The following is a 56445-nucleotide window of genomic DNA, read 5'->3' as shown; positions in this document are numbered from 1 at the left end:
GTTTATTACCAATGTACTTGCCATAAAACCTGCTCTCTTTTCTTAAGTAAAAGATGGCCTGACCAGAATCAAGTACGCGCTCAGGTGTGGACCGCTGAAAAAAGAAAGGGCGATATTTCAGCGGGATATAAATCAACGTTGCCAGAAGCGCTGCACGATAAGGACCGTTTGTGGCGTGATTTTCGTCACAAAATTATGCAGCAACGTTTATGAGTATGCAGGAGATAGTTGATGGCGTTAATATGGACTTAGTCTGAAAAGGCAAGAATTGCCTGCGGAAATGTCGATTTAACGCATTGAATAAAAAGGATAAAATCAAAAAATTATCCAATATGCCGCTTCATTTTAAGACTGCTTTTAGGAATAACCGCCATATGAAGCGTATGGCGGTATAAATTGGCTCAGGCAGGTTTCTTTAATACCCAGCGGTCTTGCTGCTTGTCATAGTGTCCGATCTCCAAATCGACAGGGTTGCCATCAATCCACGCCGGTACACTGGTCTCATGATCCCAGCCATCGAGCTGATAACTCAGGCCGGGATTGGTCAGGCAGGGGATGCTGACGGTTTCGAGCTTTCCTGCGTTCAATTCCGCATCGATGATCTCGTAACGCCCAATCTTAACCACATGTCCCATCGTATTCTCCCGTTTGAGCAGGGTGGAATAGTGATCATAGTCGCTCTGGCAGGCTTTACGAATCGAATGCGTTCGGATTATTCCTTCTCTTCCGCCGGACGCACCCCAATTTTAAGGATGTGGTTGTCCTCTTTCTCTGCCACGGTCCAGGTAAGCTGGTTCCATTCGACCTGGTCGCCAACCACCGGCGTGCTGCCCAGCAATGACATTACTAACTGCCCCAATGACTGCTGATCGTTGGTCTCTTCATCCAAATCCAGTCCGTAGATTTGTGCCACATCGCGTAACCGGGCATCGGCATCCAGAATAAAGTCACCAAAGAAACGCTGGTCCAACGCGACAGGTGGCGACTGACTGAACATTTTACCGAGGGCAGGGAGATCGCGCTCACGACCAATCACACATAACACATCGCCTTCTTTAAGGCGCGTGCTACCGTTGGGATGCATTAAGACGTTGTCTCGAAATAACGCAGCGATGCGCGTTTCGCGCGGCATTTGCAAATCACGTAGGGCGGCACCGATACACCATTTATCGGCGCTCAGTTGATAGACGAATTGCTCCCACGGGTTCTCAGGATGAATATCCAGGCCGACCCGGCTAATCGGCGACGCGGTCGGCGGAACCACCACTTTAGCTTTACGCGCGGCAAAGCCAAGTGACGTGCCCTGCAGCATCAGGGAGACCAACACCACAAAGAAGGCGATGTTGAAGTAAAGTGATGAATTCTCCAGCCCGGCCATCATCGGGAACACCGCCAGGATGATCGGCACGGCACCGCGTAAGCCAACCCAGCTGATAAAAATGCGCTCGCGCCCGGTAAAGCCCTTAAACGGCAGCAATCCCACCAGAATGGACAAGGGGCGCGCCACCAGAATCAGCCACAGCGACAGCAACATCGCCGGAATGGCGATATGCCACAAATCGGACGGCGTCACCAACAGACCCAGCACGATAAACATGCCAATCTGACTCAGCCATGCCATGCCATCGAAGGTTTGCAGGATGCCATGACGGTTGCGAATCGGGCTGTTGCCTAACAGAAAACCGCATAAATACACGGCCAGAATGCCGCTGCCTTCCATCACGGTGGTGAGGGCAAACACAATGATACCGCCGCTCAGCGCCAGCAACGGATACAGCCCCTGCGCGAGGTTGATGCGGTTGATCAACTGCTGTAAGGCCCAGCCGCCACCCAGTCCGAGCACAATGCCCAGACCAAATTGTTGCACCAGATGCACGATAAACATCCAGCTCAGACCGGTTTGTCCCTGTTGAATCATGTCGATCAGGGTGATGGTCAGAAACACCGCCATCGGGTCATTGCTGCCGGATTCAATTTCCAGCGTGGCACTGACACGTTCGTTCAACCCTTTATCGCCGAGCAGGGAGAATACCGCTGCGGCATCGGTCGAACCGATAATGGCGCCAATCAGAAAACCCTGCATCAGGTCGAGATGGAACAGCCAGGCGGCAGCTAACCCGGTCAGACCGGCGGTGATCATCACCCCAACCGTCGCCAGCGATAATGCCGGGCCGAGCGCCACTTTGAATGAACTGGCTTTGGTACGCATGCCACCATCAAGCAGGATGATTGCCAGCGCCAGGTTGGAAACCAGGTAGGCCACCGGATAGTTATCAAACGCGATACCACCGATGCCATCGACGCCGGTCAGCATCCCCAGCGCGAGGAAGATCACCAGAATCGGTATACCCAGGCGCGATGAAAACGAGCTAAGCAGAATACTTGCTGCGACCAGCACTGAACCAATAATGAACAAACTGTAAACCATGCTGGCATTCAACGGCTTTCTCCTGCGGCGGGTGGCAATCAAGGTAACGTGCGTAGGTTTCACGCGGACAAGGACAAAAGATAATGCCTTATCAATAGCTTGTCAGCGGAAAATGACATATTTTTTAATATCGGCAGGTGTTGAGGCATCTGTAGTTAAATTTGCCAGCAAAATCTGCATGCTGCAGCGGGATTTAGTGGTGCGCAGAGAGTAAAAAGCCGGTCAGTGACCGGCTGTTGTTATCAGGATTCTGCCACTTGTTTGTGGAAAAGCTCCCTAAATACCGGGTAAATATCTTCCGGCTCGCGGATGTGCTGAATAGCGAAGTTATCAAACATCACCTGCAAATGTTCATACTCACGCCACAGGGTTTGGTGCGCACGGCGCGTTATCTCGATATAGCTGTAATAACGCACCACCGGCAAGATGTTTTTTGCCAGAATCTCATGGCATAACGGGGAGTCGTCCGCCCAGTTATCGCCATCCGATGCCTGTGCCGCATAAATGTTCCATTGTGACGGGTCATACCGTTCTTTCACCACTTCATCCATCAACTTAAGTGCGCTGGAGACGATGGTGCCACCGGTTTCCTGTGAGTAGAAGAACTCCTGTTCATCCACTTCTTTCGCCTGGGTGTGATGGCGGATATAGACCACATCGACGTTTTTGTAGGTTCGGCTCAGGAACAGGTAGAGCAGAATGTAAAAACGCTTCGCCATATCCTTGGTGGCCTGGTCCATTGACCCCGAAACATCCATCAGGCAGAACATCACCGCCTGGCTTGATGGCTCAGGACGCTTCTCAAAATTTTTGTAACGCAGGTCGAAGGTATCGATAAACGGCACCCGCTCGATGCGTGCGCGCAATTCGGCGATCTCTTTGCGCAGCCGTTCTTCTTCCAGCAACTGGGCAGGTTCGGATTTCGTCACCTCATCCAGCGTCGCTTCCAGTTCATGCAGCATGCGGCGTTTGCCCGCGGTCATGGCGGTACGACGCGCCAGCGAGTTTTGCAGTGAACGCACCACGCTGATGTTGGCGGGCACCCCGTTAGAGGTGAAGCCAGCGCGATGGGTTTTGTATTCATTCAGTTGACGATGCTGATTCTTACGCAGGTTCGGCAGCGCAAGGTCTTCAAACAGCAGATCAAGGTATTCATCTTTCGAAATCTGGAAGACGAACTCGTCCTGGCCTTCACCATCCTGACTGGCATTGCCCTGGCCGCCACCACCGCCGCCGCCACCACCTTGGGGACGTTCAACGCGGTCGTTCTGCACAAAGTGATCGTTACCGGGATGGACGCGATGACGGCTGCCGCCGCGACCCTGATGGAAAATCGGCTCGTTGATGTCTTCAATCGGAATAGAGACGGACTCGCCGCTTTCCACGTCGGTAACCGAACGCTTATTAATGGCCTCGGAGATCGACTGCTTGATTTGCGACTTGTAACGGCGCAGAAAGCGCTGCCGGTTGACCGCGCTTTTATTTTTGCCGTTCAGACGCCGATCGATGAAATAGGCCATAAAGTTCCCCCAAACTACAGTGCAAGCCAGGTCGGGCAAGCCCGACCTTCCTCTTCCGGCGTCGTAACGCCGTTTAGCTTACAAACCTAATTATGACGATTTACGCACACGGAGATACCATTCACACAGCAAACGCACCTGTTTGCGGGTGTAGCCTTTCTCCATCATGCGGTCGACAAAATCATCGTGTTTTTTCTGTTCGTCCGTTGAGGTTTTGGTATTAAACGAAATCACCGGCAGCAACTCTTCGGTGTTCGAGAACATTTTCTTCTCGATAACCGTGCGCAGTTTTTCGTAGCTGGTCCAGTTCGGATTGCGTCCACTGTTATGCGCACGGGCGCGCAGCACAAAGTTGACAATCTCGTTACGGAAATCTTTCGGGTTACTGATCCCGGCAGGTTTCTCGATTTTCTCCAGCTCGGCGTTCAGCGATTCGCGATCAAACAGCTGTCCGGTATCCGGGTCACGGTATTCCTGGTCCTGAATCCAGAAGTCGGCGTAGGTGACATAACGGTCAAAAATGTTCTGACCGTATTCGGAGTAGGACTCCAGATAGGCGGTCTGAATCTCTTTACCGATAAATTCCGCATACTTCGGAATCAGATAGCCTTTCAAATGCTCCAGATATTTCTCCGCCTGCTCCTGCGGGAACTGCTCACGTTCAATCTGCTGTTCCAGCACATAAAACAGGTGCACCGGGTTAGCGGCCACTTCAGCATGGTCGAAGTTGAACACGCGTGACAGAATTTTAAAGGCAAAGCGGGTTGAGAGACCGTTCATCCCTTCATCCACGCCAGCGTAGTCGTGATACTCCTGCCAGGATTTGGCTTTCGGATCGGTATCTTTCAACGTTTCGCCATCATAGACGCGCATTTTTGAGTAGATGCTGGAGTTTTCCGGCTCTTTCAAACGCGACAGAATGGAGAAACGGGCCAGGGTTTCGAGTGTACCTGGTGCGCATGGCGCGGTTGCCAGTTCACTGTGGTTAAGCAGTTTCTCGTAGATTTTAATCTCTTCGGAAACGCGCAGGCAGTAAGGCACTTTGACAATGTAAACACGGTCAAGGAACGCCTCGTTGTTTTTGTTGTTACGGAAGGTCACCCACTCCGATTCGTTGGAGTGCGCCAGAATGATACCGTTAAACGGCAGCGCCGAAATCCCTTCCGTACCGTTGTAGTTCCCTTCCTGCGTGGCGGTCAGCAGCGGATGCAGCACTTTAATCGGTGCTTTAAACATCTCCACGAATTCCATGATGCCCTGGTTAGCGCGGCACAAGGCCCCGGAGTAGCCATAGGCATCAGGATCGTTCTGTGCGTGGTTTTCCAGTTTGCGGATATCCACTTTACCCACCAGCGCAGAGATATCCTGGTTGTTTTCGTCACCTGGCTCAGTTTTGGCAATCGCCAACTGTTCTAGGATGGATGGCCATACTTTGACCACTTTGAAGCGGGTAATATCGCCGCCGAAATCGTGCAGGCGTTTCGCAGCCCACGGCGACATAATGGTGCCGAGGTAACGACGGGGTACGCCATACTCTTTTTCGAGAATGTTCGCATCTTCCTGCGGATTAAACAGGCACAGCGGATGGTCATTGACCGGGCTGCGCTCACCGTCAGCGCTCAGCACGTAAATCGGTACGCGCTGCATCAACGATTTGAGGCGTTCAGCCAGGGATGATTTACCGCCACCTACCGGACCCAACAGGTACAGGATCTGTTTCTTCTCCTCCAGCCCTTGCGCGGCATGTTTCAGGTAAGAGACGATTTGTTCAATCGCTTCTTCCATGCCATAGAACTCTTCAAACGCAGGGTAGCGTCCAATGACGCGATTCGAGAATATTCTGGAAAGGCGTGGCTCCTGAGCAGTATCAACCATCACCGGCTCACCAATGGCCATCAACAGTCGCTCTGCAGCGTTGGCGTATGCACTGCGATCCTGCTTACAAATTGCGAGGAATTCCTGCAGTGTGAACTCTTCGTCCTTGGCAGCTTCATAACGCTGACGATAGTGATCGAATATATTCATAGCGATGCCCGTCCTTTCGTTTTTAGCACAGGTAAAGGAGCGTAATTAAGATGCTCTTGCAGCTCCCGGAAGATATTCTCTATTGAGTACAGCAACCCTTATGCCAACCTGACGATTTTTTATCGGGATACACAATTCTTATGGTTACTCTGCTCGTACAAAAAGTCTCGTCTTACTTTTAACTGTAGAAGGCATTTAAGAAATTTCCTCCGTTTCTTCTCCTTATTTAGCGATATATCAATAACAAAGTCTCATAAGGCCCAAGGAGCTAACCTCTCAAATCGCAGCGGTCTCGATGGTTTCAGACAATTCTGCTGCGGTGAACAACAACCCTCATTAAAAGTTAAACCATGTGGAGAAATTGGTTAGACTCTGCGTGTGATTGTTATATTTATGGACTGAATAAATTGTGAACCATTTCAAACTTAAAGCGCTTGCTCTGCTCGCACCCTGCTATTTTGCGGCTTTCAGCACGTATGCCGATCCCTTATCTCTCGGGGCTTCCGTTATTTATGCCGAATCACCTTACCGCGGTGGGCAGGACCGTTATATACCGGTGCCGGTGATTAATTACGAAGGCGAAAACTTCTGGTTCCACAGCCTACAGGCGGGTTACTACCTGTGGAATGACCCGCAGGATCAGCTGTCGTTAACGGTGCTCGGTTCGCCGCAACAGTACGACCCGAAAGACAACGATCTGAGCGATATGAAGCGGCTGGATAAGCGCCGTATGACGCTGATGGCGGGTGCCAGCTATCGTCATATCTCTCAATGGGGCATCTTACGCACCGCGCTGTTGGGGGATGTTCTCAACAACAGCAACGGTTTAATGTGGGATCTGACCTGGTTATACCGTTTCGATTTTGGTGGGTTCAGCCTGACACCGGGCATCGGTGCCTTATGGAACAGCGCCAACCAAAACCGCTACTACTATGGCGTCTCATCGCAGGAAAGCGCCCGTACCGGCATTGCGCGTTATCAGCCGGATGACAGCTGGTCGCCCTACCTGGAGATGAACGCCAGCTACCAGATTAGTCAGAGCTGGAACGCCACGGTATCCGGTCGTTACACGCGATTTGGTAGTGACATCAAAGACAGTCCGATGGTTAATAAGAGCGGACAAGTGACGCTCTGGACAGGTATCAGCTACAGCTTCTGATGGCTGCAAAGGAATGCCCTGATATGGGGCATTTTTGTTACCTTGCACCAATATTGCGCACCATTTTGGTTCATTTGGAGGATCTATGACGCAGACGGTTCAGTTCAGAGGAGAATCTCCCCTGCCGGCGATTGGCCAGGGGACCTGGTACATGGGAGAAAACCCGGCGACACACAAGCAGGAGGTTGCCGCGTTGCAGGCGGGCCTCGATCTGGGGCTTAAACTGATTGATACCGCCGAAATGTATGCCGAAGGTGGTGCGGAAAGGGTGGTGGGCGAGGCGCTGAAAGGGCGACGCGACCAGGCCTGGCTGGTATCGAAGGTCTATCCGTGGAATGCAGGGGAAGTCGACGCGATTGACGCCTGCGAACGTAGCTTGCGTCGTTTACAGACTGATTATCTTGATCTTTATCTGCTGCACTGGCGTGGCAATATTCCGCTGGAGGAAACCATCCGCGCGATGGAAACATTGCAACAGCAGGGCAAGATTCGGCGTTGGGGGGTCTCTAACTTCGATACCGAAGATATGCAGGAACTGTGGGGAGAGCCGGGTGGTGAAGCCTGTCTGACCAATCAGGTGCTGTACCATCTGGCATCGCGTGGCATTGAGTATGATTTACTGCCGGAATGCCAGTTGCGTGAGGTGCCGATCATGGCTTATTGCCCGCTGGCCCAGGCGGGGCGTCTGCGTCAGGCGTTGTTCAGTGACCGGCGAGTGCTGCAAATTGCACAACAGCAGGGCATTAGCGTAGCGCAACTGCTGCTGGCGTGGGTGATCCGCAAAGAGGGGGTGATGGCTATCCCGAAAGCCAGCAGTGTGGCTCATGTGCAGGAAAATGCGGCAGCACTGAATCTCGAGTTGAGCGGTGAACAGCTGGCAATCTTAAACCAGGCTTTCCCACCACCCCAGGATAAACTGCCGCTGGATGTGGTTTAGCGGCGCAGGTGCGCCGCTTGATTAGGCTTTGCTGCGCAATCTGAAGGTGGTTGCCAGGCGGGCAGGGGATTCACCGGCGCTCACCAGCGGCTGATTAATACGGGCGGTTTCCACGCACACCATGGTTTTGTAACCGTCATTCGCCATGTCAGCCATGCTGCACGATAATTCCGGCCCGGGATTCCACGTGACAACGTCACTTTGATAGTGGTGGTAAACCTCAATCTGACGGTTGCCCGCTTTATCATGAATCACGCTGTAATCTTCCGGCGCGGTGAAGACGCGATCGATGCGACCGGGATAGGTCTGCTTACCGTTTGATTCGCCAATCGCACTGTCATTCACCTTATCGATGAAGCTGTTACCCAGGCCGCTGACTTCTGTTTGAGCAATGTCCGTTACCTGGAAATAGCTGTGCAGCGCCGCAGTAGCCTCAAAATCGCCATGCGCTTCCAGCTCAATTTCGCAATGGGCACCAATGCGGAAGCGCGCGAGCAGGGTAAAATCGTGCGGCCAGAGTTTTAAGGTTTGTGGATTACTCTCCAGCGCAAAGGTCAGAATGACGCCTTCTTCATTCTCGTCATGCGCGGATAATGTCCAGGGCTGATTACGGGCAAAACCGTGCGCGGGTTCACCGGCCGGGCCAAACCACGGCCAACAGATTGGTACACCACCACGGATGGCTTTCCCGGTGGCAAACGGCGTCTTCTCGCTGAGCCACAGAACGGGCTGTTGCCCACTGGGTTGCCAGGCGAGCAGATGTGCGCCCTGCAAGGTAATGGCGGCGCGCACGCGAGGATGGCTGACGATAATCACGGGCAGCTCACCTATCTGGCGCTGAGACAAATAAGGGGTGATCTGCTGGACTACGGGTAGCGAAAAAAGTGACTCTTGCATACAAAATCCTTCTCTTAAGCTAGCCAAATAAAAAGGGCGACCTAAGTCGCCCCTTGTCTGATCTATCTGTTGTACTGGTTATCTTACTTAGCAGAAACCAGAGCAATCAGATCGAGAACCTTGTTGGAGTAACCGGTTTCGTTATCGTACCAGGAAACCAGTTTCACAAAGTTGTCGTTCAGCGCGATACCTGCTTTAGCATCGAATACTGAAGTCAGGATTTCGCCGTTGAAATCGGTAGAAACAACGTCGTCTTCAACATAACCCAGAACGCCTTTCATTTCGCCTTCAGCAGCGGCTTTGATTGCTGCACAAATTTCTTTGTAAGAAGCCGCTTTTTCCAGACGAACGGTCAGGTCAACAACAGAGACGTTCGGGGTCGGAACACGGAACGCCATGCCGGTCAGTTTGCCGTTCAGCTCTGGCAGAACTTTACCCACAGCTTTAGCTGCACCGGTAGAAGACGGGATGATGTTCTGAGAAGCGCCACGGCCGCCGCGCCAGTCTTTGTGAGACGGGCCATCAACGGTTTTCTGGGTCGCAGTGGTCGCGTGAACAGTGGTCATCAGACCTTCAACGATACCGAACTTGTCGTTGATCACTTTTGCCAGCGGTGCCAGGCAGTTAGTGGTGCAGGAAGCGTTAGAAACGATGTCCTGGCCGGCATATTTGTCGAAGTTAGCACCACGAACGAACATCGGGGTGTCATCTTTAGACGGACCAGTCAGAACCACTTTTTTCGCGCCCGCTGCGATGTGTTTGCGTGCGGTTTCGTCGGTCAGGAAGATACCGGTTGCTTCAGCAACAACGTCAACGCCCACTTCGTCCCATTTCAGGTTAGCCGGGTCTTTCTCAGCGGTAACACGGATTTTTTTACCGTTAACAATCAGCGCGCCGTCTTTAACTTCTACGGTGCCGTCGAAACGACCATGCGTAGAGTCATACTTCAGCATGTAAGCCATGTAATCGGCGTCCAGCAGGTCGTTGATCGCGACGATTTCGATGTCAGAACGCTGCTGCGCAGCACGGAAAACGATGCGACCGATACGGCCAAAACCGTTGATACCTACTTTGATAGTCATATATTCCACCAGCTATTTGTTAGTGAATAAAAGGTTGGCTGTAAAATTACAAAAACCTTACCAGGCGTCAAGCGGAATCGTGTCAATTGTTGCGACAGGTCAATTCCACTTGCAGGAATTATTCGTTGCGCAAACGCTTGCGCAACGCGGATTATTCCAAAGCCAGATTTGCCGATCGCTGACTATAAAGGGATGCGTGTTCGAAAGGGTGATCGGCATCACAAATTCGTGCGGTCATCGACAGGAGGGATGTGTTCGCACGAAAAAAGACCCGGATGATGTTATTCATTTGTTAGAATACTAGTCGATTTTTTCAGAATGACACTCCGGAATCCCAAAATGGCTAAAGACACCGCATCCGCGGAAAAAATCGCGCAGCTGTCGGAAATGCAGCGCTATGTAACCCAGCATCGCGGAACCGAACCCCCTTTTACTGGAGCCCTGCTGCATAACAAGCAGGAGGGCATCTATCACTGCCTGGTTTGTAACGCGCCGCTGTTCCTCTCTGAAAGCAAGTATGACTCTGGCTGCGGCTGGCCGAGCTTCTATCAGCCGGTTAACGATGACGCTATCCGTTACCTGGAAGATGATTCTCACGGTATGCACCGCGTTGAAATCCGCTGTGGCAACTGTGATGCGCATCTTGGACATGTGTTCCCGGACGGACCGCAGCCCACGGGTGAGCGCTACTGTGTGAACTCGGCTTCGCTCAACTTTACCGACGAGCAGGGCAATCAACAACAGGGGTAAGCATGAAACAGGAACTGGAAGCGATGTTGGCGGCGATGACGCCAGAAGTTTACCAGCGTCTTGCCACCGCGGTGGAAACCGGCAAGTGGCCAGATGGTGTGGCGCTGACGCCCGAACAGCGTGAAAACTGCCTGCAACTGGTGATGCTGTGGCAGGCGCGTCACAACGATGCGCCGCAACACATGACCATCGGGAAAGGGGGTGAGATGGTGATGAAGTCGAAAAAGGAACTGAAAGAAGAGTTCGGTATTGAGACGGATGTGACCCGCATTAACCTGCACTGATGAAAACAGCAGGGCTGGCGTAACCAGCCCTGATTTTTCAGATAATGACCGCACCCTGGTTACGCATTTGCTCAATGGCAATGTCGCTATCTTCAGGGTTGAGATTGACCCCACGGCAGCCTTCTTCCACTACCTCAACCTGGTAGCCCAGTTCCAGCGCATCCAGCACGCTATATTTGACGCAGTAGTCAGTCGCCAGGCCCAGCACCACCAGATGGCTGATATCACGCTCACGCAACCAGCTATCCAGCTCCGTTTTGCGGCGGTGGCCGTTATCGAAAAAGGCGCTGTAGCTGTCAACGTCAACATCTTCGCCTTTATGGAACACGGCATCGATCAGCGAGCGATCCAGGTCAGGGTGAAAATCAGCACCAGCCGATCCCTGAATGCCGTGATCCGGCCACCAAATCTGTGCCAGGCCGTTCAGCTCGCCAAGGGTATAGACGGGTTCGCCTGATACCGAGGCAAAGCTGCCATGATTATTCGGATGCCAGTCCTGTAATGCCACCACACACTCGCCCCGGGCACGAAACTCACGTGCGTAGCGATTCGCAACGGCAACGGTTAGGTCACCTTCACGCACGGCCATGGGGCCGCCGGGGCAAAAATCGTTCTGTATATCGATGATTATCAATGCCCGCTTCATCACATCTCGCTCCGTATCAGTCTTCTGTCAGTTCGCCACGTAAATTCTGTTGCATTCTGGCACGAATTTCCGCGCTGGTGAGGTTTTGACTCAGTAAAAAGTGAAGTTTTGTTAATGTTGCCTCCACCGTGAGATCAAAACCACTGATCACCCCGGCGTGCTCAAGCGCGTTCCCTGTGGCATAACCGCCCATGTTCACCTTACCGGACATGCATTGCGTCAGGTTCACCACCACAATGCCGCGATCGCTGGCCTGTTGCAGCTCAGCCAGGAACTCCGCGTTTTGCGGGGCATTGCCGACGCCATAAGAGCGCAGGATCAGGGCTTTAACCGGCTGACGCAGGAAGTTACGCACCACCTCGGCAGAAATCCCCGGATAAATCGTTACCACGCCAATCGGTTGCGGGGTGATCGGATGAACAATCAGCTCACCTGAACCTTGAGGTGCGGGTGGCGTATTCAGGCGGCGAATATGGATACCCGCTTCCAGCAGCGGCGACAAGTTAGGCGAGGCGAACGCATTGAAGCCATCGGCATGGGCTTTGGTGGTGCGGTTGCCACGGAACAGGGTGTTATTAAAGAATAGCGCGACTTCATTAATCGGATAATTGGCCGCCACATACAATGAGTTAAGCAGGTTTTGCTGACCGTCTGAGCGCAATTCTGCCAGCGGAATCTGCGAACCGGTCACAATCACCGGCTTGGCGAGGTTCTCCAGCATAAAGGAGAGGGCAGATGCCGTGAATGCCATGGTGTCGGTGCCATGCAGAATGACAAAGCCATCGTATTGATCGTAATTCTGCTTGATGTCATTGGCGATGGACTGCCAGTCTTCCGGCGTCATGTCGGAAGAATCCATCAACGGCTGGTATTCGTGGATGGTGAAATCGGGCATTTCCGGACGATGGAACTCGGGCATATTCGCCAACTGTTGCTGCAAATGGCCAGAAACCGGTATATAGCCGTGTGCCGAACGCTGCATACCAATGGTTCCGCCCGTGTAGGCGACGTAGATATTTTTCTTTTGCATGAATGAACTCAGACTTGCCGTAAAACGCGCAGTATAAGGGGATTACCGGGGAAAAGCAGCCCGACCAGCGGCCGGGCTGTAAAGATTATTTTACCTGGCCGCAGTTCAGGCAGAACGCGTAACGATTTTGTGGATCGTTAAGATTATCAAACAGACCGGGCTGTTTTTTCATCGCGCTCATGACATCCAGCATCGGTGCCGGCAGCCACACTTTCAACGCTTCCGGCATGATGGCGCTGGCGGATGCGCTCATCTGATTCAATAGCAGATCCAGCATCCCCGGATCATCCTGATACCAGCTCAATTGTGGTGTGGTAATTTTTGCCAGTTCAGCGGCTTTGCTGACGGCGTCATCAAAGTCACCTAACGCATCCACCAGACCGTTGGCTTTGGCATCGCTGCCGGTCCAGACATGGCCCTGGGCAATCTCATTGATCTGCTCTGGCGTTTTATGCCGTGAGGCCGCCACTAAGCCAACGAAGTTGCGATAGCCGTTCTCGATGGTCAATTGCATCAGTTGCTGCACTTCTGTCGGTAACGCTTTGGTGGTGGCAACATCAGCCAGCGGTGAGGTAGCAACGCCATCGGTATGTACACCAATGGTACTCAGGCTGTTCTCAACGGTATTGATCACGCCAAAGATGCCGATCGAGCCGGTCAGGGTGCTGGGGTTCGCCACAATGTAATCCGCCGGGGTGGAGATCCAGTAGCCGCCAGAGGCTGCCATACCGCCCATCGACACCACGACCGGTTTGCCTGCCGCATGGGCAGCCGCCAGTTCTTCGCGGATCGCTTCTGACGCGGTCACGCTGCCACCCGGGCTATTAACTCGCAGAATGATCGCTTTAATTTTCGGGTCCAGACGTGCATCACGGATTTGCGCGGCAGTGGTGTCGCCACCGACGTTTCCGGCGGTCTCTTCACCGTCCATGATCGCGCCACTCGCCATTACCACGGCAATATTGCCATCCTGTTGGGTGGGTTGCTTAACGGTATAATCGTAAATGCTGACGTTACGATAATCGTTGTTCTGTTTATCCCAACCGAAGGTTTTGATCAGCTCCTGATCCGCCGTGGCACGGCTCTCCAGCGCATCCACCAGTTTGCTGTTCAGCGCATATTTCGCCGTATCACCTTGTACCGCCTGCAAACCGCTGATGATGCCAGCGGCACCCGGGAACAATTGTTGCGGGGTAATCTGACGGTTAGCGGAGACGGTGTTCAGGTAGTTTTGCCACAGCTGACCGATCCAGCGGCTATCGGCATCGCGTGCCTCCGGTGACATATCATCACGCAGGAACGGTTCTACCGCCGATTTATAGGTGCCGACGCGGAAAACATGTGAGTTAACCTTCAACTTGTCGAGCAAGGTTTTGTAGTACAGGCCGTTAGTGGCGAAACCGTGCAGATCCACGGTGCCCTGCGGCGAGAGATACACTTTGTTGGCATAACTCGCCAGATAATATTGTGCCTGGCTGTAGCTATCGCCTATCGCGTAGACCGGTTTGCCGCTGTCACGGAATTCGCGCAGTGCTTTACCCACGTATTGCAGTGACGGCTGATCGCCACCGGCAAAATCACGCAGATCCAGCACAATGCCGGTGATGTTCTTATCGCCCTTCGCCTGACGAATCGCATCAACCACATCAAACAGCGAGTTTTCCTGGAGACGATCACTGCTGGTGCCCAACAGTTGACGGCCAATGCGGCTCAGGCGGTTGCTGACGGACGGTTTGTCCACCAGTACCCCGGTCAGATCGACTTTCAGCGCACCCTGCTGAACAGGTTCGGTGCTGCCGGAGCCACTCACCTGTAACCAGATCCCCACGCCCGCGAGGATCAACACAATCAGAAATAAATTAAGGATAAATTCCCGGATAAAATTCAGCACCCGCCAGCCCCAGCGGAACAGGCCAGCAATAATTCGCCACAATGTGCGCATAGACTCTCCATATTCACGTAGCCGAAGACAGCCAGCACGCCAGCCGCCCCGATATCGACCACATCCTAAAGAGCAGCGTGTTAAATGTCAGCAGGAAATCGCGCCAGACTGTTACAAAAGATCGTGGTATGCCAGGATTAGACAACGTTTTATTTCAAGGGAGAAGATAATGGATGCACTTGATTTGTTAGTTAATCGCCGTTCGGCGTCACGTTTGGCAGAACCCGCCCCGGCGGGTGAAGTACTGGAAAACATCCTGCGCGCCGGGATGCGTGCGCCGGATCACGGTACGCTGCAACCCTGGCGCTTCATCATCGTAGAGAACGAAGGGCGTGAGCGGATGAGTAAGCTGCTGGAGCAGGCTGCCCGTGCCAGCGCGATGGATGACAAAGCCATTGAGAAGGCCAGCTCGTCGCCGTTTCGTGCGCCGATGATCATCACCGTGGTGGCGCATTGTGAAGCACACCCGAAAGTGCCTCGTTGGGAACAGTTGATTTCAGCCGGTTGCGCCGTCATGGCGATGCAAATGGCCGCCGCCGCGCAGGGCTTTAATGGTATCTGGCGTAGCGGACCCTGGACCGATCACCCGCAGGTGCGTGAAGCCTTTGGTTGCCGGGAACAGGATGCCATTGTCGGTTTCCTCTATCTCGGTACGCCGCAGTTAAAATCCAGCACCACGGTTCTGCCCCCTGACACGGCGGAATTTGTCAGTTATTTCTGACAGACACTGACGGGTTTCTACGGCAGGCTGAGCGGCGTTGCAAAAATTGCACATCGCGTGTGCGATTGATCGAGCTGTGACCGCGCACCCCTTACCACCGGCTGGCAGCCAGGCTAACATAGCGCTATCTGCCAGTGCATAAGGAACCCGCCATGAGTGAATCTGTTCGCCTGACCCAATACAGCCACGGCGCGGGCTGTGGCTGCAAAATTTCGCCCCAGGTGCTGGAAACCATCCTGCGCAGTGAGCTGGGCGCCTTCCATGATCCCCACCTGCTGGTAGGGAACGAAACCCGCGATGATGCCGCCGTTTATGATTTGGGTAACGGTCGCGCCGTCGTCAGCACCACCGACTTTTTTATGCCGATCGTGGACGATCCCCACACCTTTGGCCGCATTGCTGCGACCAATGCCATCAGCGATATCTATGCCATGGGCGGCAAGCCGATCATGGCGATCGCCATTCTTGGCTGGCCGGTGAATGTGCTCAGCCCTGAGGTGGCGCAGCAAGTGGTCGAAGGGGGACGGGCGGCGTGCCAGGCGGCGGGTATCGCGCTGGCGGGTGGCCATTCAATTGACTCCCCCGAACCCATCTTTGGTCTTGCTGTGACGGGCATCGTCGATGTCGCGCGCGTGAAGAAGAATAGTGCCGCGCAGGCCGGTTGCCAGTTATTCCTCACCAAACCGCTCGGCATTGGTATCTTGACCACGGCGGAGAAAAAAGGCGTATTGCGCCCGGAACATCACTCGCTGGCAGCGGAGGTGATGTGTCAGCTTAATAAAGCGGGGGCAGAGTTTGCCCATCTCGCCGGTGTGACCGCCATGACCGATGTCACCGGTTTTGGTCTGCTGGGGCATTTAAGCGAAATCTGCCAGGGTTCAGGTCTGCGTGCTGAGGTGATCGCCGCACAGGTGCCGCGCCTGCCGGGTGTCGATGGCTATATCGCCGCCGGTGCGGTTCCCGGTGGCACCAGCCGCAACTTCGCCAGTTATGGTCAGCATATTTCGCCGATGGATGATGCGACGCGCGCATTACTGTGTGATCCGCAAACCTCGGGCGGTTTGCTGGTGGCGGTACAGCCTTCTGAGATCGAAGCCTTCCAGCGTTGCGCCACGCTGGCCGGGGTGATCCCCACCGCCATTGGGGCGCTGTATGACGCCGAACCCGATTATTCCCTGATTACCGTAGTTAACTGACGTTTAAGGATCGACGCCATTCATGCGTTTGTTTATTGCAGAAAAACCGAGCCTCGGACGTGCCATCGCCGACGTGTTGCCTAAACCGCATCGACGTGGCGAGGGTTATATCGCGTGCGGCAATGACCAGGTCGTCACCTGGTGTGTCGGGCATTTGCTGGAGCAGGCGCAACCCGACAGTTACGACAGCCGTTATGCACGCTGGAATCTCGCCGACTTACCGATCATCCCTGAGAAGTGGCAGCTCCAGCCGCGTCCTTCGGTGGCAAAACAACTCAAAGTCATTGAAGGTTTGTTGGCCCAGGCCACCGAAGTGGTGCACGCCGGAGACCCGGATCGCGAAGGTCAATTGCTGGTGGATGAGGTGATTGATTACCTGCAATTGCCTGCGGAAAAGCGTCAGAAGGTACAACGCTGCCTGATTAACGACCTCAACCCACAGGCGGTGGAACGCGCTGTCAGCCGCCTGCGCGAAAATCGTGAGTTTATTCCGCTGTGTGTTTCGGCGCTGGCGCGCGCCCGTGCCGACTGGTTGTATGGCATCAATATGACCCGTGCCTGGACCCTGTTGGGGCGTAACGCGGGCTATGACGGTGTGTTGTCGGTAGGACGGGTGCAGACGCCCGTGCTGGGGCTGGTGGTCCGGCGCGATGAAGAGATCGAGAACTTTATCCCCAAGGACTATTTCGAAGTCAAAGCGCATATTGTCACGCCCAAAGATGAACGCTTTGTCGCCAGTTGGGTGCCCAGTGATGCCTGTGAGCCCTGGCAGGATGAAGAGGGGCGCTTGCTGCATCGCCCGCTGGCGGATCATGTGTTAGAACGCATCAACGGCCAACCGGCACGGGTCACGGCCTATAACGATAAACGGGAATCCGAAATCGCGCCGTTGCCGTTTTCGCTATCCAGCTTGCAGATTGAGGCGGCGAAACGCTTTGGCCTCAGTGCGCAAAACGTACTGGATTGCTGCCAGCGGCTGTATGAAACCCACAAGCTGATCACCTATCCACGTTCGGACAGCCGCTACCTGCCAGAAGAACATTTTGCCGGACGTCATGCGGTGCTGAACGCGATTCAGGCCCATCAGCCGGATATGACGCCACCCGCGGATTTTAACCCGGAACAACGCAACCGGTGCTGGGACGATAAAAAAGTGGATGCCCACCATGCCATCATCCCGACAGCGCGTGCCAGCAAGGTGAATCTGAGTGAAAACGAAGCCAATATTTATGGCCTGATTGCCCGCCAGTATCTGATGCAGTTCTGTCCTGATGCGGTGTTTCGTAAGTGCGTTATCGATCTCGACATTGCCGGTGGCAAATTCGTCGCCAAGGCACGTTTTCTGGCCGAAGCGGGCTGGCGAGCGCTGCTTGGCAGCAAGGAACGCGATGAAGAGAACGACGGCACCCCCTTGCCAGTGGTAAGTAAAGGTGACGAATTGCTGTGTGAGCGCGGTGAAGTGCTGGCTAAGCAGACCCAGCCCCCCCGGCCATTTACGGACGCCACCTTGCTTTCGGCCATGACCGGCATTGCCCGCTTTGTGCAGGATAAAGATCTAAAGAAAGTGCTGCGTGCGACCGATGGTTTAGGTACGGAAGCGACGCGCGCCGGCATTATCGAATTGCTGTTCCGGCGCACCTTTCTGGTGAAACAGGGCCGTTATATTCATTCGACACAGGCGGGCAGGGCATTGATTCACGCGCTGCCAGAAATGGCGGCACGGCCTGATATGACCGCTCACTGGGAATCGACGTTGACCCGTATTAGTGAAAAAGCCTGTCGCTACGATGAGTTTATGCAGCCGCTGGTGAGCACCTTAATTGGCCTGATTGGTCAGGCGCGCCAGCAGCCCTCGCTACAGGCATTTCGAGGCATTGCCGCGAGCGGAAGCGCGAGTGAGAAAAAACGGACCCGCAAACCCGCCCGGCGCAAAATGAAGGAGACCGAGTGATGCGTTATCTGATGGTATTGCTGAGTGGTGTACTGCTGTTGAGCAGCGCGGCACAAGCAAATCGCACCCCTGATACCGGACGCAGTGGTGGTAATACTGACGTGGTCGTGGATATGCCGCCAGAAGTCTGGACGCAGGGACAGAATAATCAGCAGAGCAACTGTTTACAGTGCTGTACCTATGAAAATCGCAGCTATTCAGAAGGCGCGGTGGTCAAGGCAGAGGGCGTGCTCCTGCAATGCTCACGTGATGAGAAAGTGATGGGCACCAATCCATTAATCTGGAAGATCATCAAATAAATGGCGTGGCCTGAACACCGGCCACGCCATCCCATCACAATTTAAACGTTGACCATACCGGCGCGTGATCGGACGGTTTTTCCATACTGCGGATATCATAGTCAATACCGCTGGCGATGCAGCGCGACGCCAGCGGCTGGCTGGCAAGCAGCAGATCGATACGCAGACCACGGTTATCATCAAAGCCTTTGGAGCGGTAATCAAACCAGGAGAAGCGATCGGCCGTTTCCGGGTATTGAGCACGCCAGGTATCCACCAGACCCCAATTCAGCAGTCGGTCCATCCACTCACGTTCTTCCGGCAGGAACGAGCACTTACCGGTGCGCAGCCAACGTTTACGGTTCTCTTCACCGATACCGATGTCGAGATCGGTGCTGCTGATGTTCATATCGCCCATAATCAGCACCGGCTTATCGACGGCCAGTTGGGTTTGCAGATAGCTTTGCAAATCCTGGTAAAATTTCTCTTTGGCCGGAAACTTGATCGGATGGTCACGGCTTTCACCTTGTGGGAAGTAACCGTTGATCACCGTGATATCGCCAATCGGGCTGGGGATTTCAGCCATAATCAGACGGCGCTGCGCGTCTTCGCCATCACTCGGGAAACCACGGTGCACCGCGACCGGCTCAGCTTTGGTCAGAAGTGCGACGCCGTAGTGGCCTTTTTGTCCGTGATAAAACACGTGGTAACCGAGTTTGCTAACCTCTTCGAGCGGGAACATGTCGTCATGAACCTTGGTTTCCTGCAGGCCGATAACGTCCGGCTGATGCTGTTCCACCAGCGCCTCAAGTTGATGAGGGCGAGCACGCAAGCCATTGATGTTAAATGAGACAAATTTCATTTCGCTGCCATTTTTATCCGCTAAAGTATGGCGGGATGGTAGCGAGTTTTGCGCGAAATGTCATGGTCAGAATCACCATGGCGTAACGGCGCGGTAAATCGTGCCGCTGTGCGTCAAATTCTCGATGCCTGCGCCAGCGCGGCATGCAGTTCTTGCTGGTTCATACGCACGCAGTAAGACGGCATGCCACGCTCAAAACGCCATCCCTCTGCCAACGATCCGGCATCTACCGCATCAAAGCCAAATGCGTGATACAGTGCCACGGCCAGTGCTTTACCCTCTTCATCGTCACCGGCCACGGGCAGGGCACGACGACCGGGCGTGGCAGCCGGCAGGCCATCGCTTTCCAGTTGGGTCATCGGTATGGCGTTAAATTCCTATCTTCATTTCTCACTCCATCGGGTTTGCTGTTGTGAGTTGTACTATGATTCCCTCCCATAAGAAGATAAATCGTATTAATGTTGTTTTAAAAACAACTGAAGAAAGGGAATGATGGACAAGTTGGCCGGGATGAAGGTGTTCGTCAAAGCCGCAGAACTCGGGTCATTTGCCGCTGTCGCTGACATGCTGGAGATGTCACCGCAGATGGTAGCCAAACATATTGCTGCGCTTGAAACCCGGCTGGGAGCCGCGCTCATCAATCGCACGACACGACGCCTGCATCTCACCGATATCGGACGTCGTTACTATGAACGTTGCCGCGTGGTGCTGGCTGAAGTGGAGGAGGCTGACGCGGTGGTATTGAATATGCAGGCCACGCCTGCCGGTATCATCCGGGTGAATGCGCCGGTGACTTTTGGTTCATACACCCTTGCGCCCTTTATCACCCGCTATCTCGCCGCCTGGCCGCAAGTGCAGGTCGAACTGACGTTGAGTGACAGAATCATTAATGCCGCAGAGGAAGAGGCGGAGGTTTTGATCCGCATTGGGGAGCTGGCCGACAGCGCGATGGTGGCCTGGCCGCTGGCACGCTATCGTTTGATTGCCTGTGCGGCCCCGTCTTACATTGCGCTGCATGGTATGCCGCGCACCCCGGCAGAATTGCAACATCACGCCTGCCTGGTCTATGGCTACTGGTCCTCCGCCATGCCCTGTCGCTGGATTTTTCATAAAGCGGGTAAGATTGAGGAAGTCAGGCCGGAAGGGCGGTTACGCTCCAACGACTGGAAAGCCCTGATGCATGCGGCACTTGAAGGTTATGGTGTGACTCTGGGGCCGGAAGATGTACTGAAAGAGGAAATTAATAAAGGGCGGCTGGTGCGGGTACTACCGGATTACAGCGGTCCGTCACGCCCGATGCATGTACTGGTGCCATCGGCGCGCAAACAAACGACGAAGATACGTTGTTTTGTTGATGCAGTGAGAACGGAGTTTGCGAATCAATAAGGAAAGAGACTTGATGGTGGTGGGAGAAGGATTCGAACCTTCGAAGTCTGTGACGGCAGATTTACAGTCTGCTCCCTTTGGCCGCTCGGGAATCCCACCAGGGATAAAGCATATTGTGGCAACAGGTCGCGGCGATTCAGATGGTGGTGGGAGAAGGATTCGAACCTTCGAAGTCTGTGACGGCAGATTTACAGTCTGCTCCCTTTGGCCGCTCGGGAATCCCACCACTGGCCTGAATCATTACGCCTGAAAGCGGGGCGCATAATACCAAATGCGCTCAGTCTGTAAAGCGCCCACGCTAAATTTATGAATCGATTGCCCACTTTTTGCCCGTGACGCTGAAGCCTTGTTCAGTTCAGCGTCCGAATGGTCAAAGAATGATCGTGCGGTTGCCGTAAACAAATACGCGTTGGCCCAGCACTTTATACAAGGCACGGCTCAACACATTTTTCTCAACGTCGCGACCGGCGCGCATCATCTCTTCAGCGGTGTAGCTGTGATCGACGTTGATCACATCCTGCATAATGATCGGGCCTTCATCGAGATTGTCATTCACATAATGCGCCGTCGCACCGATGATCTTCACACCACGCTCATAGGCCTGATGGTAGGGACGTGCACCGATAAACGCGGGCAGGAACGAGTGGTGAATGTTGATGATCTGGTTCGGATAACGCTGTACGAACGCGGGGGTCAAGACACGCATATATTTCGCCAGCACCACATAATCGGGCTGATAACGGTCAATCTCATCCGCCATGCGGTTGTCGTGCTCTTCACGCGTCAGACCTTCATGGCTAACCAGCACAAACGGAATATCAAAGCGTTCAACCAAAGAACGCAGCGTTTCATGGTTACCAATGACCGCAGCGATCTCCATATCGAGGCCACCGAAGGCACTTTTCATCAGCAGGTCGCCAAGGCAGTGCGCCTCTTTGGTCACCAGAATGACTACACGGCGGCGACCGGCGCTATTCAGTTCACGAACTGAACCCACCGGTAAGGCGCTGTCGAGATCGGCAAGCAGGGTGTTGTCGTTGAAAATCCCTTCAAGCTCTGTGCGCATAAAAAAGCGCCCGGTACGGTGATCGACAAACTCGTTGTTCTGCACAATGTTAAGTTCGTGCTTGTAACAAATGTTAGTGATTTTGGCGATCAGACCTTTCGCATCGGGGCAAATGGTACGTAAAACTTTTCGTTGCATGGTTTGCGCTTGCATCTCGATCAGAGTCCTGTCAAAGCGATGAATGGTAATGCTGTTGGGCCGAAATCCACATCAGCCACAACATTTTTTGTATTTTTTATCGGAGCCACAAGGACAGCGATCATTTCGCCCCAATGGAGGGGTTGTTCCGTCTACATAGTACCAGCGTTGATCCTCACGAAGAAAGCGTGAACATTCATAGATGGCCGATGCGCGTCCTTTTTCGAGGTATCGCGCAAAAAACGTCACGAACGCTTCATTCTGATGGCTTCCCTGATTACAACGGGTTACATTCAGGCCCAGCCATTCAGTGCTGGAAAAACTTTCAGATAATAACGTCTCAAGTTCGGCCACTCGTTGGCTGGGGTGCCAGGTTGCGACCAGCCATGCCGCGTTTTTCTCTACGTATGCCGTGTAGCGTGAGCGCATCAACTGTTCGGCGCTTGCGGGGTTGGCCTGCCCGGTCAGAAAGGGTTGGCAACATAGGCTATACTGCTTTCCGCTACAGCAGGGGCACGTTTCGGACACGTCATCTCCACAGAATGATGAATATTATGATTGCGCGCTATGGTAGCTGACTGTCCGGCGCGATGCTACGTACCAGGTAAATCCCGAGGTGAGATGAGAAAGGTGAGGATCGGGTTGGCCCTGGGTTCAGGTGCCGCCAAAGGCTGGTCGCATATCGGTGTCATCAACGCGTTAGAACGCGCCGGGGTCGAGATTGATGTGGTCGCAGGCTGTTCAGTGGGGGCACTGGTGGGGTCGGCGTATGTCAATGGCCGTCTCGGTATGATGGAACGCTGGGTCAGCGCATTTCGCTACTGGGACGTTATTCGCCTGATGGATCTCTCCTGGCAACGCGGTGGGCTGCTCCGTGGCGACCGGGTATTCAGCCATGTGCGGCAGCTGATACCCAATGAGTTAATTGAGCAATGCGATAAACCTTTTGGCGTGGTAGCAACCAATCTTAGTACCGGTCGTGAGTTGTGGTTAACCGAAGGTGACCTGCATCAGGCGGTACGTGCATCGTGCAGTATGCCAGGCTTATTACCACCCGTTGGCTACAATGGGTACTGGCTGGTTGATGGCGCGGTGGTCAATCCGGTGCCGATTTCGCTTACGCGTGCGCTGGGGGCTGACATCGTGATCGCGGTCGATCTCCAGCATGATGCGCATCTGATGCAGCAGGATTTACTGTCAGTGACGCCGCAAAGCGGGGAAGAGCAGGCAGCGGCTGAAGCATTGAGCTGGGGCAAAAAACTACGCCAGCGACTTCTGGGTTTAGCCCAGCGTCGTGCAAATCAAACGCCTGGTGCAATGGAGATTATGTCGACCTCCATCCAGGTACTGGAAAATCGCCTGAAGCGTAATCGTATGGCAGGCGATCCGCCGGATGTACTGATTCAACCCTTCTGTCCGCAAATCTCCACGCTGGACTTTCACCGGGCTGAAGAGGCCATCGCGGCAGGCAAGGCCGCCGTCGAGAAAAAAATGGATGAACTATTACCGCTGGTTCGTAGCAGATAGTCAGGTTGTTCATTCACAGGTGTTGTGACTTCGGTTAATTCTGAAAGGCACAACTGCGTTTTATGAACCACTATTGAAATGTCTGGTACGCAGGGGGAGAGAATGGAAAAACCGCTAATCGGCAAAAAGATACTCATTGTCGAAGATGAGGTCGTTTTCCGTTCGTTGCTTGATAACTTCTTAATCAGTCTTGGCGCGCAAACGATGCAGGCCGGAGACGGTCTGGATGGGCTGACGCTGCTCACCGCCCAGGCGGTTGATCTGGTCATTTGTGATCTGGAAATGCCGCGCATGGGAGGGATTCAGTTCGTTGAACGTATTCGTAGCCGTGGCAACAGTGTGCCGATCCTGATCATCTCTGCCACGCAGAATATGGCGGATATTGCCCATGTCTTGCGTCTTGGCGTCCAGGATGTGCTGCTTAAGCCACTGCGTAATCTCGAACGTTTTCGCGAGGCCGTGTATGAATGCCTCTACCCCTCGATGTTTACCTCTAAGGTGGAAGAAGACGAGCAGCTTTTCCAGGACTGGGATGCGCTGGTCAGCGATCCGCTGGCCGCCGCGAAATTACTGAAACAATTACAACCGCCGGTGCAGCAGACCATTGCCAATTGCCGTATCAATTATCGGCAGTTAACCATGGCGGAGCAGCCGGGGCTGGTGCTGGATATTGCCGCCTTGTCTGACAAAGACCTGGCGTTTTATTGCCTGGACGTTACTCGTGCCGGTGATAATGGCGTGCTGGCAGCCTTATTGCTGCGCGCTTTGTTTAATGGCCTGTTGCAGGAACAACTTTCCGGTCAGAAACAGCGCTTGCCGGAGTTAAACGGTTTGTTGCGTAAGGTAAATATGTTGTTGCGCCAGGCTAATCTGAATGGTCAATTCCCGTTGTTGGTGGGTTATTACCACCGGCAATTGAAAAATCTTATTCTGGTGTCCGCCGGGCTGAATGCCACGCTGCACATTAACACTCATCAAATTCAACTCAGTAATGGTGTTCCCCTTGGCACTATGGGGAGTACACATCTTAATCAAATAAGCCAACGCGCTGAGTCCTGGCAATGCCATGTATGGGGCGCGGGTGGCCGACTCCGGCTGATGTTATCGGCTGAAGAATAAGCGATTACATTTATATTTTTCGCGGGCTGAAGACAGGACCAGGGCTTAGCTTTACACTTGGGTAATAGTCTTAAATTCCGCGGATTAACTTCATCCAGGATAAATCCGTCAAAGAGTAACTGATATACTCAATTTCGATTTTTAAACCGACATATCAAGTATTAACTTGAGCGGCCTATAAGAGAGGTATCTTGATGTCTGCCTTTAAGTCAAAAGTAAAAAAAGCGGTAATCCCTGTAGCTGGCCTCGGTACGCGTATGCTGCCTGCCACCAAAGCTATCCCGAAAGAAATGTTGCCGCTGGTTGATAAGCCGTTGATCCAGTATGTCGTGAACGAGTGTATCGCTGCTGGCATCAATGAAATCGTGCTGGTCACCCATTCCTCTAAAAACGCCATCGAGAACCACTTTGATACCAGTTTTGAGCTGGAGTCGATGCTGGAAAAACGTGTTAAGCGTCAGCTGCTGGATGAAATCCAGTCTATTTGCCCGCCGCATGTGACCATCATGCAGGTTCGTCAGGGTATCGCCAAAGGTCTGGGTCACGCGGTGATGTGTGCACACCCGCTGGTGGGTGATGAGCCGGTTGCGGTTATTCTGCCGGACGTGATCATCGACGAGTACGAATCTGATCCGACGAAAGACAACCTGGCTGAAATGCTGGCACGTTACGAAGAAAGTGGCCGCAGCCAGATTATGGTGGAGCCGGTTGCTGACGTTACTGCTTACGGTGTGGTTGACTGTAAAGGTGCCGATCTGGCGCCGGGCGAAAGTGCACCGATGGTTGGCGTGGTTGAAAAACCGAAAGCCGCTGAAGCGCCGTCAAACCTGGCAGTCGTGGGTCGTTATGTGTTGTCTGCTGACATTTGGCCACTGCTGGCTAAAACCCCTCCGGGTGCGGGTGGTGAAGTTCAGCTGACTGACTCCATCGCCATGCTGATGGAAAAAGAGACCGTTGAAGCTTATCACCTGAAAGGTGTGAGCCATGATTGCGGTAACAAGCTGGGTTATATGCAGGCTTTTGTTGAGTACGGTGTTCGCCATCCGGTTCTGGGTAAAGATTTCACCCAATGGCTTGAAGGCGCTGTAGGAAACAAAAAGTAATCCATTAAAAACAGGATAATTCAATGAAAGTCACTGTATTTGGTATCGGCTATGTCGGTCTGGTTCAGGCTGCGGTGTTGGCCGAAGTCGGACATGACGTTCTCTGTATTGATGTCGACGCGAAAAAAGTCGAAAACCTGAAAAAAGGCGTCATCCCGATTTATGAACCCGGTTTGACTCCGCTGGTGATGTCGAACTACGAGGCGGGCCGCCTGAAGTTCAGCACCAATGCGGAAGAGGGTGTTAACCACGGTGTGATGCAGTTTATCGCGGTGGGAACGCCACCAGATGAAGATGGTTCAGCCGACCTGAAATATGTGACTGCGGTTGCGCGTACCATTGCGCAGCATATGAATGGCCACAAAGTGGTTATCGATAAGTCGACAGTACCGGTAGGCACTGCCGATAAAGTACGCTCGGTGATGACGGAAACCCTGAAAAATCGTGATGCAAACATCGCGTTTGACGTGGTTTCAAACCCGGAATTCCTCAAGGAAGGTGCAGCGGTTAATGACTGCATGCGTCCTGAGCGTATCGTCATTGGTACCGATAATGACGACGTGGTTGAACTGTTACGCGAGCTGTATGAGCCGTTTAACCGCAATCATGATCGTATGATTTTGATGGATATCCGCAGTGCGGAGCTGACCAAGTATGCAGCAAACTGCATGCTGGCCACCAAAATCAGCTTTATGAACGAGATGTCCAATCTGGCAGAACGTCTGGGTGCGGATATTGAGAAGGTACGTCAGGGTATCGGTTCCGATTCCCGTATTGGCTACCACTTCATTTATCCGGGCTGTGGCTACGGTGGTTCGTGTTTCCCGAAAGATGTGCAGGCGCTGATTCGTACTGCGGAATCTATCGGGTATAAACCCCGTCTGTTGCAGGCGGTTGAAGATGTGAATGACTCACAGAAAACCAAGTTGCCCACCTTTATCAAACGTCACTTCGGCGAAGATCTGCGTGGAAAAACCTTTGCTCTGTGGGGCCTGGCATTCAAACCGAACACCGATGATATGCGTGAAGCTTCCAGCCGCGTGCTGATTGAAACGCTGTGGGAAGCAGGTGCAACGGTGCAGGCATTCGATCCGGAAGCGATGGATGAAGCTCAGCGCATCTATGGTCATCGTGACGATCTGAAGCTCATGGGCACCAAAGAGGCTGCATTGCAGGGGGCTGATGGCCTGGTCATCTGCACCGAATGGCAGAATTTCCGTGCGCCTGATTTTGATGTCATTAAAACGGCATTAAAACAACCCGTGATTTTTGATGGTCGTAACCTGTATGATCCGGAGCGTATCAGCAAACGCGGTTTCGTTTATTATGCAATCGGCCGCGGGGCTTCAATTCAAAGTGCGTAATAAATGAGGGATGTATGAAGTTTCTGGTTACCGGTGCGGCAGGTTTTATTGGGTTTCATGTGAGTCAACGCCTGTTGGCTGCCGGTCACCAGGTTGTCGGTATCGACAATCTGAATGATTATTATGATGTCAGCCTGAAACAGGCTCGCCTTGACCAGATCGCTCAACATCCTGCGTTTAGCTTTAGCAAAATGGACCTGGCTGATCGCCAGGCCATTTCTTCCTTATTTGAACAGCATGGCTTCGATCGTGTCATTCATTTAGGGGCACAAGCCGGGGTGCGCTATTCCATTGAAAATCCGCATGCCTACGCCGATGCAAATTTGATCGGACACCTGAATATTCTTGAAGGTTGTCGACACCATAAAATTGGACACTTGCTCTACGCCTCTTCGAGTTCAGTTTATGGCCTTAACCGCAAAATGCCTTTTTCAACTGATGATTCAGTTGACCATCCTGTTTCACTCTATGCGGCAACCAAAAAAGCCAATGAGCTGATGTCGCACACCTATTCGCATCTCTATCAATTGCCCACAACCGGTTTGCGCTTTTTTACAGTGTATGGTCCGTGGGGACGTCCGGATATGGCGTTGTTTAAATTCACCCGTGCCATGCTGGCGGGAGAGCGCATTGATGTTTATAACAATGGGCAGATGAAGCGTGACTTCACCTACATTGATGATATTGCCGAAGCTATTGTGCGTTTGCAGGATGTGATTCCGCAACCCGATGAACACTGGACCGTGGAAACCGGAACACCAGCAACCAGTTCGGCACCGTATCGCGTATATAACATCGGTAATAGTCAGCCAGTGAGTCTGATGGACTATATCAAGGCGCTGGAGAATGCGCTGGGCATTGAAGCCAATAAAAACCTGATGCCGATGCAACCGGGGGATGTGCTGGAGACCAGTGCAGATACCCAGCCATTATATGATGCGATCAATTTCCGCCCGCAAACCAGCGTAGCTGATGGCGTGCAAGAATTCGTTAACTGGTACCGCGAGTTTTATCCGCAGTAATCATGCATGAAAAAAGGAAGCCACGGGCTTCCTTTTCTTTACCTGGTGAATTCACCAAATTGGTGTGTAATCACAAACGTAGCAAAGCACGGTGGGGGATTACAGCAGGAAGTCGTCCAGCTGTTTGCCTTGTTCTTCAATAGCTTTTTTAATCACGGCAGGTGTACGACCCTGACCAGTCCAGGTACGGGTTTCACCATTTTCGTCAACGTACTGATATTTTGCCGGGCGGGCAGCACGCTTAGTTTTACCTGCGGTTTTCGTTTCTGATAAAGCCTGCAGTAACTCATTGGGATCGATACCGTCAGCAATCAGCATCTCACGATATTGTTCGAGTTTACGTGTGCGTTCGGCATTTTCCGCCTGCGCATGGGACTCTTCTTCACGACGTTCATTCACCACAACCTCGAGTTTTTCCAGCATCTCTTCAAGAGTTTCCAGAGTGCATTCCCGAGCCTGCGCGCGCAATGTACGGATATTATTAAGAATTTTAAGTGCTTCGCTCATTGTCCTAATCTCAAAATATATTTAATGGGAGTTGTTCTGCCCGCTCATAATAGTGGTGGAAAAAAATAACTGCAATAGCCTGATTAAAAAGTAAAACGTAAATTAAAAGCCAGCAAACATTTTTACCGCTAGATGTCGTCTATTTAACGTGTTCCAACGCATTCTTTTACCCTTAAATTTTGTGAACCCTGGGTAACACCAGGTCGTGCGTTTGAACCTTTGCAGGAATAAAAATGAATAAAAAGTCGGCATCGTCAGTCTTTTATCATTGAGTGCTATTTACCTATCCAGGTGGCATTTTGTTAACTGAACTTATGCTGGTAATTTGAGCAAATGATAAAAATAATCCTTCGCTACAGGCATGTCCCTTTATGATAGACTTGCGCGCATCTGATTTTAGCCCTGACGAGATTTACCAATGGCTCAACTCTATTTTTATTACTCAGCGATGAATGCGGGCAAATCAACGGCATTGTTGCAGTCATCCTATAATTATCAGGAACGTGGGATGCGTACCCTGGTGTATACCGCGGAAATTGACGACCGTTTCGGTGCTGGCAAGGTCAGTTCGCGTATCGGCCTCTCATCGCCCGCATCGTTATATAATGCGCAAACTCAACTGGATGTGGAAATAGCCGCAGAACATGCCCGTCAACCACTGCATTGTGTATTGGTCGACGAAAGCCAGTTTTTGACGCGCGAGCAGGTCAAGGCATTGTCCGACGTGGTCGACAATATGGATATTCCGGTGCTGTGTTATGGATTACGCACCGATTTTCGCGGTGAGTTATTTGTCGGCAGCCAATACCTGCTGGCATGGGCTGATAAGTTGGTGGAGTTGAAAACCATCTGCCATTGCGGACGTAAAGCCAGCATGGTGTTACGCCTTGATGCTAACGGGAAGCCTTTTAGTGAAGGGGAACAAGTGGTGATTGGCGGAAATGAAAGATATATTTCAGTCTGTCGGAAACATTATAAGCAGGCGATTGATGAAGGATCATTAAAAGCCATTTATGGTTCCCATCCGCCCGAATTCTAAATTTACGCAGATAAAAAAACCCGCCGCAGCGGGTTTTTTTTAGGGTTTACACTCAGGCTTTTTTCGTCTTTTTCTCGACTTTGACGACTTTCACCGGTTGCAGGTCAACCGCATCTGCCACTTCGTCTGTTGCTTCGACAAATTCACGACCGTAGAAGGTATCCAGCATGATTTGTTTCAGTTCAGCAATCAGCGGATAACGTGGGTTAGCACCGGTACACTGGTCATCGAAGGCATCGTCAGCCAGTTTATCCACTTTCGCGAGGAAATCGGCTTCCTGCACCCCGGCTTCACGAATGGAGGTCGGAATACCCAGCTGAGTTTTCATCTCTTCCAGCCACGCCAGCAGTTTTTCAATTTTCTGCGCGGTACGGTCGCCTTCAGCGCTCAGACCAAGGTGGTCAGCCACTTCGGCGTAACGACGACGTGCCTGCGGGCGGTCATACTGGCTAAAAGCAGTCTGCTTGGTTGGGTTGTCATTGGCGTTGTAGCGAATGACGTTACAAATCAGCAGGGCGTTCGCCAGACCATGTGGGATATGGAACTCAGAACCCAGTTTGTGCGCCATGGAGTGACATACACCAAGGAAGGCGTTAGCAAAGGCGATACCCGCAATGGTTGCCGCATTATGCACACGTTCACGGGCTACCGGGTTTTTCGCACCTTCTTTATAACTGGCTGGCAGGTTTTCTTTCAGCAATTTCAGTGCCTGGAGTGCCTGACCGTCGGAGTATTCATTGGCAAGAACGGAAACGTAAGCTTCCAGCGAGTGGGTTACCGCATCCAGACCTCCGAAGGCGCAGAGTGAACGTGGCATATCCATCACCAGGTTAGCATCGACAATCGCCATATCCGGGGTCAGTGCATAGTCAGCCAGCGGGTATTTCTGACCGGTAGCGTCATCGGTGACCACCGCGAACGGTGTAACTTCAGAGCCGGTACCGGAAGTGGTGGTGATGGCGATCATGCGTGCTTTGACACCCATTTTCGGGAACTTGTAGATACGTTTACGGATATCCATAAAGCGCAGCGCCAGTTCTTCGAAATGGGTTTCCGGATGTTCGTACATCACCCACATGATTTTTGCCGCATCCATCGGTGAACCACCGCCGAGGGCGATAATCACGTCAGGTTTGAAGCTGTTCATCTGCTCTGCGCCTTTACGCACGATACTCAGCGTCGGGTCAGCTTCAACTTCGAAGAACACTTCAGTCTCGATACCGTGTGATTTCAGTACGCGAGTGACCTGGTCAGCATAACCGTTATTGAACAGGAAGCGGTCAGTCACGATGAAGGCACGTTTGGCACCATCCGTTGCCACTTCTTCGAGTGCAATTGGCAGAGAACCGCGACGGAAGTAGATGGACTTCGGAAGTTTATGCCACAACATATTTTCAGCTCGCTTGGCCACGGTTTTCTTGTTGATGAGATGTTTAGGTCCCACGTTTTCAGAAATGGAGTTGCCGCCCCATGAACCACAACCGAGTGTCAGTGACGGAGCCAGTTTGAAGTTATACAGGTCGCCGATACCCCCCTGTGAGGCCGGGGTGTTGATCAGAATACGCGCTGTTTTCATCTTGTCGCCAAAGAAGTGCACGCGTTCACGCTGGTTATCCTGGTCGGTGTACAGGCAAGAGGTGTGGCCGATACCGCCCATGGCGACCAGTTTTTCTGCTTTACTCACGGCATCTTCGAAATCTTTGGCGCGATACATTGCCAGTGTCGGCGACAATTTTTCATGGGCAAACGGTTCTGACTCATCAACCAGTTTGACTTCGCCAATCAGGATCTTGGTGTTAGATGGGACGGTGATACCGGCCATTTCTGCAATTTTAGGTGCAGGCTGGCCAACAATGGCAGCATTCAGCGCACCATTTTTCAGGATGATATCCTGCACGGCTTTCAGCTCTTTACCCTGCAACAGATAACCACCGTGGCTGGCGAAACGTTCGCGAACGGCGTCATAGACGGAATCAACCACAATCACTGACTGCTCAGAAGCACAGATCACGCCATTATCGAAGGTTTTGGACATCAGGATAGACGCGACGGCACGTTTGATATCGGCTGTTTCATCCACCACCACCGGGGTATTACCGGCACCAACACCAATCGCAGGTTTACCGGAGCTGTACGCCGCTTTCACCATGCCCGGACCACCGGTTGCCAGAATCAGGTTAATATCCGGGTGATGCATCAGTTGATTCGACAGTTCCACCGACGGGGTATCAATCCAGCCGATGATGTCTTTCGGTGCGCCAGCGGCGATTGCTGCCTGCAACACGATATCTGCGGCTTTGTTGGTCGCATCTTTCGCACGTGGATGCGGTGAAAAGATAATACCGTTACGTGTTTTCAGGCTAATTAATGCTTTGAAGATGGCGGTAGAAGTCGGGTTAGTGGTTGGAACGATACCGCAAATCAGGCCGATAGGTTCTGCGATAGTGATGGTCCCGAAGGTGTCGTCAGTGTCGAGCACGCCGCAGGTTTTTTCATCTTTATATGCGTTGTAGATATATTCTGAAGCAAAATGGTTTTTGATGACTTTATCTTCGACGATGCCCATGCCTGATTCGGCAACAGCCATCTTAGCCAGAGGAATTCGCGCATCTGCTGCGGCGAGGGCGGCAGCACGGAAGATAGCATCAACTTGTTCCTGACTAAAGTTGGCGTATTCACGCTGTGCCTTTTTAACACGTTCTACCAGTGCATTAAGTTCGGCGACATTAGTTACGGCCATGGTGTTCTCCTGAAGGAAGTTAAACTTTTTTAGTAAACAAGCCTGGATCCAGAAGTATAGTCGCGCGCTGGTCAGGGGAAGCGAGTGAACTCGCAGTTGCTTACTAAAAAGGTTTTCCGGTCTGGATACTGAAGCCTCAGGATTCTGTTTCGTTGGGTTAAGATTACCCTCGATGGGGTAGGCGAATTATGACGCAGATCAATTTTGTCCCAAGCTGACACCTTTCAGCACCCACTTTCGCAAGTAAAGTAAGCGCGAGTGCCACAAAACGACGACCGTGCAGTAGCAAAACGATAACCGGGAATTAACGCCAGTCAGATACACTGGCTGAAAGGCAAAAATGCAGCATAGTTTTCTGCTTAAACCACTGGTTTTTCTCCAGGGTTTTGCACTACATTATGCGCGATTTTCACTGTGACCATTTCTGGAGCTGACTGTGACCCCCGTGCTACTTGATCTATCCGGCTATATTAAGTTTTTTGTCGGTTTGTTCGCCCTGGTGAACCCGGTGGGCATCATTCCGGTGTTTATCAGTATGACCAGCTACCAGGGGGCAGTGGAACGTAATAAAACTAACCTGACGGCCAACCTTGCCGTGGCGATCATTCTGTGGACATCGCTGTTTCTCGGCGATGCGATTTTGCACCTGTTTGGTATCTCAATTGATTCATTCCGCATTGCGGGCGGCATCCTGGTGGTGACCATCGCCATGTCGATGATCAGCGGAAAGTTGGGTGAGGATAAGCAAAACAAACAGGAAAAATCAGAAACCGCGATTCGTGAAAGCATTGGTGTCGTACCGCTGGCGTTACCACTCATGGCGGGGCCGGGTGCTATCAGTTCCACTATTGTCTGGAGCACGCGCTATCATAACTGGCAAAATCTGCTGGGATTCACCGTTGCCATTGCGATCTTCGCCTTCTGCTGTTGGTTGCTGTTCCGCGCTGCGCCTTTGATGGTGCGTGTGCTTGGTCAGACGGGTATTAACGTCATTACGCGTATTATGGGGCTGCTACTGATGGCGTTAGGCATCGAATTTGTTGTCACCGGACTTAAAGCCATTTTCCCGGGTTTATTAAGTTAAAAATTGGCTTAATTTTCCTCACGTCTGCCAGCGGCGATCTGTAGTGGTGCAATTAACGGAAATATTGCACCATTTAAGTGCTTTCATTCATCGTGCTTAACATCGCCGTTCAGATATCAATTTTGCTACTGTCGTCTCCTTTCACCAAGCCATATGCGCTTTTTATTGTGATAATTATCACAGCATCATATTCTGCATAGTTGGGTTTTAAATAAAGTAAGCCACTTATCTTTTATTGGATAGCGAAGGTATATTCCAGAGTTATGCTAAGTAATGACATAAAACGCATTTAAGATCTAAGTCGTGTTGTCATGCACAGAATGTCAGCAAATATCGATAAAAAATGATTGTTATCAATGTGATAAGTGATAATTCTGGTTAAGAATTAACACTTTTCCTTCTCTCCCGGACGTGATAAAAGAGAAATAGCTAACATTTTTGTGGTTTAGCTTTGGCGTGCGGGTATTTGTTCTGATAATTTCCGGACCATCACAATTTTTTTTATCTGATAGTCAAAAATGTGTACGGTTCTTGCTTACTCGCTATCAGGTTTATGTTTAGGGTTGATTTCTGTTGATGAAATGGAAGGTAGCGAAGGCCACGGCGTTTTCACCTCTCGCCTTTTGCCTGTGGAGTGTATTAAGCCAAAGTCAGGCGGCTGATATCCCCGCAGGAACACAATTATCCGATACCCAGCGCATTGTGATTAATAATGGCAGCGAAGTGGCGTCCCTCGATCCGCAAAAAATCGAAGGGGTGCCGGAATCCAATGTGATCCAAAGCCTGCTTGATGGTCTGGTCAATACTGATAATAACGGCAAGATCGTGCCCGGTGTGGCGGAAAAGTGGCAGAGCGATCAGGGTCGCATCTGGACCTTTACCCTGCGCGATAACGCGCGCTGGAGCAATGGTGAGCCGGTCACCGCCGCTGATTTTGTCTACAGCTGGCAACGCCTGGCCGATCCGCAAACGGCATCGCCTTACGCCAGTTATTTGCAGGCAGCGCATGTCGCTCAGGTTGACGCGGTGCTGTCGGGCAAAGCCAAACCGAGCGAACTGGGCGTTAAGGCGCTGGATGCCCGCCATTTTCAGGTGACGCTCTCCGAGCCGGTTCCCTATTTTCTCTCAATGGTGGCGAACACCGCGCTGAAGCCGGTCTATCGTCCGGCGGTGGAGCAGTGGGGCGAACAATGGACCCAGCCAGAGCACTACATCAGCAATGGTCCCTATACGCTGAGCCAGTGGGTGGTGAATGAAAAAATCGTGGTAAAGCGCAATCCGCTTTACTGGGATAATGCCCACACGGTGATTGAAGAGGGCGTCTATCTACCGTTATCGTCAGAAAACAGCGACGTTAACCGCTATCGCAGCGGTGGGACGGACATGACCAACAGCGTTGTGCCACCCGATATGTTCCATAAATTGCAGCAGGACCTGGGTGATCAGGTCAAAGTCAGCCCGCTGTTATGCACCTTCTATTATGAAATCAATAACAAGAAAGCGCCTTTTACCGATGCCCGGGTTCGTACCGCGCTGAAGTTGACACTGGATCGCGACATCATCGCGCAGAAAGTGATGGGACAGGGGCAGATTCCCGCGTATAGCCTGACGCCGCCGTTTACCGATGGCATCAAACTTTCCCCACCGAGCTGGTTTACCCTGACGCAGGCGGAGCGTAACACGCAGGCCAAAAAACTGTTGGCGGAAGCCGGTTTTAACGATCAGCATCCGCTGCGCTTCACGCTGTTGTACAACACCTCCGAGCAAAATAAAAAGCAGGCAATTGCAGCGGCCTCGATGTGGCAGAAAAACCTCGGCGCGGTGGTGACCTTGCAGAACCAGGAGTGGAAAACGCTGCTCGAGACACGCCATCAGGCGCAGTACGATGTGGTACGCGCGACCTGGTGCGCCGACTATAACGAACCCTCCACCTTTCTTAATATTTTGCTGAGTGGTGCCTCAATTAATACCGCCTTCTACAACAGCCCGGTTTTTGATCAGCTGATGACGAAAACGTTGACGCTGCCGGATGCGGCAGCCCGCGCGGCACTTTATCAACAGGCGGAAACTCAACAGGATAACGACTCAGCGATTATACCCGTCTACTACCGGGTCAGCGTGCGCCTGGTGAAACCTTGGGTGGGGGGCTTTACCGGCCAGGACCCGCAGGACCTGATCAATCTGAAGTACTATTACATAAAGAAACATTGAGTAATGGGCTGATCCGGCGCTACAGTCGGACGGCACGTTACCGTGGCAACACCTGAAAAAAGGTGATTGCGATCTCTGACCAGACAGGGCGGAGATCTCCCGGATACGGGGTACGCCGGGCGGCGTTAACTGCCTGGTGACGATAATAAAACTGGAGCGTAATAATGAACAACATCACGAAAAAAAGCCTGATCGCCTTGGGTGTGGTTACGGCGATTGGCGCGCTGGCAGGGAATGCCGCGCTGGCAGCAAATGTGCCAGCAGGCGTTGAATTGGCAGCAAAGCAGGAGCTGGTACGCGGTAACGGCGACGAAGTCCAGTCTCTGGACCCGCATAAAATTGAAGGTGTGCCGGAAGATAACGTAGCACGTGACCTGTATGAAGGTCTGCTGGTGAGCGACAGCGACGGCAAACCGGTTCCGGGCGTGGCGGAAAGCTGGGAAAACAAAGACTTTAAAGTCTGGACTTTCCATCTGCGTAAAAATGCCAAATGGTCAAACGGTGAACCGGTTACCGCGCAGGACTTCGTGTACAGCTGGGAGCGCCTGGTTGATCCGAAAACCGCATCACCTTATGCCAGCTACCCACAGTATGGCCACATCGCTAACGTTGATGACATCATCGCCGGGAAAAAACCGATTACTGACCTGGGCGTTAAAGCCATTGACGATCACACGCTGGAAGTGACCCTCAGCGAGCCAGTGCCTTATTTCGACAAACTGCTGATCAACTCCGTGATGTCTCCGGTCTACAAACCTGCCATTGAGAAGTTTGGCGATCAGTGGACCCAACCGCAAAACTGGGTGGGTAACGGTGCCTTTAAGTTGCAGGATCACGTGATCAACGAACGTATTACGCTGGTGCGTAACCCGGAATATTGGGACAACGCGCATACCGTACTGAACAAAGTCACCTTCCTGCCGATCAACTCCGAAGTCAGTGACGTCAACCGTTTCTTCTCTGAAAACGGTAGCGACATGACTTACAACAACATGCCGATCGAGCTGTTCAAGAAGCTGCAACGTGACAACCCGAAAGAGCTGCACGTAGACCCGTATCTGTGTACTTACTACTACGAAATCAACAACCAGAAAGCACCGTTCACTGACCCGCGCGTGCGTGCAGCACTGAAACTCGGTCTGGATCGTGACATCATGGTGAACAAGGTTCTGGCTCAGGGCCAGCAACCGGCCTACAGCTTCACCCCGCCGGCGACCGATGGTATGGAAATTCTGCCGCCAGACTGGTTCAAGTGGTCACAGGACAAACGTAACGCTGAAGCGAAGAAACTGCTGGCCGAAGCCGGTTATACCGCAGACAAACCGTTGACCTTCAACCTGCTGTATAACACCTCTGACCTGCATAAGAAGCTGGCGATCGCCGCAGCCTCTATCTGGAAGAAAAATATTGGCGTGAACATCAAGCTGGAAAACCAGGAGTGGAAAACCTTCCTCGATACCCGTCATCAGGGCAACTTTGATGTTTCCCGTGCAGCCTGGTGTGCTGACTACAACGAACCGACGTCGTTCCTGAACATCATGGTATCTGACAGCAGCAGTAACACCTCGCATTATAAGAGCGCAGAATTTGACAAGGTGATCAAAGACGCAATCAAAGCGCCTGACGCCAAAGGTCGTGCTGCCGATTATCAGAAAGCTGAGCAGATCCTGGATAAAGACAGCACCATCGTGCCGGTTTACTACTACGTGAACGCGCGTCTGGTGAAAACCTATGTTGGCGGTTACACCGGCAAAGATCCGCTGGATAAAACCCTCGATAAGAACTTTTATATAATTAAACACTAATAGCACACAGGCTATCAGACAGTGGCGGTGCTGCGGCACCGCCCATTACTTTGTGAAGCAACAGCCTGGTAGGTACGGCAATGTTAAAATTCATCCTGCGCCGGATTCTTGAAGCGATTCCGACGCTCTTCGTTTTGATCACCATCTCCTTTTTTATGATGCGACTGGCCCCCGGCAGCCCGTTTACCGGCGAGCGCACTTTGGCACCGGAAGTGATGGCGAATATCGAAGCCAAATATCATCTCAACGATCCCATCGGTAAGCAGTACGTTGATTATCTGATCCAGCTGGCGCACGGCGACTTTGGTCCCTCCTTTAAGTACAAGGACTACAGCGTCAACTATCTGGTGGGACATGCCTTCCCGGTATCGGCCAAACTTGGTCTCGCGGCGTTTGTGCTGGCGATGGTGCTGGGGATTGCGGCGGGCGTGATCGCTGCGTTGAAGCAGAACAGTTTATGGGATTATGCGGTGATGGGGGTCGCCATGACTGGCGTGGTGATACCCAGTTTTGTGGTGGCACCGTTGCTGGTGCTGATCTTCGCCATCACCCTGCGCTGGCTGCCTGGCGGTGGCTGGAATGGTGGGCAACTGCAATACATGTTGCTGCCGATGGTGGCGCTGTCGTTAGCTTATATCGCCAGCATCGCGCGTATTACGCGTGGCTCGATGATTGAAGTGATGCACTCCAACTTTATCCGCACCGCGCGGGCCAAAGGCTTGCCGCTGCGCCGTATCGTGTTGCGTCACGCGCTGAAACCGGCACTGCTGCCGGTCATCTCCTATATGGGACCGGCATTCGTCGGCATCATCACGGGTTCCATGGTGATTGAGTCAATTTACGGTCTGCCAGGCATTGGCCAGCTGTTCGTTAATGGTGCGCTGAACCGTGACTATTCGCTGGTGATGAGCCTGACCATCCTGGTTGGGGTGCTGACCATTGTGTTTAACGCGGTTGTTGACGTGTTGTATGCCGTCATCGATCCGAAGATTCGTTACTGATACCGGAGTTCGCCATGATGTTAAGTAAGAAAAACAGCGAAGCTCTGGATGCCTTCAGTGAAAAGCTGGAAGTGGAAGGGCGCAGCCTGTGGCAGGATGCGCGCCGTCGCTTTATTCATAACCGTGCTGCGTTGTTCAGCCTGCTGGTATTGGTCCTGATCGCGTTGTTTGTCATTTTCGCGCCGATGCTGTCGCAATTCCGCTACGACGATACCGATTGGGGCATGATGTCGGCCCCGCCTGATACCTCGTCAGGCCACTGGTTTGGCACTGACTCTTCCGGGCGCGATTTGCTGGTGCGTGTGGCGATTGGTGGCCGTATCTCGCTGATGGTGGGCATTGCATCTGCACTGATTGCGGTGCTGGTCGGCACCTTATACGGTTCGGCTGCTGGCTATCTGGGGGGGAAAACCGACTCGGTGATGATGCGTATTCTGGAGATTCTCAACTCCTTCCCGTTTATGTTCTTCGTCATTCTGCTGGTGACCTTCTTTGGCCGTAACATCCTGTTGATTTTCGTCGCCATCGGTATGGTGTCCTGGCTGGACATGGCACGTATCGTGCGTGGGCAAACGCTGGGGCTGAAACGCAAAGAGTTTATTGAGGCGGCGCAGGTTGGCGGCGTATCGACCATGAATATCGTGCTGCGCCATATCGTGCCCAACGTTCTGGGTGTGGTGGTGGTGTATGCCTCATTGCTGGTGCCGAGCATGATCCTGTTCGAATCCTTTCTGAGCTTCCTGGGTCTGGGTACCCAGGAGCCGCTGAGCAGTTGGGGCGCATTATTAAGCGACGGGGCTAACTCAATGGAGGTCTCCCCGTGGTTGCTGATGTTCCCGGCGGGTTTCCTCGTGGTCACGTTGTTCTGTTTTAACTTTATCGGCGATGGCCTGCGTGATGCCCTCGACCCGAAAGATCGTTAAGGAGTTTCCCGATGACCATTCATGAATTTCAGCCAGCAATGGCGGCCCGTGCGGGAAGCAACCTGTTGTTAGATGTGAAAGACCTGCGCGTCACCTTTGGCACGCACGATGGTGATGTCACCGCCGTCAACGACCTCAATTTTTCGCTGCGTGCCGGTGAAACCTTGGGCATCGTGGGCGAGTCCGGCTCCGGTAAATCGCAGACCGCGTTTGCGCTGATGGGCTTGTTGGCGAAAAACGGTCGCATTGGTGGCTCGGCGAAATTTAACGGTCAGGAGATTCTCAACCTGCCGGAAAATACGTTGAACAAACTGCGTGCCGAGCAGATCGCGATGATTTTCCAGGATCCGATGACCTCGCTAAACCCGTATATGCGCGTCGGTGAGCAGCTGATGGAAGTGCTCAAGCTGCACAAAGGGATGAGCAACGCCCAGGCATTTGAAGAATCTGTGCGTATGCTGGATGCAGTGAAAATGCCGGAAGCGCGGAAGCGCATGAAAATGTATCCCCATGAATTCTCCGGTGGGATGCGCCAGCGCGTGATGATTGCGATGGCACTGCTGTGTCGCCCGAAATTATTGATTGCCGATGAACCCACCACGGCATTGGATGTGACGGTACAGGCACAAATCATGACGCTGCTGAACGAACTGAAGCGTGAGTTCAATACAGCGATCATCATGATTACGCACGATCTGGGCGTGGTCGCCGGGATCTGCGACAAGGTGCTGGTGATGTATGCCGGACGTACCATGGAGTATGGCCGGGCGCGTGATGTGTTCTATCAACCGGCGCATCCTTACTCCATCGGGCTGCTGAGCGCGGTACCGCGTCTCGATGCCGAAGGGGAGTCGCTGACGACGATTCCGGGTAATCCGCCCAACCTGCTGCGCCTGCCGCAGGGGTGTCCATTCCAGCCACGCTGTCCACATGCGATGGATGTCTGTGCCACAGCACCGGCATTGGAGCCTTTTGGTGAAGGTCGCTTGCGCGCCTGTTTCAAGCCGGTGGAGGAGTTAGTATGAACGCCGTAGCTGACAAGAAAGTGTTGCTCGAAATCGCCGATCTGAAAGTGCATTTCGATATCAAAGATGGCAAACAGTGGTTTTGGCAACCCGCCAAGACGCTGAAAGCGGTGGATGGTGTGAGCCTGCGCCTGTACGAGGGGGAAACCCTCGGCGTGGTGGGTGAATCGGGTTGCGGTAAATCAACGCTGGCCCGCGCGATTATCGGGCTGGTGAAAGCCACAGATGGTCGCGTGGCTTGGCTGGGGCGTGATTTACTCGGTCAGAGCCAGGAAGAGTGGCGCAAAGCGCGCAGTGATATCCAGATGATCTTCCAGGATCCGCTGGCGTCGCTCAACCCCCGTATGACCATCGGCGATATCATTGCCGAACCGCTACGTACCTATCATCCGAAGATGCCGCGTCAGGAAGTGAAGGATAAGGTTAAAAACATGATGATGAAGGTTGGGCTGTTGCCAAACCTCATCAACCGTTATCCGCATGAGTTTTCTGGCGGTCAGTGTCAGCGTATCGGCATTGCGCGCGCGTTGATCCTTGAGCCAAAACTGATCATCTGTGATGAGCCGGTTTCCGCGCTTGATGTGTCGATTCAGGCGCAGGTGGTGAACCTGTTGCAGCAGCTACAACGTGAGATGGGGCTGTCGCTGATTTTCATCGCGCACGACCTGGCGGTGGTCAAACACATCTCCGACCGCGTGCTGGTGATGTATCTCGGTCATGCGGTGGAGTTAGGGACGTATGATGCGGTGTACAACAATCCGCAGCATCCCTATACGCGTGCGCTGATGTCCGCGGTGCCCATTCCTGACCCGGATCTGGAGAAAAACAAACAGATTCAGTTGCTGGAAGGGGAATTGCCATCGCCGATCAATCCGCCATCAGGTTGCGTATTCCGCACCCGTTGCCCGATTGCCGGGCCGGAGTGTGCGAAAACGCGTCCCCTGCTGGAGGGCAGCTTCCGCCATGCGGTGTCCTGTCTGAAGGTCGACCCGCTGTAAAACAAAACGCCGGGCAAGTGCCCGGCGTTTATTGTAGCGCTACGATCATTCGCGCCAGAGAATATGACACAGCTTATGGTCTTTCTCACGGCACAGCAGAATACGCGCGAATACATCGGTAATCGGCTCACCATCGGCTTCACCGAGGCCAATCACCACCTCAGAGAAAAAGTCAGGGTTCAGGTCGAAATCGACATGCTCCTGCCAGTCTTCTGACGGATCGAACAGCTCTGCGCCACCGCGTTCCTCAAATTGCAGGTTGAACAAAATGATGTCTGCGGGATCGAGATTATCGCCTGCCAGCTCAAGAAAAATATCGTAAGCCTGTTCCAGCGTTTCATCTTCGGTAAGGCGATTATTTAAATCCATAGTCATTGGCGTGCCCTGCGGCGGTAAATATTTCCGCTCGTTTTACAGTAAAGGACTGAAGAAGTAAAACAGTCGTTCGACGATGCGTTGCCACCAGGCACGTTTTGCCCAGCGAGCGCCGTCCAGCAGGCGTGAACGCGCGATGTAATCATCCTGCACGCAGGCGAGATCGCTGCCAAATCCGGCGTCATCCACCACCAGGGTTATCTCAAAATTGAGCCACAAACTGCGCATATCCAGATTCACCGTGCCCACCAGACTGAGCTGACCATCAACCAGCACGCTTTTGGTATGCAGCAGACCATCTTCGAACTGATAAATCTTCACACCGGCTTCCAGTAGCTCGGTGAAGAAGGCGCGGCTGGCCCAGCCCACCAGCAACGAATCGTTATGGCGTGGCACCACAATGCTAACCTCAACACCGCGCAGAGCGGCGGTGCAGATGGCATGCAGCAGATCATCGCTGGGCACGAAGTACGGGGTGGTCATGATCAACTGATGGCGCGCCGAATAGACAGCGGTTAGCAACGCCTGATGAATCATATCCTCCGGGAAGCCAGGCCCCGAGGCGATCACCTGAATGGTATGGCCGCTCTCTTTCTCAAACGGCATGATATTGGTATCCGGCGCGGGTGGCAGGATGCGTTTGCCGGTTTCGATCTCCCAGTCACAGGAATAGACAATCCCCATGGTGGTCGCTACCGGGCCTTCCATACGCGCCATCACGTCAACCCATTGCCCGACGCCAGCGTCCTGTTTAAAGAAGCGTGGATCAACCAGGTTCATGCTGCCGGTGTAAGCAATGTAGTTATCGATCAACACCACTTTGCGATGCTGACGCAAATCCATGCGGCGCAGGAAGACACGCAACAGGCTGACCTGTAGCGCTTCCACCACGTCGATACCTGCATTGCGCATCATACCGACCCATGGGCTGCGGAAGAAGGCGACGCTGCCAGCGGAGTCGAGCATCAGGCGACAATGCACGCCACGGCGTGATGCGGCCATCAGCGACTCGGCCACCTCATCAGCCAGGCCTCCTGGCTGCCAGATATAAAACACCATCTCGATGTTATGCCGAGCCAACTGGATATCGCGGATCAGTGCATGCATCACATCGTCAGAGTTGGTTAGCAACTGGAGCTGGTTGCCTTTAACCCCGGCGATTCCCTGACGATGTTGGCAAAGCTGGAACAGCGATAGCGCCACGTCGCTATGTTCGGTGGCGAAGATATGGCGACACTGTTTCAGGTCGTTCAGCCATTTGGCGGTGGAGGGCCACATGGTACGGGCGCGTTCGGCGCGACGTTTGCCGAGATGCAGTTCACCAAATGACAAATACGCAATGATACCCACCAGCGGCAGAATGTAGATAATCAGCAACCAGGCCATCGCTGACGTGACAGCACGGCGCTTCATCAGAATACGCAGTGTCACCCCGGCAATAAGCAACCAGTAGCCAAACAGCAGCAACCAACTGATAAGGGTATAAAATGTGGTCATTAAGTGGACATCCCGTTCGCGCTTTGATGAGCAAAGTTTACGTGTTGCTGAACGGTAGCGAAACCTTTAATCATAACGGGGTAACGATAAGCGATTCGAATTGGCATTTTATAGCAGATCACTATAATGCGTGCCGGTGATTAGCCTGTCAGAGAGGATGTGATGAGACGAAGCAGAAATGAAGTGGCTCGCTGGAGAATGTTACGTCAGGTACAGCGTCGCCGTGCGCGCTGGCTGGAAGGGCAGTCACGACGTTACAAACGTATTCATGCTATTCGTCATCAGGTGGCACAGCAGCATCGCCGCTCCATCCTGTTTATCACCCAGAATACCTGAGATAAAAACGCGGCGTTTATGCGCCGCGCAGAACGAAGGTCAGGTTAACCATCTGGAGCGCTGCCGCCAGCACAATAAACATCACAATTTGCTGCCGTGCGCGACGCCAGCCCTGCTGACGCCATATCCAGAGTGCTCTGCCGAGCAGAAGGAAAACCACGACCAGCAGAGCCAGAGAACGCCACATATCAGAAAACGCGTTTGAAGAGTTCAACAAGGCGTAGCGTTAAATTACGCTTCGATTCGGTCTGTAACTTTTTATCCATTCTGATTCATGCCCTTGCTGATTTACGTGCCTCGAATTGATCCCTATTGTTACCTTTTGGGTATCTTTGTCCAACGCTTTTTGTGTACTCTTTTGTGCCCCAACCCCTAAAAAGTGTACCTGGAATGCTCACGGATACGAAACTCAGGAAGGCTCTCGGGCGTCCGATAGACGCGGAAGAAATTATATCTGATTCCCACGGACTGAATGCAAAAATCAGTAAGACGGGGAAAATCTCTTTCATCTACCGCTACCGCTGGCGTGACAAACCGGTAAAGCTGACCATCGGCAACTACCCGGCGATGTCGATCGCCCAGGCCAGGGAAAAACGGCAGACGCTTCGAAACTGGTTGGAAAACGGATTTGATCCGCGTGAAAAGCTCAAGTTGCAGTTGCTCGAGCGCACAGAGGCACTATCTGTCCGGGAAGCGTTTGAATATTGGACTGAACGTTACTGCATCCCCGCCGGAATGGTGAAAGTCGATTACAACTGGGGCATTTTCAACAAGCATATTGCTCCGGTGCTGGGTGACGTGAAGGTCGATAACACCAGCCGCGAAAACTGGGTGAACCTGTTCGACAGAATGGAAAGCCGTGTTATGGCACACCATATGTTCTCTCTGTGTAAACGCGCGTTCCGGTTCTGTCTCAACCGTGATGTCATCAAGGTTAACCCGCTGGAAAATCTTGTGCCCAGCGACGTCGGGCAGAAACCAAAAATTAAAGACAGGAAACTGAGCGCCGACGAACTGAGGACGGTCTATGACTGGTTGCGATTCCGGCAGGGGGCTGAGGCAAAATTTCTTGTTCGATTTATCATGCTGACTGGTTGCCGCACATCTGAAATCCGCCAGGCAACATGGGACTGGTTCGATCTGGAAAATCAGATCTGGACGATTCCGGCAACGCATTACAAAACACGAATGACCATCCGGCGAGCGTTAAGCCCGGCGGCAGTAAGGATGCTACAGGAAAGAAAGGATTCAGTGGATACCCGTCACGTTGTCACTTCTGCACGATCATTTCCAGACCGAGAGAAGGACCGGCCGTTAAACGGCCAGGTCGCGGCGAATTTTGCGAAAAGTATCAGGCAAGGGGCAAAAATGGAGGAATGGTCGCTCCACGACCTAAGGCGAACCTTTGCAACGATGATGTCGGAGCTGGGTTGCCCGCCTTATGTCGTAGAGAAGTTGCTCGGGCACCAGATGATCGGCGTAATGGCGCATTACAACCTGCACGATTACATGGATGACCAGAGACGCTGGGTGAAGGTATGGGAGGATAAACTGAGTGAGATTATGGGGGAGCAGTTCGGTTAATGCTTCTGGGATGTTTTGTCCTCCCACGCTTCAATGGTTGATGTGCGCCAGCGGTTAGGGTTACCCGGCAGGTCTGGCGCTGGAAAAGGGCATGCAAAGCCTTTCGGCATCTTTTCGCTATTGCGCCAGTGAAAGAGCGTTTTCCGCGATATTTTGAAGCGGTTAAGCACATCATTGGTCAGCATGTAGTGATCTTCCATAATTTCTCCTCAGGCAGCGGTAGTATTGCGGGTACACATTTCAGGCAGGTTGGCGCGAACCAGCGCCTCGGCAAACGGTGGCGGCACGGCGTTGCCACAGCGGGCAACCTGTTTGTCTTTGGCGTATTTCACGCCGCGATAATCGCAGTCGATGACATACCAGGATGGGAAGCCCTGGGCGGCGTAGAGTTCATGCGGTTGAAGCATCCGCATGCCGATATCGATGATCTGGTAATCGATACCTTCTACAGTCACCAGGCCGAAGCGGTCGTTGGTGGTGACTGTTCCCAACGGGTCGTTCAGGTCAACACCGCCTTTCTCATTGCCGTAATACTTCATCAGGAAGGCACGGACCTCGCCGAAATGATTGCCACCGGCGGTGACCGTTTGCAGCGGATCATCGGTTTTCTGACCAGTGTTGGTGCCGCGCATCTTTACCAGGTTGGAAGTGACCAGGGCATGGTGATCGGTGGTGGTTACGGTGTGTGCTGGCGCATCCACCGCCGCGCCGGGGCCGGTGTAATTACCGCCGAAGTGCTTCGCCAGAAAGGTGGTGACCAGCGCGCTTTTACCGCCGCCGCCAGCTGTAACTGTTCCCGCTGGTTCATCCATTACGTGGCCGATGCTGCTGCCGAACTGCCGGGAAACAAACGGTGATAGCTGTGCCTCAACAATTCCCAGTGCATGACCATTTCCGCCCGGGCGCTGTGATGCCCCAGCCGTGACGGTGGGCGCAGGCTCGGTAAGCTCCTGCCCTGTTGCGCCGGTCCGGAATTTAGTCAGATGTGGCGTGACAACTGCATAGCCGTGGGTTTGCGTGATGGTTTTCAGCGGTTCTTCCAGCGACTGCCCCCAGAAACAGTCATACTTCGTTCGGTTGCTGGTGTGGTTGCACTTCACGATGAACGGCGTCGGATTGTCTAACACAAAGCGCTGGATGCCGCGCGCGATGCGCTTCATCGTATTTTCTGCCAGCGGCTTGCTGCGCCCGAAAATACTGGGGCAGGGGATCGACCAGTCAATACACTCTGCTGCTGTGCGCCACGGCTTCAGATGTCCGGACTGAACCGGCAGACTTTTTGGATCTCCGTGCGTTGGCTGCGGCCACATTACCGGCTTCCCGTCGCAGCGCATTACCATGAAGAAGCGTTTGCGGATTGTCGGCGCGCCATAGTCGCAGGCGCGCAGCTCACGATGCTCGACGGCATAACCCAGCCCGGCCACCAGGCGGCGCGAGTCAGCACTGTGACGGTCAATATTCAGGAACTCGCACACTTCATCCAGTGCCGGATGATCAGCGGCAACGCCGGAGCTGAGCATGCCCACGAATGCGGCGAATGTTTCCCCCGCGCGCGCCAGGTCTGGCCGGTCCTCATCGGCAAGCAGCGGCCCCCAGGTTTTGAACTCTTCCACGTTTTCCAGCATCACAACGCGTGGCCGCTTCGCCAGCACCCAGCGGATCACAATCCACGCCAGCCCGCGAATCTCCTTTTTAACCGGCTTACTGCCTTTGGCTTTGCTGAAGTGGCGGCAGTCCGGCGAGAACCAGGCGAGACCGACCGGCGCGCCAGCGGTGGCTGCCAGCGGGTCGATATCGAACACCGATTCGCAGTAATGCAGGGTGTCGGGATGGTTGGTGGTGTGCATGGCGATTGCGTTGGGGTCGTGGTTAATAGCGATATCCACGCTGCGACCGGTAGCCATTTCAATTCCGGTGCTGGCTCCGCCGCCACCGGCAAAATTATCGACGATGATTTCCCTCATTGGGCGTGATCTCCGAATGTGGCTGTAAGTGATTGTGCTGCGGCAATGATTTCGGCTGATGGCTGGCGTTCCAGCAGCATGCGATTGATGTGGTGCTTCACCTTCCGCTGGTGGTCAGTGTCCAGGCTGGCGAGTTGAGGTAACTGCCCGGCCAGCAACTGAACTTCAGCAGGCCAGACGTTGTTATCTGTTTCCGGCACCACTGGTATTGATTGTGCTGCTGGAATCATCCGGGCTGCCGCCCGCTCGATGTGCGCTATCAACAATGATCCGCGTCTTTCCAGCTCGTAACGGCTGACATAATCGAACTTTGGACCGCGCCACGTCTTATCGAATACCGCGACGGCCGCGCCGAACCCGGCGGATGATTCTTCCGGCTGGCCCGGTTCTGGCCGATACCAGGTGGGCAGATCAAAACCTATTCGCCCGCGGATGAAGGCGATATGATCGGCATCTTCCGGCCACCATACCTCGCCGGTTGCTGCTTTGATGAGAAATACATAGCGACCGCCAGCCTCGCGCATCGCCAGTGTGTGGGCGATGATGTGGCGCATGCCGGTGATGTAATGCCCCTCATACTGGCTGGCGCGGCTGTAGGGTGGGTTGGCGTATGCCGCACCGTTCAATTCCGCCAAGCGCTGTGACCAGTCCTGCACCAGCGCGTTATCCTCGGCGGTGTAAAACGCATCGCATTTGGCATTGCTGGCGTCGGCAAACAAATCCAGCACGAACGGCCCGAACATTGAGTTGATACCCCACCAGAGCGGATCCGGCGTTCGCCACTGATCGCCTACCTGCTTGAGTTTGTGGGTAGACTTAGCGCGTAGCGCTTCCAGTGCAGTACTATACGGGTTTAGAATAGAATCTTTCATTTCTGATGCTCTCATACGTGAGTATTGAAAATAAAAGTTGATAGGAAAAATATGCACGAACAAACTTTCAATTTTCAGCCAGTAGTAACACTTTTAGCTGCATTTCTAGGGGCGTGGTTAGCAAATCGAAATTTCAATAAACAAAGGATGAGGGAAATAGAAAATTTAAAAGAAAATTTATTCGAAGAATTCAGAGACATTAGCTATGAACTAGGTCGGTCAATTGCGATCATGGTTGATACGTATGATGTTTTTAATTCAGGCATAGTCAATGATCCGTCGTTAGTTCGGTTGGCAAAGAATTTTGATCTATTCATAACAGATAAGGTTTTCGAAAAGGTTTATTCTGAATTGAATAGAAACCAGAGGCTTGATATTAAAACCCTGTTAGCAATGCAGGCTTTTCAAAATGAAAGATATTCTTTTTTGCTAGACCAAATAACAAATAAAGAGAAGCCGCTCACAACATGGAGAAGAAATGAGCTGATAGAGTTTTCAGGAGCAATCCTCGCTTATATAGCCACTTTCACTATAGCATATTACTATTGTAATGCTTTGAGCGAAAATCGATTAAATTACCAACAAACATCTGAAAAGGATGGGGCAGTTTTCAATAAGGTCATGGCTTCTCTAAAATTGGGTTTGAGAGTTCAAGAATAGTGTTTCATTTCGGTTTTAATCTTTATTATTTTTTGATGTTTTTCGTGGCAAAGTTAACCAGAATAAAACAAAAAACCTCACTAATAAATAAGATGCTGCACCTGAGATGCAGTGTCTTATTTTATTTTTTCAAGGTTTGTTTTTATCGTAATGAAGCGCTAAAGTTAATTGTGCAACTTCATCTTTAGTTGAGCTTCTAAAAGCCATTATTCCATGTAACATCTGCCCTGAAGCTACAACCTTTAGAAGTATCGAACCATATGAATTAAAACCTCGTTTTTTGGACTTACAGAGTAGTTGAAGATATCCATCTGAATACTCTCCTGTTACTTCATAAATTACCAATTCCTTGTTGGGGGTGTTTATGTGCAAAAATCCTTTAACCGAATGCGCACTCTGATTAATTGAAAGTACTGCAGGTTTTTCAATAATTATTTCAGAGGTGCCATCTGTAGCTTTTGCTTGTTCAGATATCCAACTCCCCGTTAAATCTGCGCCTCGATATACTACTCTTTGAAATTCAGGTTTGAAATGTTTGTCCCATAATACCTTTAAGAGAAATAGAATGGCGGTTGTCAATATGCCTGTAACTATACCAGTAACTATTTCGCTCACTATTTTTCTCCTCTGCTAATTGATGTATAAGAGCGGGTGGAATGATTTTTTTGATGAGCTACTTTAGCTTGACCTTAACAGAGAGGAAAGCAATAGGTAACATTTTTTTATTAATTCATTTTGGGTTTCCGGTTCATTGTTCATAGCTTCATACTTGTTTGCGTGAAATATGTTGTGTCTTACTCTAATGCAAATCATTAAGCATGTGGTCAATTTATCCTCTATGCTTTCCGATTGCGTTAAATATCTTGATAGTGTTCTAAAAGGGGAGTTTTCTTTATCTTGGCTCATCGTTAATGCATACAGTCTATGGTTTGCATCGTCAGGTTGTAAATATCTATTTTTGAAGTAAAGGAAAGTGTTTTCGATGAGTTCATCGCAATCGCTCTTTAATGAATGTAATATGTCGGAAGAGTAGTTTTCCGACTGTCTAAATTGTACATTACGGTTGAAAAATCTATCTTCCGAGTAGTAGAAAGCCATCACATATTTCATTGATGACTCTACAAGATCGTGAGGGAGATTTTGCTCAACACCTAATTCTTCCTGAATGAAATTGAAGTTCATTGCTATTAATCCTCTCGATAAAACTTATGCTTTCCCATCTTAAGCCAACCTAGTCTGAGCCTTCGTTTCTAAAATCTGACCATTCAGACCAGCAATTATCTGGACTAATGTCACGATAGCCACGACTCTCAGCCATCGCGAGGGCAATGTCGCTATCAACGTTGATAGCCGTAGCGTTATCTCTAATACTATTTACCTCATCCTCGGTCAACGGGCTTCCTTTCTCAGTCTCTTTACTTAGAAGCAATGCGATTAGGGGCGGTACAAAAACTATGCTCATTTGTCAGCGTCCTTCTGATAAACGGGGTCAGTACTGCGTGGGAGCTGCAACGCTACATTCCTGTAGTGCTGCAACCGCTCCTTAAAATACTCGTAAAGTTCTGCTGGCTGCTGCATCTCCACTTCCATCGGGATGACCGGCTGGTTAAGCCGCTCTTTGAAAGCGACGGCAGATGCGGCCAAATCGACGTTTATCTTATCGCGTTCTTCTCTGCTGCGTGCTGCTAAGTTGTGTGACATAGCGATATCTCCTTTGGGGAGTATATCGCAAACCAGTCTGTGGTGTGTAACCTAAACAGCTCCGCGAGCGGCTATAGACAAGCCGGGATGTAGTTATAGTTTGCTAATTACTCGGCGTTGGAAGATGAATGCAATGTCATTTTCTGCAATTAAAATAAATTCCTCATAAGGATTGTCAGCCAGAGATAGGTTTACTTTATCGCCGCTTTCAACTTCATTAAACAAGACTATTAATCCTGGTGAAGTAGGGATAGTTATTTCAAACAAAGAAATTAACATGGTAACATTATCATTAACAACAGAAGTGATATTTAGCTTTCCTGCAAAGGAGATCTCCCTTTCTTTATCGTAGCTAACAATTACGTCCATCTCTAACCTCGTTTTAAATAGAAAGTTCAATAGTTATTGAACTACTTTTTAGTTACGTAATTCACAGAATTTTGTCCTAAATAGCTTTGAGTTTTTTTGATGGTTTAGTGTTTACCATTCACATTGTCCCTTCTGGATAAACCCGATGGTGGACATATTGAACTTGGCAGCATACTTTTCGATCGTGCTGATGTAGGTGTGTTTGCTGTTCATCAACTGGCGTAGGGTGCTGGTCGAGACACCGCAGAACCAGGCGGTTTTCTTGATGGTCCATTTCCGCTCGCGCGCGATTTTGCGCACTGCCAGATTGAAGGAAAATTTGTCAGGCATAATCGCCACCTTTCAAATCATTGAAGCGCTGTAGAAACAGTACACGCGCCTGGCGGGGATTGAGCGGGGAGAGCAGAAAAGGTGCCGGTTCGATACCCTCCAGAATCGGCCACGCCGTACCGTCATCCAGATATAGATCACGGCGCTCGGTCGCCAGCATCACCAGATCAGCATGCTTAACCGCGGCGCTCATTTCCGCCGGAAACCCGAACTTACCGGCGATCACCTCTTCAACCGACTGGATAACGCGGCGGTAATCCGGCAACAGCTGTTTCAACGGTGCCGAGATGTCGTTGCAATAAGCCTCCGCCGCGTCGTGCAGCAGCGCCTCCAGCGCAAACTCGGTCGGTACCAGATAGCTGACGTGTACTGAGTGCTGCGCCACGCTGTAGAAGTCCTGAACGTGGCCGGTGAAACGGCAGAGGTTCGACAGCGCGCAGGCGATGTCATCGATGTTGATGGCATCTGGCGACAGGTTGAGGAAATCGAAGTGTTTGCCAGACTGCGTGATGATCCAGGTGTCACGACTCATTGTTAATCCTTAGAAAAGAAAACCGCCTCAGGCGAGGCGGTTATGATGACCGGTTGACAAAATCCATACCTCAGAATGGGATGTCGTCGTCCCAGTCCTGTTGCTGAGTTTGAGTCTGCTGGTTGTTGCGTCCACCTGAGTTCTGAGCCAGTCGGGACTGCGTCTGTTGCTGGCTGCCCAGCATGGAACGTTGCTGATTACCGCCGATGCCACTCATGGTGCCCTGAGGCTGCTGCTGGCGTTCATCGCGGTCAGTGAGGGATGCAACCAACTTTTCAACCGCTTCGGCAGGCAGATTCTCGGCTGCCTCTTTGAATGTCTTACGGGTGTTAGCGCCGAATGCCTGGCGGATTTCAAACCGATAACCGTCCTGGCCGTTGTTTTTGGTGTAAAGCACTTTCTGAAGAACAAACCCAACCGGCTTACCTTCAAGTTCACGGCAATGAAGCTCTGTTTCGTTCTGATCATTGACGACTTCAGTTGCGTGTAGCGCTTTTACTTTCGTAAGGCCCATGATGGCGTTAATCATCGCGGTGCCGCCTTTAAGCGCCGAACCATCCCGCCCGATGTATGACACGCGAAGATAGTTGACCAGGCCTGCATCAGAATCGAGTGCAAACTCCATCGACTCAGATTGAGAATTTGGGTCCTGCGATTTGGAGAAAAGAGCAGTTTTAATTATGCCAGCGTAAGCGCCGCCTTCTGATATACCGCCTGAGCCGGATGCTTTTGCTGCCTCAGAATCGAAAGTAAAAATTGGTTGTTGCATTATGCGGTTACTCCGTCATTAAGTTCGTAATAATCCCGGATCGCCGCATCGACGGCGTTCAGGTCGTTGTCGATCTGGAACTGTTCAAAGAGGCCAATCGGCGACTTCACCGGGTCGGTGCCGTCGGATTGTGTAGTGAAGTAGTAGCGGCCATCCGTCACACCGGTGCGCAGCGCGATACTGAACATGCCTTCAACGGTGATTTTCTCGTCCAACATCTTGCCGATGGTCTTCATCTTGATTCGGCCGGCGGGTGTCTCTTCGGTATGCGCGAGGAAGTAAACAATCAGGTCATCTTCCGCTGCTTGGGCTGCGCGGATCACGTCCCAGGCACCGCCGCCGATCTCGGTAAACTTCTCGAACGACTTTTCACTGCGGCGTCGCATGAACTGGTTGCCCATCACATACTGAAAATCGTCTACCACCACGAACCGCTTACCGGCCCGCCGGGCGAAGTTGATGATCGTGACGATGTCGTTCGGCACATCGGTAAAGAAGACGTTGCCGGTTTTGGCTGTGAAGTCACGAGGCTTCCAACCACTGGATTTGAAGGGAAGTCGCTTGTTTTCAGGGTTAACAAGAAAACCGTGATCCGGGTTCAGGTGCATTAAACTGGCTGACTTGCCAGAACCTGAGTCACCCAGAATAAGGACCGGAATGCCCATATCAGCCCTCCAGGTAATGTTGCATGGTGAATTTCTGATCCTCATCGAGGTCCATATTTCCCAGCGCCCAGCGCAAATAACCCTGATCTCTGGCAGCAATCTCTTCGAAGGTTTTGCCCTTGTGCTTGCCAAAACGCATGGTGTGCAGCAGGGAAGGGCGTGAGGAAATATCGCGCATCTGAGCAATTGTCAGCTGCACATCCCGGTTCAGGCGAATCAGGAGCGCCGCCGTCACGTAGCAGTCGTACAATGCGCGGTGGGCGTGCAATCCTTCCGGCACATCAACATCAAGCATGAAGTGATAGCGCAGGTACTGGTTTGTATGGCTTTCCAGCTCCGGGTACAGCTTGCGTGCCAATTTCAGCGTGCAGATCCACGGTGCCGTGATTTGTGGCAGCTTGGGGCGGTCAAAAGCGGCGTTGTGCGCCACATAAACATCAGCGCCCAGGTAACGGTCAATCACATCGCCAATCGGCGGGGCGTCGGTGACCATGTCGTTGGTAATGTGATGAATCGCCATGGCACCAACGGTGATTGGCTCTGGCGGTTTAACAAAGTCGCTCATCGGGTTACAGATTTTACCTTCGACGATGTCGACGCTTGCCAGCTCACAGATACCACCCTCAAAGCTGGTGGTTTCAGTGTCGATCACGCGAATGATTGTGGACATAAAACTCTCCTGTGAATGCGTCGGCGTTCGCTTCGCGCTGCGCCAGTCGGTGAGCTAGCGTCACCAGTTCCGCCGGGGTAATCTGGTTCTGCTCGCAGATGGCTAAAATCGTGTCGAGCGTCAGGTTATGCATCGCCTCTTTCAGGGCGAATTCGGTGGGAATAATGGTCACATCCATCCGGCACACATCCCCGCCACGACAAGCGCGGCTAGTGCTAGAGGAATCAGCCAAGTGCGGCGGCGGGGGTGAAAGTCAGCGCCGGTAAGCCGGTGCTTAAATTGCTGTCGATAAAGAGGGTTCATGATGCACGTCTCCGGGGTTTTCCCGGGCGCGCTGCCGGGACACTGATTGTTTGCTGATAAAGCCGGGCGCACTCCCTGTCTGTACAGAAGGTTCGCTGCTCGGTGCGGTTCCAGAAACGGATAACAGCCAGCTTTGTATCGCCCTGGTGGCGGAAGCGGCCACAGTAATCACACCGTTCTGAATCGGTGAATTCGGTACCGGACTCAAGGACGGTAAATTCCAGATGTCTGCGCCGCTGGCCGGTGCCGTCGATGTAGTGAACAAAGGTCTCATGGTGCCCTTTGTAGTCCTGCTCAACCGCGCAGTGGTCAAAAATGACCGTCTGATTGCCGATTCGGATCGGCGTGCCGGACGGCAGCTCAGCGAGGCGCTGGCTCGTCAGCTTGGGAATAATTTGCATGGGTGGTCCCTCGCAAAATGAATGAATGCGGTCAGATAAATGGAAGGATGATGACTGCCAGCACCAGCGAGAGTGCGGCGAGGACAGCCAGTGCAAGGCAAATTTCCATGACGTACTCCTGCGACAGGCAAAAAAATGCCCCCGAGGCGGGGGCTAACAACTACACACAGCATTTATGGGATTGTGGCGCCAGGCGCTGGTCTTCTGGTTGGCTCGATGGACTGCAATTCACCACAACGGGGAGAGCACTGCATTTGACCACCTTGCGCCGCGTTGCCCGTAACGTCGTCTTTGCGACCTCACTACCTCGCCGCCAGGGGGAGTTACACAGGTGCTGGCCACATATCCGGCGCAGTGCCCTCACCGTTGTGTGCCGCGATGATGCCCGGCTTATCCACCGCCTTTACTTTTAAGCCCAACATGTTGCTGCGGTACTCCGGGCTGTCATTCGTCGTTAAAGCTACTTACGCGTTAACCGGGCGCTAACCGGTTACTCAGTGATGCCTGCGCCTCCTCTCCCTCACTACGTCGCCGTGGGAGCCAGACCGTATACGCCGTCTTCACGATGCGTCACCCGCCAGGGTGGGCATAAGCGGTCTATCCGTTTAGCTGTTACATGATTTATCTCCTTTTGTGTTGAAAAGCGCTTGTGTATCAGTTGTACCCTCCGCTTTGCTCACTGTGCTGGCGTATGTCTTGCCTCGCCTGTAGCACCATCCATGATGTCGCAGGGAGTGAGCGCGCTGCGTACTGTCTGCCTTGATACAGAAGCGCTTGCCGAATTGTTAAAGAGCGGACAGCTTTCTGCGGTGGGCTGCGTCGGGCTGTGGCATTAATAATAGGAGCACTAATATTAATTATCAATAGTGCTTCTAATAATCATTCCTATGAGTAGCACTTATTACTGATAAGTAAGGGATTTTATTTTTTTGATTCCCATCAATTAGCGGCTAATGCACTGTGATAAGGTGAATTGGGCAAAAATTGTGCGAGGTTTAGGCATGGAAATGGACGAAGAAAGGGCGGTAATGATCGCCAATGCTATTGGCAGCGCAGTGTTAGAGTTGAAATTCAGCGGTGAACGCATAGCGGAATATACATTATCTGAGAAGCTGGAAGAGATGAGGCGTAACGAGACCAATGTAATTGGTAAAGGAATTTACAGGGATGCGGCTGAACTGGTCAGGACGGGTCGGTTGCCCGTGGCATAAAAAACCCGGCGCGGTGGCCGGGCTATGCTACTATCGCTTCAGGTAGGTCATCAATTCAGATATTGATCGCTTAACTGATGATGATTCGTGCATTTGATAATCACCATACTCGGTAAAGCTACCTGAGTTCTTAAGCGAAGCCTTGTAACCGTTCCACGCTACAGTAATCCTATTTGCCAAGCGAATTTTACTGACATCAATTAGGGATTCTATTTCAGCTTCAGTTATCTCTAATTTTCCGCCTGCTGGATAGAGATTTTCATCCAGAAGGCGCAATTGCTCTCTAAGTTTGAATCGCAAATTGTCGTTACTGCATTGAATTCTTTTCTTTTCTCGCCTTTTATAGCGTATCTATAGCTCAAGTAACCACTTGCAGGCACTGCAACAACTGATACTATTGTTGCAAATATTGAAAGCATCCTGTCTAACGTCATGAGGTG

General features: G+C 52.2%; 58 protein-coding genes, 2 tRNA genes and 1 pseudogene (1 of these 61 only partly in view). 26 read left to right on the top strand and 35 right to left on the bottom strand.

Translation table 11 applies throughout. From position 1 onward, the window contains the following. The 5 genes from wbaP to yeaG form a co-directional block, all read right to left on the bottom strand. Positions 1 to 24 carry the 5' portion of an undecaprenyl-phosphate galactose phosphotransferase WbaP gene (gene wbaP / locus PAT9B_RS11170; RefSeq protein ID WP_013509375.1) on the bottom strand. It extends 1443 nt beyond the left edge of the window, so the window shows 24 of its 1467 coding nt (coding positions 1–24); its start codon is at positions 22 to 24; its stop codon lies beyond the left edge, outside the window. Between the two features lie 377 nt (positions 25 to 401). After that, positions 402 to 635, bottom strand: coding sequence for a DUF1480 family protein (locus tag PAT9B_RS11165; RefSeq protein ID WP_013509374.1), 234 nt, complete (start codon positions 633 to 635; stop codon positions 402 to 404). 77 nt (positions 636 to 712) lie between these two features. Then, entirely contained in the window at positions 713 to 2440 is a 1728-nt protein-coding gene (locus tag PAT9B_RS11160) for a potassium/proton antiporter (protein ID WP_013509373.1), read from the bottom strand. Positions 2441 to 2670: 230 nt separating this feature from the next. Further along, the gene (locus PAT9B_RS11155) at positions 2671 to 3948 is read right to left on the bottom strand and encodes a YeaH/YhbH family protein (protein ID WP_013509372.1); all 1278 of its coding nucleotides are present in this window, start codon (positions 3946 to 3948) and stop codon (positions 2671 to 2673) included. Positions 3949 to 4038: 90 nt separating this feature from the next. Then, a complete protein-coding gene (yeaG, locus tag PAT9B_RS11150; protein ID WP_013509371.1) occupies positions 4039 to 5973 on the bottom strand; it encodes a protein kinase YeaG in 1935 nt (644 codons plus the stop codon). Positions 5974 to 6382: 409 nt separating this feature from the next. Here yeaG and PAT9B_RS11145 point away from each other — a divergent pair, with 409 nt between their 5' ends. Together PAT9B_RS11145 and PAT9B_RS11140 are read left to right on the top strand one after the other, a co-directional pair. Continuing rightward, positions 6383 to 7132: a MipA/OmpV family protein gene (locus PAT9B_RS11145; RefSeq protein ID WP_013509370.1), complete on the top strand. Its 750-nt coding sequence runs from the start codon at positions 6383 to 6385 to the stop codon at positions 7130 to 7132. Between the two features lie 85 nt (positions 7133 to 7217). After that, positions 7218 to 8069 (top strand): aldo/keto reductase, encoded by an 852-nt coding sequence (locus PAT9B_RS11140; RefSeq protein ID WP_013509369.1) that lies wholly within the window; start codon positions 7218 to 7220, stop codon positions 8067 to 8069. A gap of 21 nt (positions 8070 to 8090) precedes the next feature. Here PAT9B_RS11140 and PAT9B_RS11135 read toward each other — a convergent pair whose 3' ends face one another. Beyond that, positions 8091 to 8966: a D-hexose-6-phosphate mutarotase gene (locus PAT9B_RS11135; RefSeq protein ID WP_013509368.1), complete on the bottom strand. Its 876-nt coding sequence runs from the start codon at positions 8964 to 8966 to the stop codon at positions 8091 to 8093. Positions 8967 to 9049: 83 nt separating this feature from the next. After that, on the bottom strand, positions 9050 to 10048 hold the full coding sequence (gene gapA / locus PAT9B_RS11130; RefSeq protein WP_013509367.1) for a glyceraldehyde-3-phosphate dehydrogenase: 999 nt from the start codon (positions 10046 to 10048) through the stop codon (positions 9050 to 9052). A 339-nt stretch (positions 10049 to 10387) separates the two neighbouring features. Between gapA and msrB the strand changes: the two genes are divergently transcribed. Then, positions 10388 to 10798 carry a peptide-methionine (R)-S-oxide reductase MsrB gene (gene msrB, locus PAT9B_RS11125; protein ID WP_013509366.1) on the top strand — a complete coding sequence of 137 codons (411 nt, stop codon included), beginning with the start codon at positions 10388 to 10390 and terminating at the stop codon, positions 10796 to 10798. A gap of 2 nt (positions 10799 to 10800) precedes the next feature. After that, a complete protein-coding gene (locus PAT9B_RS11120) occupies positions 10801 to 11082 on the top strand; it encodes a YeaC family protein (RefSeq protein ID WP_013509365.1) in 282 nt (93 codons plus the stop codon). Positions 11083 to 11119: 37 nt separating this feature from the next. Here the strand turns inward: PAT9B_RS11120 and pncA are convergent, their stop codons facing one another. From pncA to sppA, 3 genes are all read right to left on the bottom strand, one after another. Then, positions 11120 to 11728, bottom strand: a complete 609-nt coding sequence (gene pncA, locus PAT9B_RS11115) for a bifunctional nicotinamidase/pyrazinamidase (RefSeq protein ID WP_013509364.1) — start codon at positions 11726 to 11728, stop codon at positions 11120 to 11122. A 16-nt stretch (positions 11729 to 11744) separates the two neighbouring features. Further along, positions 11745 to 12758 carry an asparaginase gene (gene ansA, locus PAT9B_RS11110; RefSeq protein ID WP_013509363.1) on the bottom strand — a complete coding sequence of 338 codons (1014 nt, stop codon included), beginning with the start codon at positions 12756 to 12758 and terminating at the stop codon, positions 11745 to 11747. A gap of 85 nt (positions 12759 to 12843) precedes the next feature. Continuing rightward, positions 12844 to 14700, bottom strand: coding sequence for a signal peptide peptidase SppA (gene sppA / locus PAT9B_RS11105; protein WP_013509362.1), 1857 nt, complete (start codon positions 14698 to 14700; stop codon positions 12844 to 12846). A 169-nt stretch (positions 14701 to 14869) separates the two neighbouring features. Here sppA and PAT9B_RS11100 point away from each other — a divergent pair, with 169 nt between their 5' ends. From PAT9B_RS11100 to PAT9B_RS11085, 4 genes are all read left to right on the top strand, one after another. Further along, complete coding sequence (locus PAT9B_RS11100) at positions 14870 to 15421, top strand: NAD(P)H nitroreductase (protein WP_013509361.1); 552 nt, start codon at positions 14870 to 14872, stop codon at positions 15419 to 15421. Positions 15422 to 15573: 152 nt separating this feature from the next. After that, positions 15574 to 16617 carry a selenide, water dikinase SelD gene (gene selD, locus PAT9B_RS11095; protein WP_013509360.1) on the top strand — a complete coding sequence of 348 codons (1044 nt, stop codon included), beginning with the start codon at positions 15574 to 15576 and terminating at the stop codon, positions 16615 to 16617. A gap of 22 nt (positions 16618 to 16639) precedes the next feature. Continuing rightward, positions 16640 to 18568 carry a DNA topoisomerase III gene (locus PAT9B_RS11090; RefSeq protein WP_013509359.1) on the top strand — a complete coding sequence of 643 codons (1929 nt, stop codon included), beginning with the start codon at positions 16640 to 16642 and terminating at the stop codon, positions 18566 to 18568. Next, on the top strand, positions 18568 to 18867 hold the full coding sequence (locus tag PAT9B_RS11085) for a YnjH family protein (RefSeq protein ID WP_013509358.1): 300 nt from the start codon (positions 18568 to 18570) through the stop codon (positions 18865 to 18867). The genes PAT9B_RS11090 and PAT9B_RS11085 overlap by 1 nt, the downstream gene beginning before the upstream one ends. Positions 18868 to 18901: 34 nt before the next feature. Here the strand turns inward: PAT9B_RS11085 and xthA are convergent, their stop codons facing one another. Both xthA and PAT9B_RS11075 read right to left on the bottom strand, forming a co-directional pair. Continuing rightward, a complete protein-coding gene (gene xthA / locus PAT9B_RS11080; protein ID WP_013509357.1) occupies positions 18902 to 19708 on the bottom strand; it encodes an exodeoxyribonuclease III in 807 nt (268 codons plus the stop codon). Positions 19709 to 19821: 113 nt separating this feature from the next. Next, positions 19822 to 20082, bottom strand: a pseudogene (locus PAT9B_RS11075) (NADP oxidoreductase); the annotation flags it as partial. Positions 20083 to 20200: 118 nt separating this feature from the next. On the opposite strand from PAT9B_RS11075, the gene PAT9B_RS11070 reads away from it, so the two are divergent. Next, positions 20201 to 21094, top strand: a complete 894-nt coding sequence (locus PAT9B_RS11070; protein ID WP_013509356.1) for a LysR family transcriptional regulator — start codon at positions 20201 to 20203, stop codon at positions 21092 to 21094. Positions 21095 to 21108: 14 nt separating this feature from the next. Here the strand turns inward: PAT9B_RS11070 and PAT9B_RS11065 are convergent. The 4 genes from PAT9B_RS11065 to PAT9B_RS29680 all read right to left on the bottom strand — a co-directional run bounded on the left by PAT9B_RS11065 (position 21109) and on the right by PAT9B_RS29680 (position 22826). Beyond that, positions 21109 to 21193 (bottom strand) — tRNA-Tyr (locus PAT9B_RS11065). A 42-nt stretch (positions 21194 to 21235) separates the two neighbouring features. After that, positions 21236 to 21320, bottom strand: a tRNA-Tyr gene (locus PAT9B_RS11060). Between the two features lie 144 nt (positions 21321 to 21464). Further along, positions 21465 to 22313 (bottom strand): formyltetrahydrofolate deformylase, encoded by an 849-nt coding sequence (purU, locus tag PAT9B_RS11055; protein WP_013509355.1) that lies wholly within the window; start codon positions 22311 to 22313, stop codon positions 21465 to 21467. 57 nt (positions 22314 to 22370) lie between these two features. Then, positions 22371 to 22826, bottom strand: a complete 456-nt coding sequence (locus PAT9B_RS29680) for a YchJ family protein (protein ID WP_013509354.1) — start codon at positions 22824 to 22826, stop codon at positions 22371 to 22373. A 93-nt stretch (positions 22827 to 22919) separates the two neighbouring features. Between PAT9B_RS29680 and rssA the strand changes: the two genes are divergently transcribed. The 5 genes from rssA (at position 22920) to PAT9B_RS11030 (ending at position 28433) form a co-directional block, all read left to right on the top strand. After that, a complete protein-coding gene (gene rssA / locus PAT9B_RS11050; RefSeq protein ID WP_013509353.1) occupies positions 22920 to 23825 on the top strand; it encodes a patatin-like phospholipase RssA in 906 nt (301 codons plus the stop codon). Positions 23826 to 23927: 102 nt separating this feature from the next. Beyond that, positions 23928 to 24944: a two-component system response regulator RssB gene (gene rssB, locus PAT9B_RS11045; protein WP_013509352.1), complete on the top strand. Its 1017-nt coding sequence runs from the start codon at positions 23928 to 23930 to the stop codon at positions 24942 to 24944. A gap of 194 nt (positions 24945 to 25138) precedes the next feature. Continuing rightward, complete coding sequence (gene galU / locus PAT9B_RS11040; protein WP_013509351.1) at positions 25139 to 26047, top strand: UTP--glucose-1-phosphate uridylyltransferase GalU; 909 nt, start codon at positions 25139 to 25141, stop codon at positions 26045 to 26047. A 23-nt stretch (positions 26048 to 26070) separates the two neighbouring features. Then, the gene (locus tag PAT9B_RS11035; protein ID WP_013509350.1) at positions 26071 to 27411 is read left to right on the top strand and encodes a UDP-glucose/GDP-mannose dehydrogenase family protein; all 1341 of its coding nucleotides are present in this window, start codon (positions 26071 to 26073) and stop codon (positions 27409 to 27411) included. Between the two features lie 14 nt (positions 27412 to 27425). Next, complete coding sequence (locus PAT9B_RS11030; RefSeq protein ID WP_013509349.1) at positions 27426 to 28433, top strand: NAD-dependent epimerase; 1008 nt, start codon at positions 27426 to 27428, stop codon at positions 28431 to 28433. A 99-nt stretch (positions 28434 to 28532) separates the two neighbouring features. On the opposite strand, the gene hns is transcribed toward PAT9B_RS11030, so the two are convergent. Beyond that, the gene (hns, locus tag PAT9B_RS11025) at positions 28533 to 28940 is read right to left on the bottom strand and encodes a histone-like nucleoid-structuring protein H-NS (protein ID WP_013509348.1); all 408 of its coding nucleotides are present in this window, start codon (positions 28938 to 28940) and stop codon (positions 28533 to 28535) included. Positions 28941 to 29358: 418 nt separating this feature from the next. Here hns and tdk point away from each other — a divergent pair, with 418 nt between their 5' ends. Next, positions 29359 to 29979 (top strand): thymidine kinase, encoded by a 621-nt coding sequence (gene tdk / locus PAT9B_RS11020; RefSeq protein WP_013509347.1) that lies wholly within the window; start codon positions 29359 to 29361, stop codon positions 29977 to 29979. A gap of 52 nt (positions 29980 to 30031) precedes the next feature. On the opposite strand, the gene adhE is transcribed toward tdk, so the two are convergent. Further along, positions 30032 to 32719, bottom strand: coding sequence for a bifunctional acetaldehyde-CoA/alcohol dehydrogenase (adhE, locus tag PAT9B_RS11015; protein ID WP_013509346.1), 2688 nt, complete (start codon positions 32717 to 32719; stop codon positions 30032 to 30034). A 436-nt stretch (positions 32720 to 33155) separates the two neighbouring features. Here adhE and PAT9B_RS11010 point away from each other — a divergent pair, with 436 nt between their 5' ends. The 7 genes from PAT9B_RS11010 (at position 33156) to oppF (ending at position 41766) form a co-directional block, all read left to right on the top strand. Further along, positions 33156 to 33803: a YchE family NAAT transporter gene (locus PAT9B_RS11010; RefSeq protein ID WP_013509345.1), complete on the top strand. Its 648-nt coding sequence runs from the start codon at positions 33156 to 33158 to the stop codon at positions 33801 to 33803. Positions 33804 to 34379: 576 nt separating this feature from the next. After that, entirely contained in the window at positions 34380 to 36014 is a 1635-nt protein-coding gene (locus PAT9B_RS11005; protein WP_013509344.1) for an ABC transporter substrate-binding protein, read from the top strand. 164 nt (positions 36015 to 36178) lie between these two features. After that, a complete protein-coding gene (gene oppA / locus PAT9B_RS11000) occupies positions 36179 to 37819 on the top strand; it encodes an oligopeptide ABC transporter substrate-binding protein OppA (protein ID WP_013509343.1) in 1641 nt (546 codons plus the stop codon). Between the two features lie 80 nt (positions 37820 to 37899). Beyond that, the gene (gene oppB / locus PAT9B_RS10995) at positions 37900 to 38820 is read left to right on the top strand and encodes an oligopeptide ABC transporter permease OppB (protein WP_013509342.1); all 921 of its coding nucleotides are present in this window, start codon (positions 37900 to 37902) and stop codon (positions 38818 to 38820) included. A gap of 14 nt (positions 38821 to 38834) precedes the next feature. Further along, positions 38835 to 39743, top strand: coding sequence for an oligopeptide ABC transporter permease OppC (gene oppC, locus PAT9B_RS10990; RefSeq protein WP_013509341.1), 909 nt, complete (start codon positions 38835 to 38837; stop codon positions 39741 to 39743). An 11-nt stretch (positions 39744 to 39754) separates the two neighbouring features. Next, complete coding sequence (locus tag PAT9B_RS10985) at positions 39755 to 40768, top strand: ABC transporter ATP-binding protein (protein WP_013509340.1); 1014 nt, start codon at positions 39755 to 39757, stop codon at positions 40766 to 40768. Further along, complete coding sequence (gene oppF / locus PAT9B_RS10980; protein ID WP_013509339.1) at positions 40765 to 41766, top strand: murein tripeptide/oligopeptide ABC transporter ATP binding protein OppF; 1002 nt, start codon at positions 40765 to 40767, stop codon at positions 41764 to 41766. The genes PAT9B_RS10985 and oppF overlap by 4 nt, the downstream gene beginning before the upstream one ends. Positions 41767 to 41811: 45 nt before the next feature. Here oppF and PAT9B_RS10975 read toward each other — a convergent pair whose 3' ends face one another. Both PAT9B_RS10975 and cls read right to left on the bottom strand, forming a co-directional pair. Then, entirely contained in the window at positions 41812 to 42141 is a 330-nt protein-coding gene (locus PAT9B_RS10975) for an HI1450 family dsDNA-mimic protein (RefSeq protein ID WP_013509338.1), read from the bottom strand. A gap of 36 nt (positions 42142 to 42177) precedes the next feature. Beyond that, positions 42178 to 43638 (bottom strand): cardiolipin synthase, encoded by a 1461-nt coding sequence (gene cls, locus PAT9B_RS10970; protein ID WP_013509337.1) that lies wholly within the window; start codon positions 43636 to 43638, stop codon positions 42178 to 42180. A 162-nt stretch (positions 43639 to 43800) separates the two neighbouring features. Between cls and PAT9B_RS30600 the strand changes: the two genes are divergently transcribed. After that, complete coding sequence (locus tag PAT9B_RS30600) at positions 43801 to 43974, top strand: YciY family protein (RefSeq protein WP_013509336.1); 174 nt, start codon at positions 43801 to 43803, stop codon at positions 43972 to 43974. Between the two features lie 16 nt (positions 43975 to 43990). Here the strand turns inward: PAT9B_RS30600 and PAT9B_RS30920 are convergent, their stop codons facing one another. Further along, positions 43991 to 44161 (bottom strand): hypothetical protein, encoded by a 171-nt coding sequence (locus PAT9B_RS30920; RefSeq protein WP_190274631.1) that lies wholly within the window; start codon positions 44159 to 44161, stop codon positions 43991 to 43993. Between the two features lie 203 nt (positions 44162 to 44364). Between PAT9B_RS30920 and PAT9B_RS10965 the strand changes: the two genes are divergently transcribed. Further along, positions 44365 to 45558: a site-specific integrase gene (locus tag PAT9B_RS10965; protein ID WP_013509335.1), complete on the top strand. Its 1194-nt coding sequence runs from the start codon at positions 44365 to 44367 to the stop codon at positions 45556 to 45558. Here the strand turns inward: PAT9B_RS10965 and PAT9B_RS10960 are convergent. The 3 genes from PAT9B_RS10960 to PAT9B_RS10950 are packed head-to-tail and all read right to left on the bottom strand — an operon-like array spanning position 45555 to position 48394. Then, positions 45555 to 45758, bottom strand: a complete 204-nt coding sequence (locus PAT9B_RS10960; protein ID WP_013509334.1) for an AlpA family transcriptional regulator — start codon at positions 45756 to 45758, stop codon at positions 45555 to 45557. The two genes, PAT9B_RS10965 and PAT9B_RS10960, sit on opposite strands and share 4 nt — an antisense overlap. Positions 45759 to 45767: 9 nt before the next feature. Then, positions 45768 to 47522 (bottom strand): DNA cytosine methyltransferase, encoded by a 1755-nt coding sequence (locus tag PAT9B_RS10955; protein ID WP_013509333.1) that lies wholly within the window; start codon positions 47520 to 47522, stop codon positions 45768 to 45770. Beyond that, a complete protein-coding gene (locus PAT9B_RS10950; RefSeq protein WP_013509332.1) occupies positions 47519 to 48394 on the bottom strand; it encodes a phage N-6-adenine-methyltransferase in 876 nt (291 codons plus the stop codon). The genes PAT9B_RS10955 and PAT9B_RS10950 overlap by 4 nt, the downstream gene beginning before the upstream one ends. Positions 48395 to 48445: 51 nt before the next feature. On the opposite strand from PAT9B_RS10950, the gene PAT9B_RS10945 reads away from it, so the two are divergent. Beyond that, entirely contained in the window at positions 48446 to 49054 is a 609-nt protein-coding gene (locus PAT9B_RS10945; protein ID WP_013509331.1) for a hypothetical protein, read from the top strand. A gap of 129 nt (positions 49055 to 49183) precedes the next feature. Here PAT9B_RS10945 and PAT9B_RS10940 read toward each other — a convergent pair whose 3' ends face one another. The 10 genes from PAT9B_RS10940 to PAT9B_RS29675 all read right to left on the bottom strand — a co-directional run bounded on the left by PAT9B_RS10940 (position 49184) and on the right by PAT9B_RS29675 (position 54794). After that, positions 49184 to 49669 carry a hypothetical protein gene (locus tag PAT9B_RS10940; RefSeq protein ID WP_013509330.1) on the bottom strand — a complete coding sequence of 162 codons (486 nt, stop codon included), beginning with the start codon at positions 49667 to 49669 and terminating at the stop codon, positions 49184 to 49186. 843 nt (positions 49670 to 50512) lie between these two features. Beyond that, entirely contained in the window at positions 50513 to 50755 is a 243-nt protein-coding gene (locus PAT9B_RS10925) for a DNA polymerase III subunit theta (protein ID WP_013509327.1), read from the bottom strand. A 93-nt stretch (positions 50756 to 50848) separates the two neighbouring features. Then, positions 50849 to 51124, bottom strand: a complete 276-nt coding sequence (locus PAT9B_RS10920) for a hypothetical protein (protein WP_013509326.1) — start codon at positions 51122 to 51124, stop codon at positions 50849 to 50851. A 111-nt stretch (positions 51125 to 51235) separates the two neighbouring features. After that, complete coding sequence (locus PAT9B_RS10915; RefSeq protein WP_013509325.1) at positions 51236 to 51454, bottom strand: helix-turn-helix transcriptional regulator; 219 nt, start codon at positions 51452 to 51454, stop codon at positions 51236 to 51238. Then, positions 51447 to 51986, bottom strand: a complete 540-nt coding sequence (locus PAT9B_RS10910) for a hypothetical protein (RefSeq protein WP_013509324.1) — start codon at positions 51984 to 51986, stop codon at positions 51447 to 51449. The genes PAT9B_RS10915 and PAT9B_RS10910 overlap by 8 nt, the downstream gene beginning before the upstream one ends. Positions 51987 to 52056: 70 nt before the next feature. Further along, positions 52057 to 52755 carry a hypothetical protein gene (locus PAT9B_RS10905; RefSeq protein WP_013509323.1) on the bottom strand — a complete coding sequence of 233 codons (699 nt, stop codon included), beginning with the start codon at positions 52753 to 52755 and terminating at the stop codon, positions 52057 to 52059. Continuing rightward, positions 52755 to 53420 (bottom strand): ATP-binding protein, encoded by a 666-nt coding sequence (locus PAT9B_RS10900; RefSeq protein WP_013509322.1) that lies wholly within the window; start codon positions 53418 to 53420, stop codon positions 52755 to 52757. The genes PAT9B_RS10905 and PAT9B_RS10900 overlap by 1 nt, the downstream gene beginning before the upstream one ends. 1 nt (position 53421) lies before the next feature. After that, the gene (gene exoX / locus PAT9B_RS10895) at positions 53422 to 54090 is read right to left on the bottom strand and encodes an exodeoxyribonuclease X (protein ID WP_013509321.1); all 669 of its coding nucleotides are present in this window, start codon (positions 54088 to 54090) and stop codon (positions 53422 to 53424) included. After that, a complete protein-coding gene (locus tag PAT9B_RS10890; RefSeq protein ID WP_013509320.1) occupies positions 54059 to 54268 on the bottom strand; it encodes a hypothetical protein in 210 nt (69 codons plus the stop codon). Before PAT9B_RS10890 ends, exoX begins: the two co-directional genes overlap by 32 nt. 121 nt (positions 54269 to 54389) lie before the next feature. Then, positions 54390 to 54794 carry a hypothetical protein gene (locus PAT9B_RS29675; RefSeq protein ID WP_013509319.1) on the bottom strand — a complete coding sequence of 135 codons (405 nt, stop codon included), beginning with the start codon at positions 54792 to 54794 and terminating at the stop codon, positions 54390 to 54392. 1001 nt (positions 54795 to 55795) lie between these two features. Here PAT9B_RS29675 and PAT9B_RS10880 point away from each other — a divergent pair. Continuing rightward, a complete protein-coding gene (locus tag PAT9B_RS10880; protein ID WP_013509318.1) occupies positions 55796 to 56005 on the top strand; it encodes a hypothetical protein in 210 nt (69 codons plus the stop codon). A 230-nt stretch (positions 56006 to 56235) separates the two neighbouring features. Here the strand turns inward: PAT9B_RS10880 and PAT9B_RS10875 are convergent, their stop codons facing one another. Continuing rightward, positions 56236 to 56439 carry a hypothetical protein gene (locus tag PAT9B_RS10875; protein ID WP_041525801.1) on the bottom strand — a complete coding sequence of 68 codons (204 nt, stop codon included), beginning with the start codon at positions 56437 to 56439 and terminating at the stop codon, positions 56236 to 56238. Positions 56440 to 56445: the final 6 nt, after the last annotated feature.

Origin of the sequence: Pantoea sp. At-9b (assembly GCF_000175935.2) — a bacterium.
Classification (GTDB): Bacteria; Pseudomonadota; Gammaproteobacteria; order Enterobacterales; family Enterobacteriaceae; genus Pantoea.
Note: the sequence above shows the minus strand (reverse complement) of the source record. Positions and strands in the feature narration are given on the sequence as shown.

Bases quoted from the DNA above. Each gene is read 5' to 3' on its own strand.
- PAT9B_RS11140 (WP_013509369.1), top strand. From the start codon at position 7,218: ATGACGCAGACGGTTCAGTTCAGAGGAGAATCTCCCCTGCCGGCGATT.
- oppB (WP_013509342.1), top strand. From the start codon at position 37,900: ATGTTAAAATTCATCCTGCGCCGGATTCTTGAAGCGATTCCGACGCTC.
- PAT9B_RS30600 (WP_013509336.1), top strand. From the start codon at position 43,801: ATGAGACGAAGCAGAAATGAAGTGGCTCGCTGGAGAATGTTACGTCAG.
- PAT9B_RS30920 (WP_190274631.1), bottom strand. From the start codon at position 44,161: ATGTGGCGTTCTCTGGCTCTGCTGGTCGTGGTTTTCCTTCTGCTCGGC.
- PAT9B_RS11100 (WP_013509361.1), top strand. From the start codon at position 14,870: ATGGATGCACTTGATTTGTTAGTTAATCGCCGTTCGGCGTCACGTTTG.
- yeaG (WP_013509371.1), bottom strand. From the start codon at position 5,973: ATGAATATATTCGATCACTATCGTCAGCGTTATGAAGCTGCCAAGGAC.
- rssB (WP_013509352.1), top strand. From the start codon at position 23,928: ATGGAAAAACCGCTAATCGGCAAAAAGATACTCATTGTCGAAGATGAG.
- PAT9B_RS10920 (WP_013509326.1), bottom strand. From the start codon at position 51,124: ATGGACGTAATTGTTAGCTACGATAAAGAAAGGGAGATCTCCTTTGCA.
- msrB (WP_013509366.1), top strand. From the start codon at position 10,388: ATGGCTAAAGACACCGCATCCGCGGAAAAAATCGCGCAGCTGTCGGAA.
- PAT9B_RS11155 (WP_013509372.1), bottom strand. From the start codon at position 3,948: ATGGCCTATTTCATCGATCGGCGTCTGAACGGCAAAAATAAAAGCGCG.
- PAT9B_RS10875 (WP_041525801.1), bottom strand. From the start codon at position 56,439: ATGACGTTAGACAGGATGCTTTCAATATTTGCAACAATAGTATCAGTT.
- rssA (WP_013509353.1), top strand. From the start codon at position 22,920: ATGAGAAAGGTGAGGATCGGGTTGGCCCTGGGTTCAGGTGCCGCCAAA.
- selD (WP_013509360.1), top strand. From the start codon at position 15,574: ATGAGTGAATCTGTTCGCCTGACCCAATACAGCCACGGCGCGGGCTGT.
- oppA (WP_013509343.1), top strand. From the start codon at position 36,179: ATGAACAACATCACGAAAAAAAGCCTGATCGCCTTGGGTGTGGTTACG.
- exoX (WP_013509321.1), bottom strand. From the start codon at position 54,090: ATGTCCACAATCATTCGCGTGATCGACACTGAAACCACCAGCTTTGAG.
- PAT9B_RS11070 (WP_013509356.1), top strand. From the start codon at position 20,201: ATGGACAAGTTGGCCGGGATGAAGGTGTTCGTCAAAGCCGCAGAACTC.
- PAT9B_RS10975 (WP_013509338.1), bottom strand. From the start codon at position 42,141: ATGACTATGGATTTAAATAATCGCCTTACCGAAGATGAAACGCTGGAA.
- ansA (WP_013509363.1), bottom strand. From the start codon at position 12,758: ATGCAAAAGAAAAATATCTACGTCGCCTACACGGGCGGAACCATTGGT.
- xthA (WP_013509357.1), bottom strand. From the start codon at position 19,708: ATGAAATTTGTCTCATTTAACATCAATGGCTTGCGTGCTCGCCCTCAT.
- sppA (WP_013509362.1), bottom strand. From the start codon at position 14,700: ATGCGCACATTGTGGCGAATTATTGCTGGCCTGTTCCGCTGGGGCTGG.
- cls (WP_013509337.1), bottom strand. From the start codon at position 43,638: ATGACCACATTTTATACCCTTATCAGTTGGTTGCTGCTGTTTGGCTAC.
- gapA (WP_013509367.1), bottom strand. From the start codon at position 10,048: ATGACTATCAAAGTAGGTATCAACGGTTTTGGCCGTATCGGTCGCATC.
- PAT9B_RS11165 (WP_013509374.1), bottom strand. From the start codon at position 635: ATGGGACATGTGGTTAAGATTGGGCGTTACGAGATCATCGATGCGGAA.
- galU (WP_013509351.1), top strand. From the start codon at position 25,139: ATGTCTGCCTTTAAGTCAAAAGTAAAAAAAGCGGTAATCCCTGTAGCT.
- PAT9B_RS10950 (WP_013509332.1), bottom strand. From the start codon at position 48,394: ATGAAAGATTCTATTCTAAACCCGTATAGTACTGCACTGGAAGCGCTA.
- hns (WP_013509348.1), bottom strand. From the start codon at position 28,940: ATGAGCGAAGCACTTAAAATTCTTAATAATATCCGTACATTGCGCGCG.
- PAT9B_RS10945 (WP_013509331.1), top strand. From the start codon at position 48,446: ATGCACGAACAAACTTTCAATTTTCAGCCAGTAGTAACACTTTTAGCT.
- PAT9B_RS10910 (WP_013509324.1), bottom strand. From the start codon at position 51,986: ATGAGTCGTGACACCTGGATCATCACGCAGTCTGGCAAACACTTCGAT.
- PAT9B_RS10965 (WP_013509335.1), top strand. From the start codon at position 44,365: ATGCTCACGGATACGAAACTCAGGAAGGCTCTCGGGCGTCCGATAGAC.
- PAT9B_RS11135 (WP_013509368.1), bottom strand. From the start codon at position 8,966: ATGCAAGAGTCACTTTTTTCGCTACCCGTAGTCCAGCAGATCACCCCT.
- PAT9B_RS11005 (WP_013509344.1), top strand. From the start codon at position 34,380: ATGAAATGGAAGGTAGCGAAGGCCACGGCGTTTTCACCTCTCGCCTTT.
- PAT9B_RS10905 (WP_013509323.1), bottom strand. From the start codon at position 52,755: ATGCAACAACCAATTTTTACTTTCGATTCTGAGGCAGCAAAAGCATCC.
- PAT9B_RS10955 (WP_013509333.1), bottom strand. From the start codon at position 47,522: ATGAGGGAAATCATCGTCGATAATTTTGCCGGTGGCGGCGGAGCCAGC.
- pncA (WP_013509364.1), bottom strand. From the start codon at position 11,728: ATGAAGCGGGCATTGATAATCATCGATATACAGAACGATTTTTGCCCC.
- oppC (WP_013509341.1), top strand. From the start codon at position 38,835: ATGATGTTAAGTAAGAAAAACAGCGAAGCTCTGGATGCCTTCAGTGAA.
- PAT9B_RS10890 (WP_013509320.1), bottom strand. From the start codon at position 54,268: ATGGATGTGACCATTATTCCCACCGAATTCGCCCTGAAAGAGGCGATG.
- PAT9B_RS10925 (WP_013509327.1), bottom strand. From the start codon at position 50,755: ATGTCACACAACTTAGCAGCACGCAGCAGAGAAGAACGCGATAAGATA.
- PAT9B_RS11030 (WP_013509349.1), top strand. From the start codon at position 27,426: ATGAAGTTTCTGGTTACCGGTGCGGCAGGTTTTATTGGGTTTCATGTG.
- PAT9B_RS11035 (WP_013509350.1), top strand. From the start codon at position 26,071: ATGAAAGTCACTGTATTTGGTATCGGCTATGTCGGTCTGGTTCAGGCT.
- PAT9B_RS10960 (WP_013509334.1), bottom strand. From the start codon at position 45,758: ATGGAAGATCACTACATGCTGACCAATGATGTGCTTAACCGCTTCAAA.
- PAT9B_RS29675 (WP_013509319.1), bottom strand. From the start codon at position 54,794: ATGCAAATTATTCCCAAGCTGACGAGCCAGCGCCTCGCTGAGCTGCCG.
- PAT9B_RS10880 (WP_013509318.1), top strand. From the start codon at position 55,796: ATGGAAATGGACGAAGAAAGGGCGGTAATGATCGCCAATGCTATTGGC.
- purU (WP_013509355.1), bottom strand. From the start codon at position 22,313: ATGCAAGCGCAAACCATGCAACGAAAAGTTTTACGTACCATTTGCCCC.
- adhE (WP_013509346.1), bottom strand. From the start codon at position 32,719: ATGGCCGTAACTAATGTCGCCGAACTTAATGCACTGGTAGAACGTGTT.
- PAT9B_RS10915 (WP_013509325.1), bottom strand. From the start codon at position 51,454: ATGCCTGACAAATTTTCCTTCAATCTGGCAGTGCGCAAAATCGCGCGC.
- PAT9B_RS11120 (WP_013509365.1), top strand. From the start codon at position 10,801: ATGAAACAGGAACTGGAAGCGATGTTGGCGGCGATGACGCCAGAAGTT.
- oppF (WP_013509339.1), top strand. From the start codon at position 40,765: ATGAACGCCGTAGCTGACAAGAAAGTGTTGCTCGAAATCGCCGATCTG.
- PAT9B_RS10985 (WP_013509340.1), top strand. From the start codon at position 39,755: ATGACCATTCATGAATTTCAGCCAGCAATGGCGGCCCGTGCGGGAAGC.
- PAT9B_RS11090 (WP_013509359.1), top strand. From the start codon at position 16,640: ATGCGTTTGTTTATTGCAGAAAAACCGAGCCTCGGACGTGCCATCGCC.
- tdk (WP_013509347.1), top strand. From the start codon at position 29,359: ATGGCTCAACTCTATTTTTATTACTCAGCGATGAATGCGGGCAAATCA.
- PAT9B_RS11085 (WP_013509358.1), top strand. From the start codon at position 18,568: ATGCGTTATCTGATGGTATTGCTGAGTGGTGTACTGCTGTTGAGCAGC.
- PAT9B_RS10900 (WP_013509322.1), bottom strand. From the start codon at position 53,420: ATGGGCATTCCGGTCCTTATTCTGGGTGACTCAGGTTCTGGCAAGTCA.